At 41.1% G+C, this 57671-nt stretch carries 54 protein-coding genes and 1 tRNA gene (2 of these 55 cut by a window edge); 50 read left to right on the top strand and 5 right to left on the bottom strand.

All coding sequences use genetic code 11. From position 1 onward, the window contains the following. From flhA to DW005_RS00665, 28 genes are all read left to right on the top strand, one after another. Window positions 1-1074, top strand: partial view of a flagellar biosynthesis protein FlhA gene (gene flhA / locus DW005_RS00530; RefSeq protein WP_022377995.1) — the 3' portion only. It extends 963 nt beyond the left edge of the window; 1074 of the gene's 2037 nt are visible here — the last part of the coding sequence; its start codon lies beyond the left edge, outside the window; the stop codon is at window positions 1072-1074. Further along, window positions 1071-2318, top strand: a complete 1248-nt coding sequence (flhF, locus tag DW005_RS00535; protein WP_117477735.1) for a flagellar biosynthesis protein FlhF — start codon at window positions 1071-1073, stop codon at window positions 2316-2318. The genes flhA and flhF overlap by 4 nt, the downstream gene beginning before the upstream one ends. 27 nt (window positions 2319-2345) lie before the next feature. After that, a complete protein-coding gene (locus tag DW005_RS00540; protein ID WP_117477736.1) occupies window positions 2346-3233 on the top strand; it encodes a MinD/ParA family protein in 888 nt (295 codons plus the stop codon). Between the two features lie 14 nt (window positions 3234-3247). Next, the gene (locus tag DW005_RS00545) at window positions 3248-3958 is read left to right on the top strand and encodes a flagellar brake protein (protein ID WP_117477737.1); all 711 of its coding nucleotides are present in this window, start codon (window positions 3248-3250) and stop codon (window positions 3956-3958) included. 9 nt (window positions 3959-3967) lie between these two features. Further along, window positions 3968-5083: a chemotaxis-specific protein-glutamate methyltransferase CheB gene (gene cheB, locus DW005_RS00550; RefSeq protein WP_117477831.1), complete on the top strand. Its 1116-nt coding sequence runs from the start codon at window positions 3968-3970 to the stop codon at window positions 5081-5083. A 4-nt stretch (window positions 5084-5087) separates the two neighbouring features. Then, window positions 5088-7190: a chemotaxis protein CheA gene (locus DW005_RS00555; protein ID WP_117477738.1), complete on the top strand. Its 2103-nt coding sequence runs from the start codon at window positions 5088-5090 to the stop codon at window positions 7188-7190. Between the two features lie 11 nt (window positions 7191-7201). Then, entirely contained in the window at window positions 7202-7672 is a 471-nt protein-coding gene (locus tag DW005_RS00560) for a chemotaxis protein CheW (protein ID WP_022377989.1), read from the top strand. Then, complete coding sequence (locus DW005_RS00565) at window positions 7669-8154, top strand: chemotaxis protein CheD (RefSeq protein WP_117477739.1); 486 nt, start codon at window positions 7669-7671, stop codon at window positions 8152-8154. The genes DW005_RS00560 and DW005_RS00565 overlap by 4 nt, the downstream gene beginning before the upstream one ends. Window positions 8155-8167: 13 nt before the next feature. Continuing rightward, on the top strand, window positions 8168-8494 hold the full coding sequence (locus tag DW005_RS00570; protein ID WP_022377987.1) for a hypothetical protein: 327 nt from the start codon (window positions 8168-8170) through the stop codon (window positions 8492-8494). Window positions 8495-8514: 20 nt separating this feature from the next. Then, complete coding sequence (locus tag DW005_RS00575; RefSeq protein ID WP_117477740.1) at window positions 8515-9279, top strand: FliA/WhiG family RNA polymerase sigma factor; 765 nt, start codon at window positions 8515-8517, stop codon at window positions 9277-9279. Window positions 9280-9299: 20 nt separating this feature from the next. Beyond that, the gene (locus tag DW005_RS00580) at window positions 9300-10898 is read left to right on the top strand and encodes a FapA family protein (RefSeq protein WP_117477741.1); all 1599 of its coding nucleotides are present in this window, start codon (window positions 9300-9302) and stop codon (window positions 10896-10898) included. 21 nt (window positions 10899-10919) lie between these two features. Continuing rightward, window positions 10920-11225, top strand: a complete 306-nt coding sequence (locus DW005_RS00585) for a hypothetical protein (RefSeq protein ID WP_117477742.1) — start codon at window positions 10920-10922, stop codon at window positions 11223-11225. A gap of 15 nt (window positions 11226-11240) precedes the next feature. Beyond that, window positions 11241-11957 (top strand): DUF6115 domain-containing protein, encoded by a 717-nt coding sequence (locus tag DW005_RS00590; RefSeq protein WP_117477743.1) that lies wholly within the window; start codon window positions 11241-11243, stop codon window positions 11955-11957. Next, a complete protein-coding gene (locus DW005_RS00595) occupies window positions 11954-12469 on the top strand; it encodes a hypothetical protein (protein WP_117477744.1) in 516 nt (171 codons plus the stop codon). The genes DW005_RS00590 and DW005_RS00595 overlap by 4 nt, the downstream gene beginning before the upstream one ends. 152 nt (window positions 12470-12621) lie before the next feature. Then, a complete protein-coding gene (gene rpsB, locus DW005_RS00600; protein ID WP_022377981.1) occupies window positions 12622-13353 on the top strand; it encodes a 30S ribosomal protein S2 in 732 nt (243 codons plus the stop codon). 24 nt (window positions 13354-13377) lie between these two features. Then, a complete protein-coding gene (gene tsf / locus DW005_RS00605) occupies window positions 13378-14313 on the top strand; it encodes a translation elongation factor Ts (protein ID WP_022377980.1) in 936 nt (311 codons plus the stop codon). A 209-nt stretch (window positions 14314-14522) separates the two neighbouring features. Beyond that, on the top strand, window positions 14523-15050 hold the full coding sequence (locus tag DW005_RS00610; protein ID WP_181974891.1) for an HD domain-containing protein: 528 nt from the start codon (window positions 14523-14525) through the stop codon (window positions 15048-15050). 78 nt (window positions 15051-15128) lie between these two features. Further along, complete coding sequence (locus tag DW005_RS00615; protein ID WP_181974892.1) at window positions 15129-17051, top strand: GGDEF domain-containing protein; 1923 nt, start codon at window positions 15129-15131, stop codon at window positions 17049-17051. Window positions 17052-17066: 15 nt separating this feature from the next. Further along, a complete protein-coding gene (locus DW005_RS00620) occupies window positions 17067-17993 on the top strand; it encodes a polysaccharide deacetylase family protein (RefSeq protein ID WP_117477747.1) in 927 nt (308 codons plus the stop codon). Further along, on the top strand, window positions 17990-18841 hold the full coding sequence (locus tag DW005_RS00625) for a polymer-forming cytoskeletal protein (RefSeq protein ID WP_117477748.1): 852 nt from the start codon (window positions 17990-17992) through the stop codon (window positions 18839-18841). The genes DW005_RS00620 and DW005_RS00625 overlap by 4 nt, the downstream gene beginning before the upstream one ends. A 26-nt stretch (window positions 18842-18867) precedes the next feature. Next, on the top strand, window positions 18868-19575 hold the full coding sequence (gene pyrH, locus DW005_RS00630) for a UMP kinase (RefSeq protein WP_117477749.1): 708 nt from the start codon (window positions 18868-18870) through the stop codon (window positions 19573-19575). A gap of 16 nt (window positions 19576-19591) precedes the next feature. Then, window positions 19592-20140, top strand: coding sequence for a ribosome recycling factor (gene frr, locus DW005_RS00635; RefSeq protein ID WP_117477750.1), 549 nt, complete (start codon window positions 19592-19594; stop codon window positions 20138-20140). 101 nt (window positions 20141-20241) lie between these two features. After that, window positions 20242-20955, top strand: coding sequence for an isoprenyl transferase (locus DW005_RS00640; RefSeq protein ID WP_117477751.1), 714 nt, complete (start codon window positions 20242-20244; stop codon window positions 20953-20955). Between the two features lie 12 nt (window positions 20956-20967). Further along, complete coding sequence (locus DW005_RS00645) at window positions 20968-21780, top strand: phosphatidate cytidylyltransferase (RefSeq protein WP_117477752.1); 813 nt, start codon at window positions 20968-20970, stop codon at window positions 21778-21780. Between the two features lie 16 nt (window positions 21781-21796). Beyond that, the gene (gene dxr, locus DW005_RS00650) at window positions 21797-22957 is read left to right on the top strand and encodes a 1-deoxy-D-xylulose-5-phosphate reductoisomerase (protein ID WP_117477753.1); all 1161 of its coding nucleotides are present in this window, start codon (window positions 21797-21799) and stop codon (window positions 22955-22957) included. Further along, window positions 22954-24090, top strand: coding sequence for a M50 family metallopeptidase (locus DW005_RS00655; protein WP_117477754.1), 1137 nt, complete (start codon window positions 22954-22956; stop codon window positions 24088-24090). The genes dxr and DW005_RS00655 overlap by 4 nt, the downstream gene beginning before the upstream one ends. Before the next feature lie 18 nt (window positions 24091-24108). Continuing rightward, a complete protein-coding gene (ispG, locus tag DW005_RS00660; protein ID WP_117477755.1) occupies window positions 24109-25161 on the top strand; it encodes a flavodoxin-dependent (E)-4-hydroxy-3-methylbut-2-enyl-diphosphate synthase in 1053 nt (350 codons plus the stop codon). Window positions 25162-25177: 16 nt separating this feature from the next. After that, window positions 25178-29554, top strand: coding sequence for a PolC-type DNA polymerase III (locus tag DW005_RS00665; RefSeq protein ID WP_242989328.1), 4377 nt, complete (start codon window positions 25178-25180; stop codon window positions 29552-29554). Between the two features lie 3 nt (window positions 29555-29557). Here the strand turns inward: DW005_RS00665 and DW005_RS00670 are convergent, their stop codons facing one another. Further along, entirely contained in the window at window positions 29558-29779 is a 222-nt protein-coding gene (locus tag DW005_RS00670; RefSeq protein ID WP_117477757.1) for a hypothetical protein, read from the bottom strand. Between the two features lie 217 nt (window positions 29780-29996). On the opposite strand from DW005_RS00670, the gene DW005_RS00675 reads away from it, so the two are divergent. The 16 genes from DW005_RS00675 (at window position 29997) to DW005_RS00750 (ending at window position 45991) form a co-directional block, all read left to right on the top strand. Next, a complete protein-coding gene (locus DW005_RS00675; protein ID WP_117477758.1) occupies window positions 29997-31760 on the top strand; it encodes a penicillin-binding Tp47 domain C-containing protein in 1764 nt (587 codons plus the stop codon). Window positions 31761-31846: 86 nt separating this feature from the next. Next, complete coding sequence (locus DW005_RS00680; protein ID WP_117477759.1) at window positions 31847-32884, top strand: FAD:protein FMN transferase; 1038 nt, start codon at window positions 31847-31849, stop codon at window positions 32882-32884. Then, window positions 32877-34556 (top strand): FMN-binding protein, encoded by a 1680-nt coding sequence (locus DW005_RS00685; RefSeq protein ID WP_117477760.1) that lies wholly within the window; start codon window positions 32877-32879, stop codon window positions 34554-34556. The genes DW005_RS00680 and DW005_RS00685 overlap by 8 nt, the downstream gene beginning before the upstream one ends. Further along, window positions 34553-34972, top strand: coding sequence for an FMN-binding protein (locus DW005_RS00690; RefSeq protein WP_117477761.1), 420 nt, complete (start codon window positions 34553-34555; stop codon window positions 34970-34972). Before DW005_RS00685 ends, DW005_RS00690 begins: the two co-directional genes overlap by 4 nt. After that, on the top strand, window positions 34959-35741 hold the full coding sequence (locus tag DW005_RS00695) for a 4Fe-4S binding protein (RefSeq protein WP_181974893.1): 783 nt from the start codon (window positions 34959-34961) through the stop codon (window positions 35739-35741). Before DW005_RS00690 ends, DW005_RS00695 begins: the two co-directional genes overlap by 14 nt. A 51-nt stretch (window positions 35742-35792) precedes the next feature. Further along, window positions 35793-35864, top strand: a tRNA-Glu gene (locus tag DW005_RS00700). Window positions 35865-36100: 236 nt separating this feature from the next. Continuing rightward, on the top strand, window positions 36101-37792 hold the full coding sequence (locus DW005_RS00705; RefSeq protein WP_181974894.1) for an endo-1,4-beta-xylanase: 1692 nt from the start codon (window positions 36101-36103) through the stop codon (window positions 37790-37792). Between the two features lie 149 nt (window positions 37793-37941). Then, complete coding sequence (gene rimP, locus DW005_RS00710; RefSeq protein WP_117477764.1) at window positions 37942-38436, top strand: ribosome maturation factor RimP; 495 nt, start codon at window positions 37942-37944, stop codon at window positions 38434-38436. A 50-nt stretch (window positions 38437-38486) separates the two neighbouring features. Next, window positions 38487-39548, top strand: coding sequence for a transcription termination factor NusA (nusA, locus tag DW005_RS00715; RefSeq protein ID WP_022375799.1), 1062 nt, complete (start codon window positions 38487-38489; stop codon window positions 39546-39548). A gap of 33 nt (window positions 39549-39581) precedes the next feature. Continuing rightward, a complete protein-coding gene (locus DW005_RS00720) occupies window positions 39582-39854 on the top strand; it encodes a YlxR family protein (RefSeq protein ID WP_022375800.1) in 273 nt (90 codons plus the stop codon). Then, on the top strand, window positions 39841-40182 hold the full coding sequence (locus tag DW005_RS00725) for a ribosomal L7Ae/L30e/S12e/Gadd45 family protein (protein ID WP_117477765.1): 342 nt from the start codon (window positions 39841-39843) through the stop codon (window positions 40180-40182). The genes DW005_RS00720 and DW005_RS00725 overlap by 14 nt, the downstream gene beginning before the upstream one ends. Beyond that, window positions 40160-42820: a translation initiation factor IF-2 gene (gene infB / locus DW005_RS00730; protein WP_117477766.1), complete on the top strand. Its 2661-nt coding sequence runs from the start codon at window positions 40160-40162 to the stop codon at window positions 42818-42820. Before DW005_RS00725 ends, infB begins: the two co-directional genes overlap by 23 nt. Window positions 42821-42847: 27 nt before the next feature. Next, a complete protein-coding gene (rbfA, locus tag DW005_RS00735) occupies window positions 42848-43225 on the top strand; it encodes a 30S ribosome-binding factor RbfA (protein WP_022375803.1) in 378 nt (125 codons plus the stop codon). Further along, complete coding sequence (locus DW005_RS00740; RefSeq protein WP_117477767.1) at window positions 43222-44157, top strand: bifunctional oligoribonuclease/PAP phosphatase NrnA; 936 nt, start codon at window positions 43222-43224, stop codon at window positions 44155-44157. The genes rbfA and DW005_RS00740 overlap by 4 nt, the downstream gene beginning before the upstream one ends. A gap of 6 nt (window positions 44158-44163) precedes the next feature. After that, entirely contained in the window at window positions 44164-45057 is an 894-nt protein-coding gene (gene truB / locus DW005_RS00745) for a tRNA pseudouridine(55) synthase TruB (protein ID WP_117477768.1), read from the top strand. A gap of 16 nt (window positions 45058-45073) precedes the next feature. Continuing rightward, window positions 45074-45991, top strand: a complete 918-nt coding sequence (locus DW005_RS00750) for a bifunctional riboflavin kinase/FAD synthetase (protein ID WP_117477769.1) — start codon at window positions 45074-45076, stop codon at window positions 45989-45991. Here DW005_RS00750 and DW005_RS00755 read toward each other — a convergent pair. Beyond that, window positions 45912-47333 (bottom strand): PLP-dependent aminotransferase family protein, encoded by a 1422-nt coding sequence (locus tag DW005_RS00755; protein ID WP_117477770.1) that lies wholly within the window; start codon window positions 47331-47333, stop codon window positions 45912-45914. The genes DW005_RS00750 and DW005_RS00755 overlap by 80 nt on opposite strands. An 81-nt stretch (window positions 47334-47414) precedes the next feature. Continuing rightward, window positions 47415-48365, bottom strand: coding sequence for an Abi family protein (locus DW005_RS00760; protein WP_022375808.1), 951 nt, complete (start codon window positions 48363-48365; stop codon window positions 47415-47417). A gap of 263 nt (window positions 48366-48628) precedes the next feature. Between DW005_RS00760 and DW005_RS00765 the strand changes: the two genes are divergently transcribed. Next, window positions 48629-49282, top strand: coding sequence for an HAD family phosphatase (locus tag DW005_RS00765; protein ID WP_181974895.1), 654 nt, complete (start codon window positions 48629-48631; stop codon window positions 49280-49282). A gap of 55 nt (window positions 49283-49337) precedes the next feature. Here the strand turns inward: DW005_RS00765 and DW005_RS00770 are convergent, their stop codons facing one another. After that, the gene (locus DW005_RS00770) at window positions 49338-51449 is read right to left on the bottom strand and encodes a glutamine synthetase III (protein ID WP_117477772.1); all 2112 of its coding nucleotides are present in this window, start codon (window positions 51447-51449) and stop codon (window positions 49338-49340) included. Between the two features lie 158 nt (window positions 51450-51607). Beyond that, on the bottom strand, window positions 51608-52840 hold the full coding sequence (locus tag DW005_RS00775) for a D-alanyl-D-alanine carboxypeptidase family protein (RefSeq protein WP_181974896.1): 1233 nt from the start codon (window positions 52838-52840) through the stop codon (window positions 51608-51610). 153 nt (window positions 52841-52993) lie between these two features. Between DW005_RS00775 and DW005_RS00780 the strand changes: the two genes are divergently transcribed. The 5 genes in view from DW005_RS00780 to DW005_RS00800 are tightly spaced (at most 33 nt apart) and all read left to right on the top strand, a layout consistent with a single transcriptional unit that may run on beyond the window. Then, window positions 52994-54370, top strand: coding sequence for a carboxyl transferase domain-containing protein (locus DW005_RS00780; RefSeq protein WP_117477774.1), 1377 nt, complete (start codon window positions 52994-52996; stop codon window positions 54368-54370). A 4-nt stretch (window positions 54371-54374) separates the two neighbouring features. Next, window positions 54375-54734: an OadG family protein gene (locus DW005_RS00785; protein WP_022375813.1), complete on the top strand. Its 360-nt coding sequence runs from the start codon at window positions 54375-54377 to the stop codon at window positions 54732-54734. A 13-nt stretch (window positions 54735-54747) separates the two neighbouring features. Beyond that, on the top strand, window positions 54748-55128 hold the full coding sequence (locus DW005_RS00790) for a biotin/lipoyl-containing protein (RefSeq protein ID WP_022375814.1): 381 nt from the start codon (window positions 54748-54750) through the stop codon (window positions 55126-55128). Between the two features lie 33 nt (window positions 55129-55161). Then, complete coding sequence (locus DW005_RS00795) at window positions 55162-56280, top strand: sodium ion-translocating decarboxylase subunit beta (RefSeq protein ID WP_022375815.1); 1119 nt, start codon at window positions 55162-55164, stop codon at window positions 56278-56280. Between the two features lie 14 nt (window positions 56281-56294). Further along, on the top strand, window positions 56295-57671 hold the 5' portion of the coding sequence (locus tag DW005_RS00800; RefSeq protein ID WP_022375816.1) for an oxaloacetate decarboxylase subunit alpha. 36 nt of this gene lie beyond the right edge of the window; the window shows 1377 of its 1413 coding nt (coding positions 1-1377); the start codon lies at window positions 56295-56297; the stop codon falls past the right edge of the window.

A 57671-nucleotide genomic window follows, 5' to 3' on the forward strand; every position in this document is an offset into this window, starting at 1 on the left:
GAAGAGGAATCCGCAGAGGAAATCAGGAGACCGGAAAATGTCAGTTCACTGTTGCAGGTGGATGCCATTGAACTGGAATTTGGTTATGGAATTATTCCACTTGCCGATGTCAACCAGGGCGGTGACTTGCTAGACCGTGTGGTTATGATACGAAGACAGATTGCATTAGAGCTTGGCTGTGTTGTTCCGATGATTCGACTACGTGATAACATTCAGCTCAATCCAAATCAGTATCTGATTAAGATAAAAGGCGTGCCGGTCAGTGAGGGAGAAATTTTGTTTGACCACTACATGGCGATGAATCCTGGTTATGTAGAAGAAGAAATTTCCGGTATTCCGACGTTTGAACCGTCGTACCATCTGCCGGCAATTTGGATTACGGAAAGTCAGCGTGAGCGGGCAGAATCCCTTGGTTATACCGTAGTTGATCCGCCATCAATTATTGCGACACATTTGATGGAAATTATCCGCTCCCATCTGGATGAACTTCTCACCAGACAGGATGTACACAACTTGATTGAGAATGTGAAGGAAGCGAACGAAACACTGGTATCAGAACTGGTTCCAAAATTGTTAAATGTTGGAGAAATCCAAAAGGTGTTACAGAATCTTTTGGCGGAAGGCATTTCCATAAGAGATTTGGTTACAATTTTTGAAACGTTAGCCGATTATGCGCCGACAACGCATGATACGGATGTATTGACGGAGTATGTCAGACAGAGTTTGAAACGTGCAATTTCAAATCAGTATTTTAATAACAATGAAACAACCAGCGTTGTGACATTGGATCCGAACGTAGAGCAGGTTATTATGGATTCGGTGAAACAGACCGAACAGGGTGCTTATCTGGCACTTGACCCGGATTATACAAACCGGCTGATGACTTCTTTACGGGAAGAGACAGACAAATTAGAGGAACTGGGACGAACGCCGATTATTATTACTTCGCCGATTGTTCGTATGTACCTGAAAAAATTAACGCAAGAACAATTTAGGAATCTGCATGTATTGTCATATAATGAAATTGATTCCGATGTTGAATTACAATCAGTTGGGATGGTGACGGTAGAGTGATTATCAAAAAGTTTTTAGCAAAATCAGAAAAAGATGCAATTGAAATGGCAAAAAACGAATTAGGGAATAATGCCATTGTCATGAATATTAAGAAGGTAAAACCAAAAGGTCTTGCGAAGTTATTTGTCCGCGGAAAGGTTGAGGTGACAGCAGCATTGGATGAGACGCCACTGTACTCACAAGAGGAAGCGGCAAAAGAGAAGCGGCCGGTTGAAGCAGGCAAGTTTTCGGAAGCAGAGAAAAAAGCAGATGCACCGGATAACAGTAGTTTGGAAGAACGCATTAGTATGCTGCAAGCTCTTTTGGAGAAACAGATGATGCAGAAAGAAGGTATGACCGAGAAAGTTGAGAAAACACTCGAAATACCGGTTTCGGAGCCAAAAGAGAACGTAGAGCCAAAAGAGGTTCCTGAATCCAAAGAAGAGGATGAGGAGGATGAAAAAACAAAGGCCTATAAAGAGTTGATATATCAGCAGTTAGTTCAGAATGAAGTGGATGAAGAAATTGCAAAATCCATTATGGATGAGGTGAATCGTTCGCTTGCTAAAAATGCACCGTTAGACCAGATTCTGGCAAATATTTACCAGAAGATCATCTTGATGTTAGGGCAGCCTTACAGCATTAAGTCAGAGGAAAATGCAAAGACGAAATTTATCTTTTTCCTTGGTTCAACCGGAGTAGGAAAAACAACAACCATTGCTAAAATTGCTTCGAAATTAAAATTAGAGAAGCATGCAAAAATTGCACTCGTAACAGCAGATACTTACCGCATTGCAGCGGTGGAACAGTTAAAGACTTATGCAAATATTTTATCCGTCCCGCTTGAGGTGATTTACAGTCCTCAAGAATTGGGGGATAATCTTGAAAAACTTAAGCAGTATGATGTCTGCTTGATTGATACTGCCGGACGTTCTCATAGAAGCAAAGAGCAGATGGAAGACATCCGGGCATTGCTTGAGCAGATTCCGGTGAATGAAAGACAGGTTTATCTGGTACTAAATGCAGGTACAAAATACAGTGACTTACAAAAGATTGCGTCAGTCTACTCGGTGCTTACGGATTTTAGTCTTATTTTTACGAAACTTGACGAAACGTCTTCGGCGGGAATCATGTTGAATATGAGAGTGAAAACAAATTGTCCATTGTCTTATGTAACGTGGGGACAAAATGTTCCGGAAGACATTGGCGAGATGGATCCGCAGAGAGTGGCAAAAAAATTACTAAGTGATAATCATACGAACTAATTCTATGGCGAGAAAGGAAGGTGTGGAATGGATCAGGCAGAAAGCTTACGAAATATAATTAAAAAGCAGGAAATTGATGAAAAAAAACGAACAGCAAGAGTTATTACGGTTACATCCGGCAAAGGTGGCGTCGGTAAAACAAGTTTTTCTGTAAATCTGGCAATTCAGCTTCACAGACTCGGCAAGAGAGTGGTTGTACTGGATGCTGACTTTGGTTTGGCAAACATTGAGATTATGCTTGGTATTCGCCCAAAGTATAATTTGGCAGATTTGATGTTTCGAGGAAAAAGCATACAAGATGTAATGACTTATGGACCGGAAGGGATCGGTTTTCTTTCCGGCGGTTCCGGCATCAATGAGATGGCAAATCTGAATCGTGAACAGGTTTTCTGGCTGATTCAGAAAATGGAAGAGTTAGACAAACAGGCAGATGTAATTATTGTGGATACCGGTGCCGGAATCGGAGATTCGGTGCTTGAGTTTGTGGCAGCCAGCGAAGAAGTGCTTTTGGTGGCTACGCCGGAGCCGACGTCCATTACGGACGCCTATGCGTTATTAAAAGCGTTGAACCGCAATTCTTCGTATATGCCGGAAAAAACGGTTGTTAAGATGATTGCCAATCAGGTACGTGGGAAAAAAGAAGCGGATGAATTGTTCCAGAAATTAGGTGTTGTTGTTAATAAGTTTTTAGACATAGATATTGATTATCTGGGGGCAATTCCTTATGATGTAAATATGCAGAGAGCAGTCATGCATCAGAAACCACTTAGCGTAGCAGACCCGGATGCACTGGCTTCGCAGTCTGTGGAAAAGATTGCACTTTCTTTACTTGATATGGAGAAAGAAAAACCACGCGCTGTTGGTATTAAGCAGTTATTTTCAAATGTAATTCGTATGAAATTTAATCGGCGATAGAAAGGAGGAACCCCGTGAAAGTTACATTTGCGATTGGAGACCGGATTGAACTGATGCATATAAAAAGTGCAATCGGGCGAAAGGTGTCAGATAAAAAATATGGCAGTCAGTTGTTGGATTTTGACGGGGACAGAACCGCCAAAATCGCAATGCCCATTAGCGAGGGGAAAGTAATTCCATTGGAAATTGATGACGATTATAATCTGTGTTTTTTTACAAACTCCGGTTTGTATCAGTGTACAGCACGGATTAAGAAACGTTACACAGAAAATCGTATGTATGTGATGGATGTTATCTTTTTGACACCATTGAAAAAGTTTCAGAGGAGAAAGTTTTATCGTTTGGATTGTTTGTTCCCAATTCGTTACCGGATTGTTCCAAAAGAGCAGTTTGAAAAGAAAAATGAAGCGGAGCAGGACAAAGAGAAAGATGAAATTTTGTGGGAAGAAGGTACCATTTCAGATTTAAGTGGAGGCGGAATTCGTTTTCATGGTAATGTAGAATGTAAAAAAGGGGATTTTGTGGAAATTGTCCTTCCACTTTCGCTGCAAAGTGGAATTATTCCACTTTCTTTGTATATGAAGGTAGTATCCTGCGTTCATTTTGAGGGAAGCCGTGTTGCCTATGAGACAAGGGGCGAATTTTTGAATATTAATGAGAAAGAACGTGAAACGGTAATTAAGTACGTTTTTGAAGAGCAGCGAAGAAGGATGAGAAAGGAGTAGATGTCACAGATGAAAAAAGTATTGATTGTTGATGACTCTGCACTTATGAGAAGGGTCCTTTCTGATATAATAAATGATGATGAACAACTGATTGTCGAAAAGACAGCGAATAATGGACTTGAAGCGCTTAATGTTTTACAGGGGGGATGTCGTCCGGACATTCTTTTGGTTGATATTAATATGCCGAAGATGGATGGCGTACAGCTCCTTAAGGAACTAAACAAATATCGAATTCAGATTCCGGTATTGATTGTAAGTTCAATTGCCAGCCAGAGCGCTGATGAAACCATTGAAGCATTGGCACTTGGTGCGTTTGATTTTGTTAAAAAACCAAATGGTTCCATTGGCGGGGGGTATCAGGAATTCCGAAAAAAGGTATTACTGAGAACCTATATGGCGTGTAAGCTGCCTCTTCCTAAAAAGGTTGAGCAGTCAATTTTAGAACAGCAGTTACAGGTTCAGAGCCAATCAAAAAATGTGGAAAGTCAGACCGAGAAGAAGGTGAAGAAAACCGCAAAAAAGAAGGTGCCAAAAAGTGGCAGGGGAAGCGGCGGTTTGGCAGTGATTGCTTCTTCAACCGGAGGACCAAGGGCATTACAGTCGGTAATTCCGTATTTTCCAAAGGATTTTCCATTACCGTTAGTCGTTGTCCAGCATATGCCGGCAGGATTTACGAAGTCATTAGCAGCTCGCTTGAATGAGATTAGTAATCTCGACGTTAAGGAGGCTGAGGATGGTGACTGCCTGAAAAAGGGCACGGTTTATATTGCGCAGGGCGGCAAGCAGTGTGAAGTCATAGAAGATGCACAGGGAAATCTGATTTTGTCGGAAAATGATAAGCCGGCAAGAGGGGGATTAAAGCCGTGTGCGGATATCTTTTTTGAATCACTGGTTTCTTGTTCGGTGGAACACATTGTCTGTGGTGTTTTGACCGGGATGGGAAGCGATGGCTGCAAAGGAATCCGTGCATTGAAAAAAAGCAAGGACATTCAGGTTGTAGCGCAGAATGAAGACACCTGCGTGGTATATGGTATGCCGCGCGCAGTAGTACAGGCGGGAATTGTAAATGAAGTCGTGCCACTCGAAGATGTGGCAGACACCATGATAAAACATATAGGAGTGTGAAAAGATGGATACGAGTCAATATTTAGATTTGTTTATCGATGAGACAAAAGAGCATTTACAGAGTTTGAATGAGCATGTTCTGGTCTTGGAGAAGGAGCCGGAGAATGAAGATACAATCAATGAGATTTTCCGTGCGGCACATACGCTGAAAGGAATGTCCGGCACAATGGGCTTTGTTCGTATGCAGCGTCTGACCCATGATTTGGAAAATGTATTCTCCGAAATCCGCAATGGAAACATGAAAGTGAATGAAAAGCTGATTGATGTATTATTCCGAGGACTGGATGCATTGGAGTCTTATTTGGCTGTTATTTCCTCTGAGGGAAATGAAGGAACTGAAGACAACGAAGATATTATTAATGATTTGAATGCTCTGTTAGAGGAACAGAGTGGCGACGGTGCAGCTGCTCCGGCGCAAAAAGAGGTAAAAAAAGAAGAAACTCCCGCAAAGGAAGAGAAAGCAGAAAATAAACAGGAAAGTGCATCGGATGAAAAATGCAAATTTAAGCAGATTCCGATTTCCGAATATGAAGCGACAGCAATCAATTCAGCAAGAGCAGAAGGAAAGAACGTGTATGGAATTACCGTATATCTGCAAAAAACTTGTATTTTGAAATCTGCCAGAGCTTTCCTTGTATTCAAATCTGTTGAAAATAAAGGTGAGTTGATTAAATCCGTACCTTCGACAGAGCAGATTGAGGATGAAGAATTTGATTTTGATTTCAGCTGGATTTTTGCATCAAGTGATACGAAAGAAAATATCAAAAAACTTGTTATGAATGTATCGGAAATCGCAGAGGTTTACATCGATGATATTGAGATTCCGGATGCACCTGCGGCAGGTCCATCAAATGATGTAAAACCGGCACAGGAAAAGAAAGAAACAGCAAAACCGGATGTCAAAGAAAAGCCAAAGAAAGCATCGGCTTCCAAAGGAAAAGTGGGCAGTCGTTCCGTTCGTGTCGATATTGATAAACTGGATGTTCTGATGAATCTTGTCAGCGAGCTGATTATTGCAAAGAATGGACTTGTGTCGGCAGGTGCTGCCTCTCCGTCAGGACAGATGGCAAATGCACAGGCATTCCATGAACAGATTGAGTACTTAGAGCGAGTGACAACAAACCTGCATGAATCCGTTATGAAGGTCCGCATGGTGCCAATTGAGAGTGTTGTTAATCGATTCCCACGTATGATTCGTGATTTGAATCGTAAATTAAATAAGAAAATGGAATTGTACATGACTGGTGAAGAGACTGAACTTGACCGTACCGTAATTGATGAAATCGGGGACCCGCTTATGCATTTGCTTCGTAACTCGGCTGACCATGGTTTGGAGAGCAATGAAGAGCGTGTACGTCTTGGTAAACCGGAGGTTGGTTCCATCTTTTTGGATGCTTACCAGGATGGTAACAATGTTGTTATTGAAGTACGCGATGATGGTGCCGGAATTGACATTGACCGTGTACGTCAGAAAGCAATTGAAAAAGGCTCTATTACAGAAAAACAGGCAGAGACGATGACAGACAAAGACTTTATTGATTTGTTGTTCCTGCCAAGTTTTTCAACAGCAGAAAAGATTACTGATGTTTCCGGACGAGGCGTTGGTCTTGACGTTGTAAAAACTAAAATTGAGGCACTTGGTGGTAATATTACAGCAAAGACCGTTGCCGGTGAGGGAAGTACCTTTACGATTTCTCTTCCTTTGACATTGGCAATTATTCAGGCTTTGATGGTGAAAGTCGGAGAAGAAAAATATGCGATTCCGCTTGGCAGCATCAATGGAATTGAGGATATTGCAAAAGAAGATATCAGTTTTGTACAATCCAAAGAAGTTATTAATCTTCGTGGACGTGTCATTCCGATTCTCCGTCTGCATGATATTTTGGATATGGAGCCGGTTGAAAATGATCCGGAATCTCTGATTGTTGTCATTATGCAGAAGGCAGAACAGCAGGTTGGTCTTGTGATTGACGAATTGATTGGACAACAGGAAACCGTTATTAAGTCGCTTGGACACCACATCACCTGTGATAAACTCTTTAGTGGAGCAACGATTCTTGGTGATGGTGAAGTAGCGTTAATCTTAGATACAAACACATTAATGTAGGGGGTGTCGACATGGAAGATTTGATGAATGAAATGGAAACAACAATGGATGAAATTCAGTATATTGTTGTCAAATTAGGAAATGAAAAATATGGAATTGATATTTCCTGTGTGGATAATATCGTAAGAATGCAGCATATGACAAGAGTTCCAAAGTCACAGTCATATTATGTTGGTGTGATTAATCTGCGTGGTGAAGTGGTTCCGATTATGAGTCTGCGCAGACGTTTCGGATTAGAGGATGATGTCTGTCAGTCCGCAACGAGAATCATTATTATCCGTATGCAGGATCAGTCATTGATTGGTGTAATTGTCGATGAAGTGCAGGAAGTGGTAAATATCAATCCGGCTTCTATCGAGAAACCAGCATTTAAGCTGGAAGAGGAAAAAGCATCTTTCCTTGCCGGGATTGGCAAAAAAGGAGAGGAACTCATTTCTTTATTGGATATGAATGCGGTAATTGAGGAAAAGAAAGAAGTATGAGTGAGATGATTCGTGTTGGAATGGCTGACTATAAGTTATGTGCACCGCCGGATAAAATTTCGACGTTAGGACTTGGTTCGTGTATGGGGGTCGTAATCTATGACACGAAAACAAAGTTGTGTGGAATGGCACATATTATGCTTCCGGACAGCACAAAGATTACTCATAATCAAAACCGAATGAAGTTTGCAGACACATGTCTTTTGGATATGTATCATGAACTTTTAGCACGCGGAGGATTGAAAGAAAATCTGCGTGCTAAAATTGCAGGCGGTGCTAGAATGTTTGCACATCATTCGGATAATGAACTGCTGAATGTTGGACATCACAACAATCAGGCAGTCAGGAAATTTTTACAGGAAAAGAATATTCCAATTGTGGCGGATGATTCCGGAAAAGATTTCAGCCGCACGATTGTATTTGACCCGGAATGTGAGTTGTTGCATATTTCGGTGGCTGGTGTAAATGAATATGTGATTTGACGAGGTGTAGGATATGAAAAATCGTTATATACCTGCTTTTATTATGTTGGCTGCCGGCCTTGTGTGTTGTGTTTTATGTGTGGTACAAAGGTGGCCTGTTTTAAATAGTTTAATTACGTTAGTTATTGTTTTACTTCTTTTTTATATCATTGGGCAGATTGCGGCGCAGATTGTTGGAAAAGTGCAGGCAGAGCATCTGGCTATGATTGAGGCAGAGAAAAAACGTCAGGAAGCTGAAGAGCAGGCTCGTCTTTTGAAGGAGCAGCAGGAGGCGGAAGAAAGAGAAAAGGAAGAAGCAGAAAAACAGGTGGATCAGACAGAACAAACGGAGCAGGCATGACCTAGGAAAGGACATAGTGGATGAGGGAAACAGAACGAAACCGCTTGTGGGAACAGTATCATAAGAAAAAGACCCCACAATTACGCGAGCAGCTTATTCTTGAATATGCCGGTGTTGTAAATTTAGTGGCAGGCAGGCTGAGTATGTACTTGGGGTATACGGTAGAGTATGATGACTTGGTAGGATATGGAATTTTTGGTTTAATTGATGCCATTGATAAGTATGACATGGCAAAAAATGTAAAATTTGAAACATATGCCAGTTTGAGAATTCGAGGTGCAATTTTGGATGAAATCCGAAAGATGGACTGGATTCCAAGGACACTTAGACAGAAGCAGAAAAAAATGGATGCGGCTGCAGCGAAAATTGAAGCAGAACGTGGAAGAACGGCGAAAGGCGATGAGATTGCAAATGAATTGGGAATCTCCGTGGAAGAATATGAGAACTGGAAGGCAGAGGCGGAATTTACCAATTTGATTTCCTTAGATGATTATCTGGAACAGGGAAACGAAGGGCGTCTGGAGACGATGGGAGCAAAATTTCAGCAGCCCGATCATGCGATCCAAAAGCAGGAATTGAAGGAAATGCTAGTGGAAGCCCTCAAAAAACTGACAGAAAAAGAGCAGAATGTCATCACATTATATTACTACGAAGAATTGACATTAAAAGAGATTAGTCAGATATTGAGTGTTTCGGAGTCGAGAGTTTCCCAGCTTCATACAAAAGCATTGAAAAAAATTAAGGAGCAGTTAGGGGACTCCGTTGATTTACTTAGTTTGTTCTAATTAGAAATAGGAGGATACTTATGGCGGCAAATGGTTATTTTCAGGTAGTAGCAGAAGATGGAAGAATGTGGCTGAAAATTTTTGCACCGGAAGAAGGTGAAGTGGATATTTCGCCGGAGATGGTTATGAAATATTTGGATGCCATTTCGTTTCCGGATTATGACCAGGTGGCACTTGACCAGTATTTAAAGCGTAAAGAATTCGATTCGATGTTTATGCTGTACGAAGGAGAAATTATACCGGAAAGCGAAAAATGTATTGTTACCATCACGCCAAATGGAGAGCGCGCATTTGCACGGTTTTATCCGCCGACTACAGGGGGCGCAAGCCTGACAGAAGATGATATTGTTTCGGATTTACAGATGGCAGGTGTCCGTCATGGAATCCGCAAAAAAGCAATTGAACATTTTTTACAGAATCATGCCTATGAAAAGGACTATCTGATTGCTGAGGCAACGATGCCGGTTCAGGGATACAGTGCAAAAATCAGGTATTATTTTGATATAAATACGACTGCCCGTCCGAAATTAAATGAAGATGGCAGCGTTGATTTTCATCAATTGGGAAATATTAAGTCGGTTAAAGAAGGAGATAAACTTGCGACACTTACGCCGGCGTATCGTGGAAAAGCGGGTGTATCTGTATTAGGTAAACCAATGATGCCGAAAAAAGTGAGAAACCGTGTGCTTCGTTTTGGACGTAATATACGGATTTCAGAGGATAAGTGTACGATTTATTCGAAAGTTTCCGGACATGTAACCTTAGTTGATGATATGGTTATGGTTTCTGATGTTTACCGGGTTCCCGCAAATGTTGATTCATCAACCGGAGACATTGATTATAAGGGAACGGTAGAAGTGACAGGAAATGTCACAACCGGATTTGCTGTTAAAGCCGAGGGCGATATTATTGTGAATGGTGTTGTGGAAGGTGCAACGCTTATTTCCGGTGGTAATATTGTTCTCAAACGAGGCATGCAGGGGATGGATCGTGGTATGCTTCAGGCAGAAGGCAATATTACTGCAAAATTTTTGGAAAACTGTAAGGTTCGATGTAAAGGTATGCTCAAAGCCGATGCCATTTTGCACAGTGACGTGGAATGTCAGGAAAATGTTGATATATTGGGAAAAAAAGGCTTGATTAACGGCGGAAGTTTATCAACTTATGCCGATGTTCATGCGACAACGCTTGGCTCAACAATGGGTGCTTCAACGAAAATCAAGATTATTTCAGATAAAGAATTGATTATTCGGGCGAATGAAATCAAGGCAGAAGTGGAGAATAAGGAAGAGACGCTTCAGAAAATTGATGAAGTTGTAAATCGGGTCAAGGGGCAGTTAGCGTCTAATCAGGAGGTGCTGCCGGAACAGATGAATTATTTGAAACAGGCAACGGTGAATAAGCCGCTTCTTGTGAAACAGATTCGAGAACTGCGCGAAGAAAGAGAAAAACTATTAGTAAGGATTGAAAAAAATAAACATTCCTGTATCCGGGTGGAAGGAGCCGTGTATTCAGGAATTGATATTACAGTAAAGGATGTTAGTAAAGTTCAGCATGAGCAGGTTTCTCACTGCCGCTTTGTAAGAGACGGTGCAGATGTACGGATTGTTGGATTGTAAGAAAAAAAGGAGGCGTTTTCTATGTCTATGGGTTCAATTGATGCAGTTACTATGGCGCCAAGAACGCTGAATGCGGCAGATGCACAGGGCCGTGAGTTGAATCAGAATCAGCATATTTATGACCAGAATGGCATTCAGTTTCAGCAGGAAGTAAGGCGTGAAAGCAGACAAACAGTAGAAACGCAGGAAAGCGAAACAAAGGATTACGATAAGAAAGGAAACGGAAAAGGGACAGGTGCGAAAAATTCCTCAAAAAAGAAACAAAAACAGGAAAAAAAGGAACGATTAGCACCTCGTTCGACCGGAAGTTTTGATATTACGATTTAAGAAGAAGGATGGATTATGACAGCGATAGAAATCATATTGATTATTATTGGCTTTCTCTGCCTGTGTGTAAGCTGCTTTGTGGCAAAAAAGAATAGCGGTTTTGCAGAGGGGGAAAAGGAAAGTTTAAGTTCCGAACTTTGGACAGAGAAAGAAGAAGAAAAAATCAAAGAACGTGTCGGAGAAATTTTATCCGAGAGACAGGATGAATTAGTGGACACGACTGAGGAGCGGATGAATCGTTTGTGCAATGATAAAATCATGGCGGTGGATGAATTTTCACAGCAGATTTTGGAAAAAATTGATGCCAACCATCAGGAAGTTGTCTTTATGTACAACATGCTGAGTGAAAAAGAAAAAGAATTGAAAGAATTTATGTCGAAACCGGTGAAGAAAGAATCCATGGCTGAAACACGTATGGCATCGGAACCGGCGGTTTCAAATCGGATGGATTTAAATCCGGTCACGGCTTCCCAGACAGCGATTTCACGTCTGACTGCAAATACACAAGAAGCAGAAAAGAAAAAAACGGTAAAAAAAGCAGAGCCAAAAAAGGCAGTAAAAAATGAAACATCCAAACCTGAAATGTCAGTGGCAGGGCAGGGGAATGTAAATGAAAAGATTAAGGAATTACACAAACAGGGAAAATCTGTTTTAGAAATATCAAAACAACTAAATATCGGACAGGGTGAAGTAAAACTTGTTCTTGCACTTTATGGGGGGGATAACAAATGAAGATGAGGTATTTCCTCCGGGGACTTGGCGTGGGTGTTTTACTTGCAACACTGTTATTGTGTATTAGCTACCGCGGACAAAACAGCGAAAATTCAATTATTAAACAGGCTAAAGAACTTGGTATGCAATTTCCGGAAAAAACACCGGATACGCTGATACAGCCGTCAGTTGCGCCTTCACAGGCAGCGACGGGACAGGCAGTGGCAGTACAGTCTAAGAAGCCAGTTCGGACGAAAACACCGGATTCTACGGCTGCACAGAAAGCAACAAAAGAGCCAAAAGAAACACAGAAACCAAGTGAGAAAACACGTTCCTTTACAGTGCGGAGCGGTCTTTTGTCAAGTTCTGTTTCCCGTGAATTAAAAGAGGCTGGTTTTATTAAGGATGCCGATAAATTTGACCATTATTTAGAAAAAAGCGGTTTGGCAAAAAAATTAATTGCCGGCGATTATAAAATACCGGTTGGCGCATCGCAGGAAGAAGTTGCGCGGATTATTACCGGTGGAAAATAATACTTGCAATTTTGTTCGGTTTATGATATTATAAATCGGATTGAAAAAATCACATTCGCCGATTTTTGCTATGGTGCTGTCTTTTTTTGCGAAGACAGTGTAACAAAAAGAAGAAGCGGATGGAAGAAAAAACCAAATGGAGGTACGAAATAATGAGTGTTATTTCAATGAAACAGTTACTGGAAGCAGGTGTTCATTTTGGACATCAGACAAGAAGATGGAACCCTAAAATGGCTGAGTACATCTACACAGAGAGAAATGGTATTTATATCATTGATCTTCAGAAATCTGTAGGTAAAGTAGATGAAGCTTACAATGCAGTAAAAGATATTGCAGCAGAAGGTGGCAAAATCCTTTTCGTAGGTACCAAAAAACAGGCTCAGGATTCTATTAAAGCAGAAGCAGAGCGCTGCGGTATGTACTATGTAAACGAGAGATGGCTCGGTGGTATGCTTACAAACTTCGAGACAATCCAGACTCGTATTAAGAGATTAAAAGCAATCGAGAAAATGTCAGAAGATGGAACTTTCGATGTTCTGCCTAAGAAAGAGGTTATTAACCTTAAGAAAGAATGGGCAAAACTTGAGAAGAATCTTGGCGGTATCAAAGACATGAAAGATATCCCGGATGCAATCTTTGTAGTGGATCCGAAAAAAGAGAGAATTTGTATTCAGGAAGCACACATCCTTGGTATTCCTTTGATTGGTATTGTAGATACAAACTGTGATCCGGAAGAACTTGATTATGTAATTCCTGGTAACGACGATGCAATTCGTGCCGTTAAATTGATTGTTTCTAAGATGGCAGACGCTGTTATTGAGGCAAATCAGGGCGAGTCTTTAGCAGAAGAGACAGAAGAAGCATCTGAGGCAGAAGCAGAGTAAGAAAGAGAAAGGTAGGATTTAAAAATGGCTATTTCAGCATCAATGGTAAAAGAGTTAAGAGAAAAAACAGGTGCCGGCATGATGGATTGTAAGAAGGCACTTACAAATACAGATGGTGATATGGACAAGGCTGTTGAATGGCTTCGCGAGAATGGTCTTGCAAAGGCAGAGAAGAAAGCCGGACGTATCGCTGCTGAGGGTATTGTTAAGACAAACATCAGTGAAGATGGCAAGAAAGCAGCTATCGTTGAAGTAAACAGCGAGACTGACTTTGTAGCAAAGAATGAGAAATTCCAGGATTTCGTTGCTGCTGTAGCAGATCAGGTAAATGCTTCCTCTGCTGCTGATATTGATGCCTTTTTGGCTGAGCCATGGGCTGGTGATTCTTCTAAGACAGTAAAAGAAGAACTTGCTTCTATGGTTGCTACCATCGGTGAGAACATGAATATCCGTCGTTTTGAGAAAGTAACCTGCGACAATGGTATTGTTGTTGATTACATTCACGCCGGCGGTAAAATCGGTGTTTTGATTGCTGCTGAGACAGATAACACCGGAGCAGAAGTAGTTGAGTGCTTGAAAAACGTAGCAATGCAGATTGCTGCTATGAATCCTCAGTATCTTTCATCCGATGATGTATCCGATGAATACAAAGAGAGAGAAAAAGCAGTTCTTCTTGCTCAGGCGAAAAACGACCCTAAGAATGCAAACAAACCGGATAATATCATTGAGAAAATGATTATCGGACGTTTGAACAAAGAGCTGAAAGAAGTATGTCTGACCGAGCAGGTTTATGTAAAAGCTGAGAACAAAGAGACTGTTGCTAAGTATGTAGAATCTGTTGCAAAAGCAGTTGGATGCAACCTGACACTTAAGAGCTTCGTTCGTTTCGAGACCGGTGAAGGCCTTGAGAAGAAAGAAGAAGACTTCGCAGCAGAAGTTGCCGCTCAGATGGGTAACTAAGAAATATTTCTTGGTACAGATAAGGCAAGAGAATATAGCATTTTTTAGTTCAATATTTGATTGAAATAATAAGACATCATTGTTTGCTAAGATGTAGACGATGATGTCTTTTTGCTTCCGTAGTTTAGAAAGAAAAAACATCCACCTATCATTGAACTATTCCAGTAAATATGCTACAATTTATATATCATACATTATAAATGAGGGGCATGGATAAAAAGCGCATGGATGAGAAGGAACGATACCAAAAAGCTGAGGCTTTTGCAACAGAAAAACATAAGGGGCAGTTCCGCATTGGCGGCGAACCGTATATTATGCATCCTTTAGCGGTGGCGGAAATCGTGAGAAATCAAGGCTATGGGATGGACTACCAGATTACAGCTTTATTTCACGATTTGTTAGAGGACACCGATGCGACCGAAGAGGAGATTTTTGATCTTGGTGGTGCGCGGGTGTTAGAAGCGGTGCGCCTTTTGACAAAACAAGAAGGATATGTCATGGCTGAATATGTGGCAGGAATCCGCACAAACCCAATTGCATTTGTTGTGAAAGCGGCTGACCGGTTACATAATTTGAGAACCGCTTTTTGTACGGATGAGGCGTTTCGGAGAGCGTATGTTCTGGAAACGCGGCAGTGGTATATGGATTTCTCGGATGAAATTAAAGAGGCGGCAGAAGAGCTCGCAAAAACAGTCCCTGGTTTCACAAAAACAGACAGCGCAAGTGTAGACAAATGAGAAAAAACATGTGGAAATATTTTTATAATATGATATAATATGAGTAAGTGTGTGCAAAGTACGGAAAGGAGAAACCATATGTTTGAAAATGGGAGAAAAACGATTGGTGTAATTCTTTGTGATGTGTCATCACATTATCAGGAACAAATCTGCCAGACGTTGTCGATGTATGCAAAAGAGGCAGATTATAATTTAGCGTATTTTACATTCTTTTCGTGCTATGGAACCGAAACAACAAGAAATGGCAGAGGAGAAGCAAATATTGTTCACTTGATTCCGTTTGAGAAATTGGATGCTATTATTTTATGCCACGACACTTTGGTGAATAAACCGGCGCTTGATTATGTGGTTGACAGTATTGAGAAAAAATGTGACTGCCCGGTTGTTACACTGCGTCATGACTTAAAGGATTACCCGGCGGTGTTAGTGAATCAGGAACACCGCATAGAAGATTTGGTGTACCATTTTGTGGATGAACACCATAAAACAAAAATTGCATTTATGTCGGGACCGTTTGACCATCCGGATACGATTACAAGACTGGCTGATTATAAACGGGCTTTGGCAAACCGTGGGATTCCATTTGATGAACGCATGGTATATGAAGGGGATTATTGGACGAAGAAAGCGAAAGAAGCAGCCGATTACTTTACGATGGAACTGGCTGAAAAACCGGAAGTAATTGTGTGTGCAAATGATTATATGGCAAGTTCTTTAATGAACGAATTGATTGCTAAAGGTTTTCTGGTACCGGATGACATTGCCGTTTCCGGCTTTGATAATATATGGGAATCTTCGATTACCCTCCCACCGATTACGACAGTTTCTGTGCCGGTTCATGATATGGTGAAACAGGCGGTTGGGCTTATTGAAGCCATGTGGCGTGGCGAAACAGTACCACAGAAAAGTTATGTGAATTCCGAAGTGATTTTCCGTAATTCCTGTGGCTGTGAGACATTTAATATGCAGTCGATGTTAGCCAAACGTGTTCGTCAGATGAATGAATACCAGAGTATTATGGAGTCAAATCAGAGTAACACATATATGTTTATTGATTTGTCAGATCTTGATCATGTGGACGGCATTGAAAAGTCACTCCGTATAGGTGCGAATGACCATATTGACAGTTTTTTTATCTGCTTAGGTGAAGGACGCGGTGAGCAGTATCCGAAATACTGTTCTCCGGCAAACGGCTTTGCTAAGAAGAGTAAAGTTGTTGGCGGTTTGTTTCATAAAAGAGCCTGTGTGTTTGATGTATTTGAAACTTCACAGCTTTTGCCAAAAGATGTATCGGAAGATAAGCCGATGATTTATTATTTTTTCCCGATTCATAACAACCAGTTTTCTTACGGTTATCTGGCTGTGTCTTATGAGGATAATTACAGCACAAATAAGACATTTAATAACTGGCTTGCAATTCTTGGCAATGCGCTAGAGATGATTCGCATTAAACAGAAAAACCAGGGACTTCTTCAGGAATTGAACAATTTATATGTCCATGATGCACTGACCGGTTTATACAACCGGAGAGGATTTGATTCCGTTTCCCTTGAAAAATATAAAAGGGCGAAAAAGGAGAAGAAGTCATTTGTAATATTTGCTATTGATATGGATAATCTGAAAGTGGTCAATGACCGTTTTGGACATATGAATGGAGATTTGGCACTGCGGACAATTGGTGAGGCGATGCAGGCGGTGGCAGGAAAAGAAGATGCTTGTGCCCGTGTCGGCGGCGATGAATATAATGTCGTTGGAATTGGTTATACAGAAGATATGGCAGAGCAGTTTGTAAAGGATTTTAATGGGTATCTGGAAGACTTTAATGAAGAGAGTGAACTACCATATCTGGTAAAGGCAAGTGTTGGTTACTGTCTTTTGGAATCCGAAAAGGAGAGAGACTTAGAGGACTGCGTGAATGCGGCAGATGGTAAATTGTATGAGTATAAGCGCGATAAGAAGAAAAAGAAATTAGATAACGTGCTGCGAGAAATGGAAGGATAAGGAGGTCGCTGTTAGGTGACAGGAAATACAGTTCATGCAGCGGAGGCTGCTTATCGGAAGAAAAGGGTAAAGCGAATTAAGAAAATTATTGTAGGGACAGCTATTGTACTTTTGTTACTGCCTACGATAATGTGTTTGTTTTTATTAGTGAAGGTTCATTCACTGGAAAAGCAGATTGAGACGATTACCAAGGTGTCGGATTCGGGTGTTGTCAAAGCACAGGAAAAAGAGGTGAAGACAACGAAAGCGCCAAAAAAGGCAACGACTGCCGAGCCAACGATAAAACCAACGGATGATACAACTACAAAAAAGGTTTATCTGACTTTTGATGATGGTCCGGGAAGCCAGTCGGGGAAAATTTTGGATATACTGAAAAAGAACCATGTGAAAGCAACTTTTTTTGTGACAGGAAAAGAGGACGCTTCGTCGAAGAAAATATATCAGCGGATTGTAAAAGAAGGCCACACGTTAGCAATGCATTCTTATTCACACATTCAGGATGTGATTTATGATTCTAAAGAGGCTTTTGAGAAAGATTTAAAGCAAATCAACCGTTGCTTATATGAAGCAACCGGAGTACACACGAAGTTTTATCGTTTTCCGGGAGGAAGCAGTACGCAGAATACATCACTTCCAATCCAGAATTTTATTGATGTGTTAAAGAAAAACCATTATCTGTATTTAGACTGGAATGTTATCAGTCCTGATATCAATAATGCAAATGCCACAAAAGAACAAGTGGTAACCGGCGTTATGCAGGGCGTTGATGCATATGATACAGCAGTTGTACTTATGTATGATGTGGCAGACAAACCGATGACGGTAAAAGCACTGCCATCTATTATAAAACAAATTAAGGCTAAAAATTATGAATTGTTGCCGGTGGATGAGTCGATGATACTCATTCAGCACAACAATGGAAATCAGGAGGAAGGAAAATGAGTTTTTTTAAGGACTTAAAAGAGGATATTGCTCAGTCCGTAAATGAGTTGACAGAGAGTCTGGATGAAAATCTGGCAGTGGATGATGAGAAAACAAAAGAGACAGTTTCGATGAGTGAATTGACAACCGATTTTCCGCCGGAAGAACCGACAGAAGAGGTTCCGGAATTAGTTGTGGAAAATAATGAGACGGAAGAAAATGAAATTGCGGTGGCTGCAGAGCCGGAAGAAGTAATAGAGGAGTCTGTGGAAGCACCGGTGGAAGAAGTAGTAGATGAGCCGGAGGAAATTGAAGAATCGGTTGAAGATTACGAGGAGGAAGACGTCATGAACGAAGAAGTAATGGAAGAAGCAATGGAAGGAGCAAGCATTGATAATACACCGGTGGAAGAGGTGGAAGATGATGCACAGGAAGTTACCGTAATTACGAAAGGAACAACCATTAACGGTGGCATCAAATCCGATACATCACTCGTTGTAAAAGGTACCATTGAAGGTGATGTAGAATGTGAGGGCAAATTAACAATTACCGGTAAAGTAGCAGGTAATACAATTGCTTCCGAAATTTATGTGAACACACCAAGACTGGAAGGTGATATTAACAGTCGTGGTATTGTAAAAATTGATGTAGGAACAGTCGTAATTGGCAGTATTAGCTGTACTTCCGTACTGGTTGCAGGTGCAGTAAAAGGAAACATTGAAGTAAATGGTCCTGTTATTGTGGATTCTACAGCGGTAGTGAAAGGTGATATTAAAGCAAAATCCATTCAGATTAACAGTGGAGCTGTTATTGATGGACATTGCTCTTTGGCATATGCCGATGTGGATTTGGATTCATTCTTTGAATAAGAAATATAACAGGAGGCTATTTCGCAATGAGCAAATATAAAAGAGTATTATTGAAATTAAGCGGTGAGGCTTTGGCAGGAGACAAGGGGACCGGTTTTGACGAGGCAACCTGTGTACCGGTTGCAAAACAGATTAAAGATTTGGTGGATGCCGGAACTGAAGTTGCCATTGTAATCGGTGGCGGAAACTTCTGGCGCGGACGTTCCAGTGAGACGATAGACCGCACCAAAGCAGACCAGATTGGTATGATGGCTACGGTTATGAACTGCATTTATATGTCAGAAATCTGTCGTTCCGTAGGACTTATGACACAAGTATTAACACCATTTTCCTGTGGTTCTTTTACGAAGTTATTTTCCAAAGACCGCGTCAACAAATATCTCGGCAAAGGAATGGTAGTATTCTTTGCCGGTGGAACCGGACATCCGTATTTTTCAACCGATACCGCAACGGCACTTCGTGCGATTGAAATTGATGCCGATATTATTCTCGCAGCGAAATCCATTGATGGTGTATATGATTGCGACCCGGCAGTAAATCCGGATGCGAAAAAGTATGATTCAATGCAGATGGCAGATATTGTTGACAACAAACTCGGTGTTGTAGATTTGGCGGCCGCCGTGCTTTGTCTGGAAAATAAAATGCCAATGCTGATTTTTGGTCTGAATGAAGAAAACAGTATTGCAAACGCCGTAGCAGGAAAGAGCAACGGTACGATTATTACTGTGGATTAATGGAGGTTAAACAGTCATGGAATTAAATCAATATGAAGAGAAGATGAAAAAGTCACTTGCTAATCTGGAAGAAGAATATGGTGCAATTCGTGCCGGACGTGCAAATCCAAGAATTTTAGACCGTATTCAGGTGGATTATTATGGAACACCGACTTCCTTGCAGGGCGTTGCCAATATTTCTGTACCGGAAGCCCGCATGATTCAGATTCAGCCGTGGGATGCCGGTCTTATTAAAGATATCGAGAAAGCAATTTTGGCTTCGGATTTGGGACTTACACCGGCAAACGATGGAAAAGTGATTCGTCTGGTATTTCCGGAACTTACGGAGGAACGCCGTAAAGAATTAGTAAAAGACGTTAAGAAAAAAGGTGAGGAAACTAAGGTTGCTATTCGAAACATTCGTAGAGATGCCAACGATGCTGTGAAAAAAGAAGCAAAGGCAAACGAGATTTCAGAAGACGACCAGAAACAGTTAGAAGACAAGATTCAGAAACTTACCGATGGGTATGTAAAGAAAATTGATCAGGCAATTGATGCAAAATCAACAGAAGTAATGACCGTATAGAAGGAATTTCGGTGCATGTGTGCCGGATATTAGGACAGCCTGTTCCTGCTTTGCAGGAGTCTTGTCTGTCCTTCCTTTTTTTAGAAGATGGAGGAATTTTTATGGAACGTTCAGAATTAAATGCGCCAAACCATGTTGCCATTATTTTGGATGGTAACGGAAGATGGGCAAAAAAACGATTGCTGCCACGTAAAGCAGGGCATGTTGCCGGAAGTAAAACCGTGGAGCAGATTTGTGAGGATGCCTATAATCTTGGGATAAATTATCTTACCGTATATGCGTTTTCTACGGAGAATTGGAAACGGCCACAGGATGAGGTTAATGCGCTGATGAAACTTCTCAGACAGTATTTGAAAGACTGCATTAAGAGAAGTACAAAAAATAATATGTGCGTTCGTGTAATTGGTGATATTACTCCGTTAGAAGAGGACATGAAACAGAGTATCAAAGAACTAGAAGAAGCAACAAAAGATAATACCGGACTTCATTTTCAGGTTGCTTTAAACTATGGGAGCCGGGATGAAATGACACGTGCGATGAGAAAGATGACAGCGGATGTTAAAGACGGTAAAGTAAAGCCTGAGGATATCAGTGAGGAATTGTTTGCCGGATATTTGGACACCAAAGGTCTTCCGGATCCGGATTTGTTGATTCGTACAAGTGGGGAAGAAAGACTTTCTAACTTTATGCTTTGGCAGCTTGCTTATACCGAATTTTATTTTACGGATGTTTTGTGGCCGGATTTTAATAAAAAAGAATTACAAAAAGCGATTGATTATTATAACAAAAGAGACCGTCGCTTTGGAGGAGTTTAGGAGGAGCAAATCATGTTTTTTACTCGTTTAATTAGTGGGATTGTCTTAGTGCTTGCCGCTATTTTCGTCTTTGTTCAGGGAGGTTATTTTTTGCTTTTTGCGCTCGGCATTTTGTCACTTCTTGGTTTATATGAACTGCTGCGTGTACTTCAGATGGAAAAATCTTCTCTGGCAGTGGTGACGTATGTGGCGACTGCGGTATATTATAGCATGCTTTGTATCTATGGAGGAATTGACTGGCTGTTGTTGGGACTGCTCATATTTATGATGCTTGCCCTGTTAGTGATTTATGTATTTTCTTATCCAAAGTTACGAATTGAAGATATTACGAAAGCAGTGTTTGTTTTTTTGTATGTAAGTGTTTTGTTCAGTTATATTGCAAGAACGAGAGATTTAGTTGCCGGAAACTGGTTAGTATGGCTGATTATAATTTCTGCCTGGGGCTCTGACACATTTGCTTATGTGACCGGTGTTCTGATTGGAAAACATCATTTCTCAGAACTGAGTCCGAAAAAGACGGTTGAGGGCTGCATTGGTGGTGTTGTCGGTGCCGGACTGCTTGGTTTTTGCTATGCCTTTTTCTTTCCGGAATATGCCGCTTTTACAGCAAATCCATATATCGTATTTCCGTTGGTTACAGTGATTGGAGCGTTGATTTCGCAGGTTGGTGATTTAACAGCCTCTGCGATTAAAAGAAATTATGAAATCAAGGATTATGGAAAGATAATTCCCGGACATGGCGGCGTATTAGACCGGTTCGACAGTGTAATATTTGTAGCACCTTTTGTTTATTATTTATTAGCCCTTACAATGAATCTTGGCTGATTGGGAGGAATTGAAATTGAAAAGAGTAACGATTCTTGGAGCGACTGGTTCCATTGGAACACAGACGTTGGATGTTATTTCACAGAATTCGGACGATTTTGAAGTGGTTGCTCTGACGGCGAGTGAGAGTGTAGAAAAAATGGCAGAATTGATTCAGCGTTTCTGTCCGTCTTATGCCGTTATGAAAAATGAAGAAAAGGCGGAAGAGTTAAGAAAATTGCTGCCGAATCATTCCTGTGAGATTTTATACGGAATGGATGGCTTTGTTGCGGTTTCTACTCTGCCAAATGTAGATGTGGTAGTTGCTGCGATGGTTGGCATGATTGGACTTCGCCCGGTCATGGAGGCAATCCGTGCGGGAAAGGATATTGCCCTTGCCAATAAAGAAACATTGGTGACGGCAGGACATATCATTATGCCGCTTGCTAAAGAATACGGCGTGTCAATTCTTCCGGTAGACAGTGAACATTCCGCTATTTTCCAGTGTTTAAACGGTGAGAAAAAGTCACAGATTGAAACTCTTTTTCTGACAGCGTCCGGCGGGCCGTTCCGCCACGGTACGAAAGAGGAACTGGAAAAAGTAACGGTAGAACAGGCACTTATGCATCCGAACTGGAGCATGGGGGCAAAAATTACAATTGATTCAGCGACGATGATAAATAAAGGTCTGGAAATGATTGAGGCAAAGTGGCTGTTTGATGTGGATATCGATAAAATTCATGTGTTGGTTCAGCCTAAAAGCGTGATTCATTCCATGGTTGGCTTTGTTGACGGTGCTGTGATGGCGCAGCTTGGAACACCGGACATGAGGCTTCCGATTCAGTATGCCCTATATTATCCGGAGCGTAATTATTTGGGCGGAGAAAGGCTTAATTTTGAGGCATTAGCGGATATTCAATTTGAAAAACCAAATACGGATGTTCTGCGGGGAATCCCAATTGCTGTGGGGGCAAGCCGGATTGGCGGCAGTATGCTGACTGCGATGAATGCGGCGAATGAGTATGCAGTTGCGAGATTTTTAAAGAAAGACATCGCTTTTTTACAAATTTATGATATGATAGAATATGCTATGAGTAAACATCAGGTAATTAAGCATCCTGATTTGTCTCAGATTTTAGAAACCGAAAGGGAAACATATGAACGTTTAAATAAAGATTGGAGGAATGTAAGCAGATGAGTGCATGGACCATTTTTTTGGCAATTTTAGTTTTTAGTGTAATTATTTTATTTCATGAATTTGGACATTTTATCGTGGCAAAATGGAATAAGGTGAAAGTTTTAGAGTTTTCGCTTGGTATGGGGCCGCGTTTGATTTCATGGGTGAAAACAAGTGAGGGAAGAAAAATCATGTTTTTGAAATCCTCCGCGTTTTTAGAAGAACACCCGGAGTATAATGAGCAGACAATTTATTCTTGGAAACTGCTTCCTTTTGGCGGTTCCTGTATGATGTTAGGTGAAGAAGAGGATATCGCAGATGATTCTTCCTTCAGCAGAAAATCCGTTTATGCGCGGATGGCAATTATTTTTGCGGGACCATTTTTTAACTTCATTTTAGCATTTATATTTTCTGTTATACTGACTGCGGTAATGGGATATCAAAGTCCACAGATTACAGTTGTGGCTGACAACACACCGGCACAAAAGAGTGGTTTGCAGGTTGGCGATGTAGTCAAAGAAATCAATGGGAAAACGATGACAATTGACGGTGATATCAGTTTGTATACCGCTTATTATGGCTTTCCTAAGGGCGAAGATGTGACGATGGTCGTAGAGCGTGACGGTCAGGAAAAAACGATTGTCATGAAACCGGAACTTATGAAAGATGCAAGTGGAAATGAAAATTACCGTATCGGAATTAACCACGGAAAGTGGGAAAAAGTAGGTATTCTTGGCAATTTGAAGTATTCCACTTATGAAATGAAGTATTGGATTGAAACGGTTGTAAAGAGCCTGCAGGGACTGGTGACAAAACGCTTTAAGGCAAGTGATGTGTCAGGACCGGTCGGCATTGTATCAACGATGGGCAAAAACATCGAAGCCAGTGGTGACAAAGACAATGGCGGCGGACCGGGTATGATGGTTATGAGCATGATTTACTGGTGTATTATGTTATCTGCCAACCTTGGCGTTATGAATTTACTTCCGATTCCGGCATTGGATGGCGGACGGTTACTGTTTTTGATTATTGAGTGGATTCGCAGAAAACCGATGAATCCAAAATATGAGGGCTATGTTAATATGGCAGGTTTTATGCTCTTGATGCTGTTAATGGTGGTCATTCTTGGGCATGATATTATCAATTTGTTCTAGTAAAAGGGGTTGAAAAGAATGCGTCATAAAACAAAGGAAATTCAGATTGGAAAAGTGACAATCGGCGGCACAAATCCGATTGCCATTCAGTCTATGACAAATACGAAAACAGAAGATGTGAAAGCAACGGTATCTCAGATTTTGCAGCTGGAGAAGGCAGGCTGTGAAATTATCCGCTGTGCCATTCCGACCATGGAAGCGGCAAAATCTTTGGAAGAGATAAAAAAACAGATTCACATTCCTTTGGTGGCGGACATTCATTTTGATTACCGTCTTGCCATTGCGGCGGTGGAACACGGTGCAGATAAAATAAGAATTAATCCGGGAAACATTGGCAGCAATGAGAGAATAAAGGCAGTGGTTGACTGCTGTAAAGAGCGTCAGGTGCCAATTCGTGTAGGCGTAAACAGTGGCTCTCTGGAAAAAAATCTGGTTGAGAAATATGGTGGCGTCACGGCACGGGGGCTGGTTGAAAGTGCACTTGACAAGGTGTCCATAATTACGGACATGGGATATGATAATCTTGTAATCAGCATCAAGTCCTCTGATGTTTTAATGTGTATCAGGGCGCATGAAGAACTGGCAAAGCAGACGGATTTTCCACTGCATGTAGGAATTACGGAATCGGGAACGGTGTATTCGGGAAGTGTTAAATCGGCAGTTGGTCTTGGTACAATTTTGTATCAGGGAATTGGCGATACTATCCGTGTTTCTCTTACCGGAGACCCTGTGAAAGAGGTGCAGGCAGCTAAACTGATTTTGCAGACATTAGGACTTTATAAAGGTGGTGTACAGGTTGTATCCTGTCCGACCTGCGGACGTACCCAGATTGATTTGATTTCATTGGCCGGTAAAGTAGAAGAAATGGTGAAAGATTTTGATTTGGATATCAAAGTTGCCGTTATGGGCTGTGCAGTAAATGGTCCGGGTGAGGCAAAGGAAGCCGATATCGGGATTGCCGGAGGAATTGGTGAAGGTTTATTAATTAAGAAGGGCGAAATTGTAAAGAAAGTGCCGGAAAGCGAGTTGTTAGAGACTTTGCGGCAGGAACTTTTACACTGGAAAGATTGAGAAAGGGTTGATTTTTGTGGTACATTTTTTTGAAGCATTTCCGGAATTATCAATCGAGGACTCCTTATATAATTATTTTTCAGGAACTATGGTGGAGAAGGTCAGCGCATCGCGTACGAAGATGCTGGCCTTTATTTACTGTCAAAGTGACCAGCTGCTTCACAGACGAACGATACATACGATGGAGCATGCTTTGTATTCGCAGGTGTTCCGTAAAATGGGAGTGCAGCCAAAGTTAGAGATGTATTACCCGTTTGCAGCGTCTTATGAGGTGGATGAACTGGTGGAAAAATGCGAAGATATTTTAAAAGAAGAGTTAAAAGAACATGACACGGTTGAACATATGAAATTTTGCAGCCATCCATTTGAAGTGGAGGGAAACTCGATTGTTTTAACTTGTGATGATGATTTTCTGTGTCATGAAAAAAGTAAAGAAATTAAAGAATTTTTATCCAAACGATTAAAACGCAGTTTTGGTCAGGAAGTCGATATTTCTTTTCGCTATGAGAAAAAGGAAAGAAAGATTGATAGAAAGCCGGAAATTTACACCGTAGTACGAAAAAAAGAAGAGAAAGAAAATGAAGAAGCGGTGGAAGAGGCACGCCAGATACAAAAAAAGAAAACATATGTGGCAAAGAAAAAAAAGACAAGAGATCCCAGTGTGTTTTTTGGCTCCAATGTGGAAGGGGCAGTTATGCCAATCAGCGATATTGTGGACGAAATTGGAGAAGTCGTTATCGCCGGTATGATTCGAAGTGTGGAAGAACGAGAATTCAGTAATGGTGAAAAATTGATAATTTCTTTTGCTATTACGGATTTTACCGATACGATTCGCTGTCTTATGTTTGTGAAAAAAACAAAGGCAGAGGAATTGTCTCTTTCTGAGTTTATAAAGGGCGGAAATTATGTAAAAGTAAAAGGGCATGCTTCTTTTGATGATTATTCAAAGGAACTTGTCATTAAAAACATAGATGGTGCCAAAGAAATTGATGATTTCCGCGTTGGCAGAAAAGACGAGGCACCGGTAAAACGTGTGGAACTTCATGCACATACGCAGATGAGTGATATGGATGCGGTGGTAGACTGTCAGAAATTGGTAACAAGAGCACAGGAGTGGGGACACCCTGCCATTGCAATTACTGACCATGGTGTTGTTCAGTCTTTTGCGGATGCCGACCATGCCATTAAAGATGATAATTTTAAGGTGATTTATGGCTGTGAGGCATACTTAGTAGACGATTTGGACGATACCGTTGTAAATGAAGAAGGGCAGACTTTGCAGGATTCGTTTGTTGTCTTTGACTTGGAAACAACCGGTTTTTCGCCAACGAGAAACCGCATTATTGAAATTGGTGCGGTAAAAGTGGAAAAGGGAAAAATCACGGACCGCTTCAGTACATTTGTAAATCCGGAGGTAGCAATTCCACCGAGAATTACTGACGTGACAAGTATTACGGATGACATGGTAAGTGATGCACCAAAAATCGAGACGATACTTCCGGAATTCCTTGACTTTTGCAAGGGGTGTGTATTAGTTGCCCACAATGCCGGATTTGACTATAGTTTTATCTGCAAAAAAGGAGCCGAGCAGGGCAGAGATATTCATTATACGGTTGTAGATACGGTTGGTGTGGCACGTGTGTTATTTCCACATCTGGCGAAATATACGCTTGATAATGTGGCAAAGACGATGAAGATTTCACTTGTGAATCACCATCGCGCGGTCGAAGATGCTGAGGCAACTGCGGAAATTTTTGAGAAAATGATCCGAATGTTAGAAAAACAGGGCATTACAGATTTGAAGGCGTTATATGAGAGGACGCATTCGGCACCGGAAATCATTAAGAAAAAGCCGAGTTATCATGCGATTATTCTTGCAAAAAATGAAGTTGGACGTGTGAATTTGTATCATCTGGTATCAATGGCACATTTGGATTATTATGCCAGACGTCCACGTATTCCAAAGAGTCAGTTAATGAAATACAGGGAAGGATTGATTCTTGGTTCGGCATGTGAGGCGGGCGAACTGTACCGTGCACTGTTAGATGATGCAGACGAGGAGAGAATTGAAGAATTGGTGGATTTCTATGATTATCTGGAAATTCAGCCGATTGGCAACAATGAATTTATGTTTGACAAGGAAAAAGGTGCCTACGCAAACATCAATACATGGGATGATTTAAAGGAAATGAATCGCCGGATTGTAAGGCTTGGCGAAAAATATAACAAGCCTGTCTGCGCTACCTGTGATGTCCATTTCCTTGACCCGGAGGATGATATTTACCGTACAATTCTGCTTGCCGGTAAAAAGATGGATGATGGTAAACAGCCGCCACTTTATTTTAGAACAACTGAGGAGATGCTCTCGGAATTTTCCTACTTAGGAGAGGAAAAAGCAGAAGAAGTTGTTATAACGAATACGAATTTGATTGCCGATCAGATTGAGAAGATATCGCCGGTATTTCCGGATAAATGTCCGCCGGTTATTGAAAATTCCGATCAGGAGCTTCGTGATATTTGTTACAATAAGGCGCACAGTATGTACGGGGAAAATTTACCGGTGCAGGTTTCGGAGCGGCTGGAGAGGGAGTTAAACTCCATTATTTCCAACGGATTTGCCGTAATGTATATTATTGCACAGAAGCTTGTGTGGAAATCGAATGAGGACGGGTATCTTGTTGGTTCGCGTGGTTCCGTTGGTTCTTCTTTCGTTGCTACAATGTCCGGTATCACAGAGGTAAATCCGCTTCCGGCACATTATTACTGCGAAAAATGCCATTATTCGGATTTTGATTCGGACGAGGTAAAAGCGTTTGCCGGCAGTTCCGGATTTGATATGCCGCCGAAGAAATGTCCGAATTGCGGGGCAGAACTTGTGCGCGATGGACATGACATACCGTTTGAAACATTCCTTGGATTTTACGGGGATAAAGAGCCGGATATTGATTTGAACTTTTCCGGTGAATACCAGAGTAAAGCCCATGCATATACGGAAGTTATTTTTGGTGCCGGACAGACGTTCCGCGCCGGTACGGTAGGTACGCTTGCGGATAAGACGGCATACGGTTATGTGAAAAATTATTTTGAGGAGAAAGGAATTCCTAAGCGGACGGTGGAAATTGAGCGTCTGTTGGAGGGCTGTGTCGGCGTGCGCCGTACGACCGGACAGCATCCGGGAGGAATTGTTGTACTTCCAATGGGATGGACAATTGACACGTTTACACCGGTGCAGCATCCGGCAAATGACCAGACAACATCCATTATTACAACGCATTTTGATTATCATAAGATTGACCATAACCTGTTAAAACTTGATATACTCGGACACGATGATCCTACCATTATTAAGATGCTTGAGGATTTGACCGGTGTCAATGCCTTAAATATTCCGCTCGATGATGAGCAGGTGTTGTCGTTGTTTAACAATACATCGGCACTGGGTGTTACGCCGGATGATTTGATGGGACTGGATTTGGGAAGCCTTGGTGTGCCGGAGTTTGGTACGGAATTTGTTATGCAGATGCTTCGTGATACGAAACCGAAAAACTTCTCTGACCTTGTGCGTATTTCCGGTTTGTCACATGGTACGGATGTGTGGCTTAATAATGCGCAGTATTACATTGCAAGAGGTGACTGTACACTGTCTACCGCAATCTGTACGCGTGATGATATTATGACGTATTTAATTCACACAGGCGTGGAAGACGGCACGGCATTTAATATCATGGAAAAAGTTCGTAAAGGACTGGTGGCGAAAGGAAAAGTGCCACAGTGGGAAGAATGGAAGGAGACAATGAAACAGGCGGGAGTACCGGATTGGTACATTGAATCCTGTGGAAAGATTAAGTACATGTTCCCGAAAGCTCATGCGGTTGCCTATGTCATGATGGCATTTCGTATCGCATATTTTAAGGTGTATTATCCACTTGCTTATTATGCGGCTTTCTTCAGCATTCGCGCAAAAGCATTTGACTATGAGTTGATGTGTCAGGGAAGAGAGCGGTTAGAGACGACGATGAAAGACTACAAAAAGCGTTTGTCCGCAAAGCAGCTGTCTCCCAAAGAAGAAGCAGCGTATGGCGATATGAAAATTGTTCAGGAAATGTATGCCAGAGGCTATGAATTTATGCCGATTGATATATTTAGGGCAAAGGCGAAACATTTCCAAGTTATTGACGGGAAACTTATGCCGGCATTAAATACAATTGATGGTATGGGGGATAAGGCGGCAGAAGGTGTTGTGGAAGCCGCAAAAGATGGCCCGTTTACTTCATGTGAAAACTTTAAAACCCGCAGTAAAGTCAGTGGAACGATTGTGGATAAGATGCGGGAGATGGGAATGCTCGGCGACCTCCCGCTCAGCGATCAGATGTCATTGTTAGATTTTATGTGATAACTATTCGTCCTTTTTCAACTTCCGTCCTTTGAGGATGGAGCGGATACCAAGGACGGTCAGCAAAACATAAAAAACGAGTGATATGAAAAATTCCCGGTCAAAGGTAAAGCCGGTTTTTGTGTATTTCTGTATATCAAAATACAGACAGATGCCCACACAGACAAAGCAGATGAGAGCACTGCGCGTGTAAGTGGCTGATTCGCGGTCGTTGGAAGAACGCATCGTATCCCTTCTTTCTTAAATATAATAAATGTAAGGCGGCTTTTGCCGCCTTTTTAGTATATTGTCAGAGGGGAGAATTGTCAATAGAGAACCAAGTCGAAAAGAATTATCAATAGTGAAAAATAGCATTGACAGAACAGGATGTCAAATTTATAATTTGTTACGTTAGAAAATACGAACAACAGTTAGTTGTTACGAATTAAACGGAGGATAAATTATGCGTAAACAAATTGTTTTGCTGGCAAAGAAAATGACAGCATGCGGATTAGCGGCAGCTATGTTATTTGGTGTTGGACCTTTTGATAAAGTAACAACATCGAAAAGTGCAGCGGCAGATGAGTCATATACTTATTTGTATGCAGATCTTAATTGGGCAGAGTATTGGGCTGCGGAAGATGTTTATTTGAAAGATGGAAAAAACATGACAGATTCCAATGAAACAGAAGATGCCCGCGGTGAATTGGATAAGGGGGCATTTGATGCGGTATCCCGTGCGACAACGAATCATGGTCTGCATCGAGGAAGTTTCCAGTGTGACGCCGTAATTACGGCGGATAATGGACAAAATTATCCGGTGTCTTATTGGGAGCAAGATAAAGATAAAAACCAGAGTTTTTATACGACAGATGGTCAGAAGATTGGATATGCAAAAGGAGTTCTGACGCTTTCGGATGCTTCAACAACAAAACTTGTAAGTTACACAGTGACTGGAATTAAATATGTACCGGTAGCGGTTAAAACAGCAGATTTACAAGACTTCAAAAGCAAATATAAAGTTGTAGAAAATGGCGGAAAACTAGTTGGTGGTTATTCTGAAAATGCTTTGTCTTCTTATGAGGAAACAGCATCGGTAACAGCGAACACCAATGGTTTGAAAATTGCTGCAAAGCAGGCCGATGGAAGTTATACATTCGGAAAGAGAAAAACAGGAACTGATTCCGGTGTAAAAGATGTTTCGCTTGCTAAGGCATCAAAGACAGTGGCATCGGTTGTGACTGATGAAAAGAAGAAAGGAAGTTATGGAGAATTTCTTCGTGTCGACATAAACAGTGAAGACGGTGCGGCAGCAAATGAAGGTTATGGACCACTTGGCTCAAGAATGCAGGCTGTAAAATGGACCTATTACGGTACAGACAGTACTCGTACAAAAGCAATTGCTTCTTATGGTACAAAATTTGCAGCTGATAACTGGATGCACAAATCAATGGGAATTCAGCTTGGACTTACTGAGTCATATCGTTCCGAACTGCCAAATGGAACAGATGGAACCGGATATTGGAATGTAACGATTTATGGCCTTGGCTATGAAGATGCAAGTTATGACGTTGAGGTAACAAAAGATGGAATTTCTGAAAATGTAACGCCTTCGGAAGCGGTAGATACTTCTGCATTACAGGCATTAGTTGATTCTGTTAAGAAAATGAATTCGGCTGATTATACAACTGCTTCATGGAAAGAAGTAGAGGGAGAACTGGCAGAAGCAGAGGAAGAACTCGCAAAAAGTGCTCACTATGAATCCATGGTAAATGAGGCTTATACTCATTTGAAAGCAGCGGTGGATGCTTTGGAAAAGGTAAAAAAAACACCATCCAATACAGCGACGCCGGTACCAACGGCAACACCGGTCCCGACAAATTCACCTGACAAGAAAAATGATTCGGTGAAAAAGGATACTGGTAAAACGGATGTATCAAAACTGGCATCTGTAAAAATCAAGAAGGCAGTTTCTAAGAAAAAGAAAACAGCTCAGATTACATGGAAAAAAGTGAGTGGAGCGACTGGATATGAAGTTCGTTACTCACTGAAAAAAAGCATGAAAAAATCGAAAACGAAATCGGTAAAGAATGTACAAAAAGTAGTAATAAAGAAATTAAAGGCCGGAAAGACTTATTATATTCAAGTACGTGCCGTAAAAACAGAATCGGGCAAAAAGTCGGTTGGCAAATGGTCAAGCGTAAAGAAGGTAAAAGTAAAAAAATAATCCTTAAATGGATGCCCGGGGAGACTACCAAAGTGTAGTCTCCCTTGTTTGCTGTACAAAGGAAGATAGAAAGGAAGTTTATTAGAATGAAAAAAACAGTGATATTTCTTTTGCTTGCACTTTTGTGTTTGTGTGGCTGTGGAGAGCAAAGCGGACAAAAAGAAAAACAAAGCAAAAAAGCAACAAAGGAAGTCTTTGCTATGGATACCTATATGACGATTACCACATATGGAGAAAAGGCGGAGGCAGCTGCAACAAAGGCAGTATCGGAAATTGAACGGTTGGATAATCTTCTTAGTACAGGAAAAGATGAAAGTGAGATTGCAATTTTAAACGAGAATGGAAGTGAGATTGTATCAGAAGATACAGCTCAGTTAATTGCAAAATCCTTGGAACTATATCAGGATACGAATGGCGTATTTGATATTTCCATTTATCCATTGATGAAAGAATGGGGATTTGCGACAAAAAAATATAAAGTTCCATCCGACAAAACAATAAATCATTTATTAAAGAATATCGACGCCTCTAAAATTGAGTGGAACAATAAAACCAATTTGGCTGCTTTGCCGGAAGAAATGGAAATTGATTTAGGTGGAATTGCAAAGGGGTATACATCAAATCGTTTAACGCAGATTTTTAAAGAATATCAGTTGACAGGCGGGGTTCTTTCACTGGGTGGAAATGTGCAGACATATGGAACAAAAGAAGATGGAGGCAAGTGGAAGATAGCAATAGAAAATCCAAGTAATTCGCCACTTTCGGGAGACTATCTTGGAGTACTTAAAACTGGAAATATGGCTGTAATTACTTCTGGTGGATATGAGCGTTATTTTGAAAAGAATGGGAAAACGTATCATCATATTTTAGACCCGGCAACCGGAAAACCGGCGAATCATGGTGTGATTAGTGCAACCATAGTAAGCAAGGATGGAACACTTGCGGATGGCTTGTCAACTTCTCTGTTTATTATGGGAAAAGAAAAGGCGGTACAATATTGGAAAAAACACAAAGAACAATTTGATTTTGTTTTATTGCTTAAAGATGGAACAATTGTGATTAGTGAAGGTATTGAAAAAATATTTACATCGGATTTTGACTATGAGGTGGTAAGAGATGAATAATAAATGGAGAAGTCTGTTTTTTTTAACTCCGGCAGTTTGTGTGACAGTATTTGCTGTTTTTGGTTTGCTTTGTAATCAACCGATATTTCCAGTACTTAGTGGAAATGCTCCGGCAGGAAATTTAGAAAAAGTGGCGGATGCAAAAGAGAAAAAGCAAAGTGAGGTCAAGAAAAAAACGGCAAAGAAGATAAAGCAAAAGGGACTGCAGGATGGTGAATATACAGGAAGTGCAAAAGGATTCGGTGGATTGATTGTTGTGAAGGTGCAGATTTTTAAGGGGAAAATAAAAAGCATTGATGTAGTTTCACATGAAAAAGAGACCCCGGCATATTATTCAAAAGCAAAGAAAGTAATTTCCTTGATTTTAAGCAGTCAGTCAACGGATGTGGATACGATAAGTGGAGCAACTTTTTCTTCATCCGGAATTTTACAGGCTGTTCAGAATGCGCTTAGAAATGCGGGAGGGAAAAAAGAAAAATCATCTGTGAAAATAGCAGCGCACAAAACAAATAAAAAAGAACAGAGACAAAATAAGGTTACATCGCTAAAAGGAATTCCAAAGGATGGTGTTTATACCGGGACGGCGGAATGTGAAAAGTTTGGTTATGGGATTTCTCTAAAGGCTAAATTTAAAAATGGAAAAGTTGTAGCACTTTACCAGATGAAAATGCTGCATAATAAAACAAAAGAAAATGTTTCTTATATGCAGAAAGCATGGAAAGGGATGGTCAGAAGAATTTTAAAGAGCCAAAATAAAAACGTAGATGTTATTTCTGGGGCTACCTATTCATCGCAAGCGGTATGGGCGGCTTATCAGAATGCATATGCGAAAGCAATTGGAAAAAAAGAGGAAAAAAATTCGAGACCGAAAGCTACGAAATCACCGATTTTACCGGATTCCAAAGAAAATGTTTCCGTCGGTCAAATCAAAGATGGCAGTTATTTGGTGAAAACAATTTGCAGCCCGGATGCGGACATGGAGTTTGAACCATATACACTGCAGGCAGTGGTTGTGTTCCGTGAAGGACGTTGTGTATCGATCAATAATTTTTCATCGGATTGTGAAGAAAACCAGCCATATTACATAAAGGCAGCAAATGGAACAAAAAAAGAACAGGGCGTTGTTAATCAGATTTTGCAAAAGCAGAAAATTGAGGAGATTTCAGCAGTGTCCGGTGCAACTTGTTCGTCACAGGCAATTTGTAATTTATATAGACAGGCTCTTTTGATGGCTGCGAATACGGATGATAAGGCGAGTGATGTGAAGTCAAGTGAATCTCCGGCTGTAAATTCTCCTAAGCCAGAGGAAACATTGATACCAACGCCCGAACCGTCCTATGCTCCATTACAGCCATTAAAAAATGGAAGTTATTCAGAGACAACGGAGGTTTTGCCGGATGAGGATGGTGATTTTTCAAGTTATCGATTGTCTGCAGATGTTGTTTTTAAAGAAAATGCATTTGCGGGCTTTGAAAACGTGGAAATTTCAGACATCACAAACAAGTTTTATACAAATCGGGCATTAAATGGCACAAGAAAAAGTATGGGTTTATTAAATCAATTAATAGGTGCGCAAAAAGATGATGCACTTGTGGTGACAGGGGCTACCTGCTCGTCTCATGCATTTCTTACTTTATACCGATTGGCATTAGCGGAGGCGAGAAAACAGTGAAAACAAAAGTGATAAAGTGGATAAATATGTTTCTCGTTTTAGCTGTACTTTTTGGTTATCAGTGGATAGCACTGGGAAATCAAAAGAAAAGAGATGATTACAAACAGCAGAAAATGGAAAACGAAAAAAAGATGTTGCCAAAGTGGAAAAATGGTGTTTATTACGGAGAAGCAGAAGGTTTTGGAGGGCCGGTTAAGCTTAAAGTTATAATTCAAAGTAATAAAATTAAGTCAATTACCGTAATTTCTGCAAAGCAGGAAACAAAAGAGTATTGGAATATGGCAGCTACCCTGCTTGATGATATTACAAAAAAGCAGAGCGCAGAGGTGGATGCGGTATCTGGAGCTACCTATTCTTCGAGGGGAATTATAAATGCAGCAAAACAGGCATTGGAGGAAGCAAATGAAAAAAATTAAGAAATTACAGTGGATACGGATTGTCATTCAAGGAATATGTTTTATTTATTTTCCAGCATTGTTTTCGCAGGCATTTTTAGGAATTAAAAATATTTTTGTTTCCATGGGAAAGGGTACTCCGCTTGTATTAAACGACTTTTCTGTGATACTTTTATTATTATGTTTGTTTACTATGTTTTTTGGACGTTTTTTTTGCGGTTTTATGTGTGCATTTGGAGCAATTGGAGACTGGATTTATTGTGCGTCATCCTGGCTGCAAAGAAAAACAAAGAAAAAAACCCCTGAAATTCCAGAGCGTTTTGCCCTGATTTTACAAAAGATAAAATATGTATTGCTGTTTGGGATTATATGCCTGTGTTTTTTGCAAAAAGAAAATTTGTTGAATGAAAATAGTCCATGGACAATATTTTCATTGCTGCGTGCTGGGAATTTTTCGGCTGTTTCTAATTTGTGTGCCATTCTTTTGCTTGTTATTATTGTGGCAGGGATGGCAGTAAAAGAACGTTTCTTTTGTCAGTTTTTATGCCCAATGGGTGCTGTCTTTTCACTATTGCCACAGTTTCCGTTTTTCCGCCTAAGGAGGGGGAGAAGCTGTCTAAATGGCTGTCAGGCATGCAGAAAAAACTGCCCGGTATCAATAAAATTGCAGGAAAATCCATTGCGGGACGGAGAGTGTATCAGCTGCCTGAAATGTACTATGATTTGTCCGAAACAGAATATTCATTATTTGCCAAAAATTAGAAAGAACAAAAAAGATGAAAAAAAATAAAAAAAGTACTTGCAATTTGTTGTCGTCTGTAGTATGATAGCAATTGTTGATGGTCCGTTGGTCAAGCGGCTAAGACACTGCCCTCTCACGGCAGAAACAGGGGTTCGATTCCCCTACGGACTACTATATTTATTTAAAAATTTTTTTAAGAAAGGTCAGGAGACCTTTCTTTTTTTGTGGAAAATATCATAACTTAATAGAACCATTCTTTTTAAATAGGAATGTTCTCTATATAGTATGCATGAATTCAGACCATTTCACTTTTAGAATAGAATAGTACATTTATGTTGACACTGACAGTATATATAATATATTATATAGTCATAGACATTATACATGCGAAGGAGGCATTATTTATCATGAGAAAAACAAAGGTGGTACTCGCCAAGGTTCTCACAGCGGCAATGGTTATTAGTTCATTTGCCGGAGTACAGGGGATTACATCAGAGGCGGCTGCCAAGCCGAAACTATCAAAAAAGAGCGTATCAATTACGGTTGGAAAGACAAAAAAGATTACCGTAAAGAAAGCGAAGAAGTATAAAGTATCATGGAAGATGAAAAGCAAAAAAATTGCATCTTTCAAAAAGAGCGGTAAATATGCAGTAAAAGTTAAGGCTAAGAAAGCCGGTAAGACAACTTTGACAGCAACAATTAAAAAAGGTAAGAAAACAAAGAAGCTGGTTTGTAAAATCACGGTGAAAAAGAACTCACCTAAAGTGACTAAGACCCCGGTGAATACGCCGACAACATCACCTTCCAATGTGCCAAAGACGACAGCAGTACCGACGGCAACCGCAACTGCCAAACCACAGGATACGACACCGGCAATGAAAGAAATTTTTAAAGGTGTCATTGACAATGTCGGAACATGTTTGACTTATAACCAGACATGGAATAAGCGTAAGGAAATGCAGGATGCAAGTACCATGGAATTTGTCGACAAACATTTCAATAGTTTTACATTGGAAAATGAAATGAAGCCGGATAACATGCTGAATAAAAAGACTACAATTTCTGTTGCAGATGCCAAGGCAAAAGGATATGTGATTAGTGACGATTACAAGGAATCCACAGTTCCGGAACTTACATTGGAAACGATTGATGGTGTACTTGCAATTGCCAAACAGCATAACATCCGTATGCGTGCACATACTCTGATGTGGCATCAGCAGACACCAACATGGTTTTTTAAGAAGAATTACGATGATGACGAGGCGGTTGTAGATGAAGCAACGATGAATGCCCGTCTTGAATTCTTTGTTCGAACAGTAATGCGATATACGATGCAGAAAGAAAAAGAATTGACCGGAGAAGTTGGTTCAATCGTATATGCATGGGATGTGTTAAATGAGTACATTCATCGTTCGAATGCTCCCGAAGCGGCAACATGGGTTAGTGTATACGGCGATATGGGATTGAAGCCTACATATGTAAAAGCAGCATTTGAATATGCTTACGACGAATTGAAAAAGGAAAATGTTCAGGATAAAGTAACCTTGTTCTACAATGATTATGACACATATTTTAGTGTAGACGATGAACTTGCCCTTATTTCCTATATTAATGAAGGGGAGAAAGCGAAAATCTGTGGCGGTATCGGTATGCAGAGCCACGTGGATATTAAGCGTCCGACTCTCGAAGAATATGGAAATGCATTAAAAGCATTTATTAATGCAGGACTCGAAGTTCAGATTACGGAGCTTGATATTACGATTAATTTTGATACGGACGAAACCGATGGAAGAACGCCGACATATGCTTATAAAAATGAAAAGGAAACCGATGCTGATCAAGCTGCCTTTACGAAAGATTTTATTAAGCAGATTGTAGATATTCAGAAAAACCGTGACAAGGCCAAAAGCCCGAAAGGAATTACCGGCATTACGGTATGGGGAATCAGCGATCAGACATCCTGGCGCGGCAGTTGTAAGCCATTGTTCTTTAAAAGAAAGAACGTTAGAGTTAAGGACGAGACAACCGGTAAGTACAAAACGGTATATACTTATGTGCCAAAGAAGTCTTATGAGGCAATGATTGAAGCATTAAAATAAAAAAGTTCTTGCCAAACATAGGAAATTGTGTTACTTTATTATATGAAGATACTGTTAATTGATATGAGTGGACTTTGGTCCACTCATTCTTTTCGTGTAGATTCAAATACAGACGGAAGTCATTCCGGCTAAAGAAAAGAGGTTTTGAATTGAGTAAACATCAGGACTATGTACAAAAGACAGAGGCTATAGTAGAGCCGATTCTGCAAAAATACCAATTTGAACTGGTAGATGTGGAATTTGTCAAGGAAGCGGGAAGCTGGCATCTTCGGGTTTATATTGATAAGGAAGGCGGTATTACAATTGATGACCTTACCCTTGTAAATCACGAGCTGAGTGATGAGATGGACAAAGACGATTTCATTGAGGAATCTTATATTTTGGAAGTCAGTTCGCCGGGATTACTGCGTCCGTTTAAGAAGCCGAAAGACTTTATGAGAAACATCGGTGAGGATGTGGAGATGAAATTGTTTTCACCGGTTACATGGGAAGAAAAAGGTAAAAAATATTCAGCCAAAGAATTTGTTGGTGTATTGAAGGAATATCGGGAAGATACGGAGACGATTGTTCTTTCAATGGATGACAGAGAGATGGAAACGCCGGTCAAAGAAATTGCGCTGATTCGCAAATATATAACTTTTTAAGTCGTTGCAGATATACGATAGAATGATTGAATAGGAGGATAATAGAAAAAATGAAAAAGACAGCAGCAAAGAAAGGAAATCCGGAATTAATTGAGGCATTAAATGCCATTGAGAAAGAAAAGGATATCAGCAAAGAGATTTTGCTTGAGGCTATTGAAAATTCACTTGTGGCAGCATGCAAAAATGAGTATGGAAAAGCGGATAATATCCGTGTGAATTTAGACCGTGAGACAGGCGAGTTCCATGTATATCAGGATAAGGTTGTCGTAGAAGAAGTAGAGGATGCCATGCTTGAGATGTCTCAGACAGAGGCAGAGGTGAAATATCCGGGAACCGGACTTGGTGAGACCGTCAGTATTGAGGTGACACCGAAAAACTTTGGACGTATTGCAGCCCAGAAAGCAAAACAGGTTGTTGTTCAGAAAATTCGAGAAGAAGAAAGAAAAGTGCTGTTTGAACAGTATTATGAAAAAGAGCATGATATTGTAACCGGTATGGTACAGCGTTATAACAATGGAAATTATAATGTAAATATTGGCAAAATTGATGCCGTACTTACCAAACAGGAGCAGGTTCCAAGTGAGCACTTTGAGGCACATGACAGAATTAAGCTTTATGTGACAGAAGTAAAGGATACACCAAGAGGACCGAGAATTGTGATTTCACGTACACATCCGGAACTGGTAAAACGTTTGTTTGAATCCGAAGTTGCTGAAATTCAGAGTGGTGTTGTGGAAATTAAAAATGTATCCCGTGAAGCAGGTTCCCGTTCTAAGATTGCGGTTTACAGCAACAATCCTGATGTGGATGCCGTAGGTGCCTGTGTTGGTATGAACGGTGCGCGTGTCAATGCTGTAGTTGATGAGTTATATGGAGAAAAAATTGACATTGTAGAGTGGAACGAAGATCCGGCTATTTTCATTGAGCATGCTCTCAGCCCATCCAAAGTCGTATCGGTTACGGTTGATCCTAGCGAAAAGAGTGCAGAGGTCATTGTTCCGGATTATCAGTTGTCTCTTGCCATTGGTAAAGAGGGTCAGAATGCAAGACTGGCTGCCCGATTGACAGGATATAAAATCGATATTAAGAGCGAAACACAAAGTTTATCGTAAGTTCTTTTATGATATGGAAAGGAGGAATGCGGCATGCAGGAGCGAAAAAAACCACAAAGACAGTGTATTGCCTGCAGAGCGTGCAGGGATAAACAGGATTTAATTCGTGTCGTGAAAACAAAGGAAGGCGAAATTATGCTTGACCGTACGGGACGAAAAAATGGCAGAGGAGCGTATCTTTGTGCGAATGAGGAGTGTTTGAAAAAAGCATGGAAAAGCAACGCTCTAAGCCGGTCATTCCGAATGAATGTAAAAGAAGAAACGTATCTATTGTTAGAAAGGCAGTTAAAAGATGGTACAGATTAGAAAGGTCCTCGGTTCTTTAGGACTGGCGATGAAGGCCGGCGATGTGGTCAGCGGAGAATTTATGACGGAGAAAGCGATTCGTGAGGGGATTGCAAGACTCGTTATAGTCGCTAAAGATGCATCCGGTAATACCAAAAAGAAATTTGCAGATTCGTGTCATTTTTACCATGTTCCTTATGTGGAGTTTGGGGACAAAGAAATGCTTGGCAAGGCAATCGGAAAGGAATTCCGGGCGTCTGTAGCAGTGACAAATAGTGGATTTGCAAAAGCAATTGGCAAGAATTTAGATTTGGAGGTAACAAAGTATGGCAAAAATGAAAATATATGAGATTGCCCGAAGCATACAGCAGCAGGACAAAAATATAAAAAGTGGCGATTTGGTAACACTTTTAAATGAGAACGGATTCGAAGTAAAAGGTGCAAACAGCAATATCGAAGACGAAGCAATTGGATTTCTGATGAACTATTTCAAAAAGAAAAAAGCGGCAGCAAAGGCAGAGCCAAAAGAGGAAGTAAAAACACCGGTTAAAGAGGAGCCAAAGGTTGAGAAAAAAGAAGAGCCGAAGGTTGAGAAGAAAGTGGAAGAAAAGAAAGAAGAACCTAAGGTAGAAAAGAAGCCGGAGGAGAAAAAGCCGGAAGAAAAGAAACCAGAAGAAAAGAAACTAGAAGAAAAGAAACCGGTAGAGAAGAAGCCGGAAGAGAAAAAAGTTTCTTCACAGAAACCTCAGCAGCCAAAGAAAAACGATAATTACCGTAAGCCAAACAATAACGGTCAGGGACGTAACGATAGAAATGACAGAAACGATAGAGACCGCCGAAATGGAAACGGTAATGGTTCCCGTCCGGATAACCGCGGGAATAATGGCAATAACAACGGCCGCCGAAACGACAGAAATGACAGAGACCGCCGCGCCAATAACAACGGACAAAATTCACGCGGAGACAACCGCCGCAACGGAAACGGTAATGGAAATAACAACAACCGCGTGTTTGAGCGTTTTGAGAAGGCGCAGAGCGGATTTGACGGAATTAAACAGGAGCAGAAAAACTCCCGTCAGAGAAACCGTAAGAAAGATGATAGAAATAATAAACCAGGTGGTTACCGCAAGAGTACGAAGGAAGAAATGAGCAGAATCCGCTCCAAAAAGGATCCGAACCGTAAGGGAGCTTTCATTAAGCCGGAACCGGTAAAACAGGAGCCGGAAGAAGAAATTAAGCAGATTACAATTCCGGAATCTTTAACCATCCGCGAATTGGCAGATAAGATGAAGATGCCGGCGGCAGCTTTAGTTAAGAAATTGTTTATGCAGGGTCAGATGGTTTCTCTGAATCAGGAAATCACTTTTGATGAAGCAGAAGAAATCGCTCTTTCTTTCGATATTATTGCGGAACTGGAAGAAAAAGTAGATATGGTAGCGGAACTTCTCAAAGAGGAAGAAGAGGACGAAAGCAAGATGAAAAAACGTCCACCGGTTGTCTGCGTAATGGGTCACGTTGACCACGGTAAGACTTCCCTTCTGGATGCCATTCGTGAGACTGATGTAACGGAACATGAGGCTGGTGGTATTACACAGCATATCGGTGCTTATGTTGTCCGCATTAATGGTGAAAAAATTACATTTTTGGATACACCGGGACATGAGGCATTTACCTCTATGCGTATGCGTGGTGCACAGTCAACAGACGTAGCAGTGCTTGTTGTCGCAGCAGATGATGGTGTTATGCCGCAGACGGTAGAAGCGATTAACCATGCCAAAGCAGCCGGTGTAGAAATTATTGTAGCAATTAACAAAATTGATAAAGAAGGCGCAAACATCGAGCGGGTAAAACAGGAGTTGTCTGAATATGAACTGATTCCGGAAGAGTGGGGCGGAAGTACCATTTTCTGTCCGGTATCGGCACATACAAAAGAAGGTATTTCAAACCTTTTGGAAATGATTATTCTGACAGCGGAAGTTTTGGAACTCAAAGCAAATCCAAAACGCCGTGCAAGAGGTATTGTAATTGAAGCGCAGCTGGATAAAGGACGTGGACCGGTTGCAACCGTTTTGGTACAGAAAGGTACATTAAACGTTGGTGACCATATTGCCGTAGGAACTGCTTATGGTAAAGTCCGTGCGATGCTTGACCACAAGGGAGAGCGTGTAAAACAGGCAACACCTTCGACACCGGTTGAGATTCTTGGTCTGAATGGCGTGCCAAGTGCCGGAGAAATTTTTGTTGCTACAGAAAATGATAAAGAAGCAAAACAGATTGCACAGGCTTATGTAGACCAGGGTAAAGATAAACTTTTGGAGGAAACAAAAGCGAAGAAACTTTCTTTAGATGGACTGTTTAGTCAGATTCAGGCAGGTAATGTCAAAGAATTGAACTTGATTATCAAAGCTGATGTGCAGGGGTCTGTTGAGGCCGTAAAACAGAGTCTTGTTAAATTAAGTAATGAAGAGGTTGCTGTTCGTGTGATTCACGGTGGTGTTGGTGCCATCAATGAATCGGATGTAAGTTTGGCAAGTGCATCCAATGCAATTATCATTGGGTTTAACATCCGCCTTGACAATGCAGCAAAAGAGACAGCAGACAGAGAAAATGTAGATGTACGTTTGTATCGTGTCATTTACGATGCAATCGAAGATATTGAGGCAGCGATGAAAGGTATGCTTGAGCCGATTTATGAAGAGAAAGTCATTGCTCACGCAGAAGTCCGCCAGACATTCAAGGCTTCCGGTGTTGGTACGATTGCCGGTTCTTACGTTTTGGACGGTAAGATTGAGCGCGGATGTCGTGCACGTATTACGCGTGAGGGCGAGCAGATTTTCGAGGGCGATTTGTCAAGTTTGAAGCGTTTCAAAGACGATGTCAAAGAAGTGGCTGCCGGTTATGAATGTGGTCTTGTATTTGATGGATTTAATGATTTGCAGGAAGAAGACCAGATTGAATGCTACAAGATGGTTGAGGTTCCGAGATAGTCAAATCGTTAGGAACGGAGATGGAAAATGAGAAAAAACAGTGTAAAAAATATTCGTATTAACAGCGAAGTACAGCGTGAAATGAGCCAGATTATCCGCGAAGACATTAAGGATCCGCGAATTCATCCGATGACTTCGGTGATGGCTTGTGAAGTAACGCCGGATTTGAAATTCGCTAAAATTTATGTGAGCGTTCTCGGCGATGATGAGGCGAAGGAAAAGACGATGGAGGGACTCAAAAAGAGTGCCGCTTACGCCAGACATCAGTTAGCGCACCGTATGAATCTCAGGAATACACCGGAATTAACATTTATTCTGGATACTTCCATTGAGTATGGTGTGGAGATGTCGAAGAAAATCCGCGAGTTGAATCACCGTGATGAGGACGGGGGTGACAGCGAATGAGTAAACTGCTGTCAGCAATAGAAAAAGCAGAAACGATTGCCATTGGCGGGCATGTGCGCCCGGATGGCGATTGTATCGGTTCCTGCATGGGATTGTTCCGGTACATAAAAAAGAATTATCCGGACAAACAGGTCTGCGTTTATGTGGAAGAGATACCGGATGCTTTTGATTACCTAAAGGAAGAAGATGCTTTCTATGAAAAGCCTTCCTACGACTTGTTCATTTCTCTTGACTGCGGAGATGAGGAGCGTCTTGGTGATGCACAAAAGGTGATGGAAAAAACGCCGTATGTGTTAAATATTGATCATCACATTACAAATACAAAGTTTGGCAATGAAAATGTTGTAAAAGAAGCAAGTTCAACCTGTGAGATTTTGTATGGTCTGATGGAGGAAGAAAAGTTAGATGCCGGCATTGCCGGTGCACTCTATACCGGAATCGTCCATGATACCGGTGTGTTTAAACATTCAAACACAACAAAAGAGACTATGGAAATTGCCGGAAAGCTGATTGCTTTTGGAATCCCGTTTGGCAAGATTATCGATGATAGTTTTTATCGAAAAACGTATAAACAGCTTCAGATTATGGGACGCTGTCTGATGGAAAGTGTCCGCATTATGGATGGGCGCTGTTTGTTTTCCATTGTGCGTCAGAATGTGATGAAATTGTATGAGGCAAAGCCATCGGATTTGGATGGAATTATTGATGAAATGCGAACGACAGAGGGTGTCGAGGTGGCAATTTTACTTGATGAGAGAGAACAGGGCGAGTTTAAGGTAAGCATGCGCTCGAATGAGATTGTCGATGTCAGTGTTATCGCCCGCTATTTTGGTGGCGGCGGTCACGTAAGAGCGGCAGGCTGTGCCATTAAAGGCTCTGCATTTGATGTAATCAATAATCTGACCGGGCATATTGAAAAACAGCTGGGGTAGTCAAACATGAATGGAATTATTAATGTATATAAAGAGCGTGGTTTTACTTCTCACGATGTGGTGGCAAAACTGCGCGGCATTCTTCATATGAAAAAAATAGGGCATACCGGAACGCTCGACCCAGATGCGACCGGTGTGCTTCCTGTATGCATAGGGAAGGCAACAAAAGTCTGCGGGCTTCTCACGGACAAAGATAAGACTTATCGTGCTGTTGTAAAACTAGGTGTTACGACAAATACCGAGGATATGACAGGAGAAATTCTTTCCCATCATCCGGTGTCGATTACGAAGGAACAGATTGAAATGGCAGTTTCTAAGTTTGTGGGTGAAATCGAACAGATTCCACCGATGTATTCTGCCATAAAAATAAATGGCAAGAAACTTTATGAATTGGCAAGACAGGGGAAAGAAGTTGAGCGGAAAGCCCGCAAGGTGACAATTTACGAAATTAAAGTGTTGTCGATTGATTTTTCGGAAAATGAATTTACGATGGAAGTAAGCTGTTCCAAAGGAACGTATATCCGTACACTCTGCAAAGATATTGGAGAGTTCCTTGGGTGCGGTGCGGCGATGAAAACTCTTGTGCGCACTCGTGTTTCTGAGTTTTTTTTAGAGCAGGCACTTACGTTAGGGCAGATAGAGCAGGCAGTAAAAGAGGGAAAGATACAGGATTATCTGATTCCGATTGATGCCATGTTTTCAGATTTAAAAGACTGTGTGGTATCGGATGAAGCACTGCGCCTTTTACTTAATGGAAACTGCATTGCAAGAAAAGATACTTCATATCAGACACCAAAAGACAAAGAGCAGGTAAGAATGTATTCCATGGAGAATGAATTTTATGCGATTTACGAATACCGCCAAAAGGAGGATAAGTATTTCGTAGTGAAGATGTTTTAGAATTGAGGAATGACGTATGAAAATAATACGAAATTTAGAGTTTCAGGGAAAACAGACAGCGGTTTGTATCGGCAAATTTGACGGGATTCATAAAGGGCACCGTCTGCTGATTGAACAGGCAAAAAAAGAAAACAAACCGATTGTTATGATTTCGTTTTCCGTGGATGAAGCGAAGGTTTTGTATACGCCTTATGAAAAAGAAAAATTAGCAGAATATTTAGGAATTGATTGTCTGCTTGAGATTCCTCTGACGAAGGAATTTTGCAGCCAGACGCCGGAGGAGTTTGCAAAAAAATTATTGTGTGATACCTGCGATGCCGCATCGGTTATCGTTGGCAGTGATTTTCGGTTTGGTGCAGGCAGAAGCGGGGATACGGATACGCTGCAGCAGTTAGGAGAAAAACTTGGATTTTCGGTAACGGTTCTTTCTAAATTGGAATTAGGCGGTGAGGTCGTGAGCAGTACCAGAATCCGCTCACTGATTGCAAAGGGTAAGATGGAACAGGCAAATGAACTTTTGGGAACACCTTATTTTCTCACCGGTGTAGTACAAAAGGGAAATCAACTGGGACGGACGATGGAAACACCAACGGCAAATATATATCCGGATGCACATAAAGTGCTGCCACCATATGGTGTGTATGCGGTTTTTGTTGATGTAGAAGGAAAAAGGTATAAAGGAATTTGTAACCTTGGAGTAAAGCCGACCATCCCCGGTGAGAATGAAGTCGGCTTTGAGGTTTGGCTGTTTAATTTCTCCGGTGATTTATATGACAAAGAATTAACAGCATACTTTGTCTCATTTTTGCGGGAAGAGAGAAAGTTTGCTTCTCTTACGCAATTAAAAGAACAGATTACAAGAGATACGGTTTTGGCGAAGCAAATACTTTCTCAGAAAGAGAGCGAATGGCATCCGGAATCGTTTCTTCACTGAGGTTTGCAAAACCGAGAAGAAAAGTTGGAAGATAGTGGAAAGGAAGATTCTGGTAATATCTCTTTAATGATTTTAAAGGCATACCAAGTGTTTTGGCCCTGCGTAATATTTCTTCTTCAGGCTGTGATCCCAAATAGCGGATAAGCACATATAACCCGGCATTGTCGCCGGATATTTCAAGAATTTTTTCAGGGAAATACTTCTGCAGTTGTTCCATCATGCAGTCGTGTTTCCCTTTGTATATTTTTCTCATGCGGTTTAAGTGTTTTTCAAAGTATCCCTGTTTAATAAAATCGGTTAAAATTGCCTGCTCAATACGTGAAACCGGGCAGGAGTAATTGTCAATCAGACGTTCAAAACGTGGCAGCAATGCCATCGGCAACACCATGTAACCGGTTCTTATAGCAGGTGAAATGGCTTTGGAAAATGTTCCGATATAGATGACCTTTCCTGCTTTGTCTAAACTTTGCAGCGCGGGAATCGGTTTTCCTTTATAGCGGAATTCGCTGTCGTGGTCATCCTCCAAAATATAGCGGTTTTCTTTCTTTTCTGCCCAGTGCAGAAGCTTTTGTCTGGTGGAAACCGGCATAACACTGCCGAGCGGAAACTGATGACTTGGCGTTACATAGCAGATGTCTGCGTTTGTTTTTGCAAGTGCCAAAACATCCATGGTGTTTTCCTTTAGCGGAATATCCAGAATGGAATAACCATTGGTCGAGAGAACCTGACGCGCACTCAAATATCCGGGGTCTTCCATGGCAAATATGGTTTCCCTGGAAAAAAGGATGCACAACATCTGAAGAAGATTGGAAAGTCCGGCACCGATGATAATTTGTTCCGGGCGGCATATAACCCCACGGGAACCACGAAGATAATTCGCAATTGCCTGACGAAGCGGCAAATCCCCTTTGGCATCACCGGCACTGAAATTGGATGGTAAATCCAGCTGGTTTTTTCCAATGGATTTCCAAATCGAATAAGGAAAATGTTCTAAATCAATGGAATCCGGGTTAAAATCAAAGCGTACCGGTGGTGCTTCCTTTGTGTTTTTTTTATTATTTTCTTTTTGTGGAGCAGAAGTCGGGATTTGCTTTAAATGCGTAACGTGGTTTGCAAAATATCCCTGTCTTGGGCGGGCGTCTAGATATCCTTCGGCAACCAACTGGTCGTAGGCGGTATCCACCGTGCTCCGGCTCACATTTAGGTTTGCGGCTAAATTACGTGCCGATGGCAGTTTTTCTTCTGCAGCAATATTTCCATTCAATATCTCTTTGCGGATGTATTCATAAATCTGTATATAAAAAGGTTTTAAGTTGGTATTATCAAGTGGTATGGTTATCATATAAAAAGTCCTCCTAATTAAGCATACCAATAGTATATCAAATGAAAGGACAGGAGGCAAATGATATATTATTACCGACTGCTAGCATAATTTGTAGCGCGTGATGCTTGACCAATTCGGTGGGAAATGCATTGCTTTGAGAAGTTTGTCTCTTTGGGATTGAGAGGTTGCTTTTGTAAAAGTGTTAAATAATTGGGTTAGTTTCCTCTTGAAAATTATAAAATCCTCTGTGTCAAGCATATATCGAAATGCTATTAATAATGCAAATACATCGTGTTTGCCGTAAAGATATTGGGTACCTTTTTGAGGAATGCCAAGTTTTTTATGTAATACAGTGTCAGGTATTTCAAAGCGTGTTTGGAAAGAAAAAAGTCGCTCGTTATGTGCACATAGATTACGAAATATAGTAAAAATCCTTAAATATTGGATTAATTCTTTTTCTGTAATGTTGTCATAATGGATACTGATTTTAGATTTTATGCTAGGGTGCATAAAGGAGTACATTTTGGAAGTTTGTCCCATGGTAAGAGTTTTCATTATTACCCACAATGGAACATTTCCATAGGTATTTCGCTGATATACAACATAATTGTGTTCTGTGTTTTTTGTGGCCTCATATGTTAATTTAGAAATTAGTTTTGAAATATGATAACGATTTGTTTTAGAAATATTATAGTTTGCAGAGTTTAAATATGCTGCTTGATTTTCAGAAAAAACTTCGCAGAAAGAATAGGAAATCAGCGAACGGATTTTTTGCTCAATATGGCAAATATATTTAAAAACAAGCGAACGAAGATTTTCATCGAAGTCGTATAAGGCAACAATATCTGTAAAGTTTGTACCTTTTTCATAAGTTCTTGTCATTGGATTGTAAAATATATCCTTGTAGCCATCAATTAAAGAGTAATAGCCAATGTTTAGTAATTTGTTTTTGGCATAGGATAGATTGGAAATATTAAGATGCTTTTTTTGAATTAGGTTATTTAATTGTTCAAAGTATGTAATAAAAGGTTTCGTTAATTTCTTTTGCATAAAAATCCTCCCATAAAATTTTGGTATAAAAAAGGAAGGCCCGCAGGTCTTCCTTCCGGTCGCAGGCATCGCAAGTTTCTGCAACCTAATCACTACAGACATATTATCACACATATCCGCCAAATGCAAGCAGTATATGTGATAAATCTGCAATAATAATATATGCATGAGCGGATGTTTTAATACAAATTGCCTTTACATCTATTTTTTGCTATACTAAAGCGGTAGAATCTATGTATAAAGAAATGGAGATGAATACCCGGATGAAAAAGCAGATAATTTTTGATATGGATGGTGTTCTGTTTGATACAGAAAATCTCGTCTTTTCATGCTGGAAATTTGCTGCCGGTAAATTTATGCTGACCGGTATTGAGGATGTTTTTTATCAGGTGATTGGCGTGTCATCGGAAGGAACAAAAAAGGTATTTTCCAAAACGTATGGCGATAAATTAGATTATGCACAGTTTCGTGAGGAGACGCACCGAATGTTTGATGAAAAAATAGAGAAAAACGGTGTGCCGTTAAAAACCGGTGCAAGAGAGTTATTGCAGTTTTTGAAGATTAATGGATGGCGGGTTGGTCTGGCTTCCTCGACACGTGTTCAGCGTGTGGAAGAAATGTTAAAAGCGACGAATTTATATGATTTCTTTGAGGTTATAGTTGGCGGTGACATGATAGAAAAAAGCAAACCGGAACCAGACATTTACTTAAATGTATGTGAAAAGATGAAAATAAATCCAAAAGACACATATGCAGTTGAAGATTCACACAATGGTGTCCGCTCGGCTGCTGCGGCTGGACTTAGAGTGTTGCACGTGCCGGATATGTTAAAGCCAACAAAAGAAATGGAACAATTGTCCTACATGATTTTCCCGGATTTAATTGAAGTGAGAGAGTATCTTGCTAAAAATGCTTAAAAAAATCCTCCTGCAAATATGCGGGAGGATTTTTTTTGTTATATTCTGATTTGTATTAAACTTCAAACAGCATATCACCGTAAGATGGTACCGGCCAGTACTCTTTATCAACAATCATTTCCAACTCATCGATTGGTGCACGTAAGTCTGCCATTGCGGTAAATACGGTGTCACGGAAGAATTCAGCCTGTTCTTTTCCTTCTTCCATAGCATTTGCTTTCTTATCTGCATCTTTCAAAGCATACAGAGCAGTCTGTGCTTTTGCAAGGAGAGAAGAGCATGTAGTAAGCAAATCTTTCTGAACGGACAAGTCTGCTTCTGCACAAGCAGCAGAAATGCTGTTAATTGAATCACCAAGACTTGTTACATAACTAATGATGGCCGGGATGTATTCCTTAGAAGCCATATGAATCATTGTCTTAGCTTCGATGTTGATTGCTTTTGCGTAAGCTTCGTAGTTAATCTCTGCACGAGACTCAAGCTCAGTCTTTGTATAAACATGCTGTCTCTCAAACATCTCGATGGTTTTTGGATAGAGAAGAGAAGCAGTTGCATCTACCATTGTTTTTACGTTTGGAAGACCACGTTTTTCAGCTTCTGCAATCCACTCATCGGAGTAACCGTTTCCGTTAAAGATTACTTTCTGATGTTCTTTCAATGTCTCGTAAATAATTTCATCTACAGTCTTATCTAAGTCATCTGCTTTTTCCATGCGGTCAGCCATACTCTGAAGTACATCAGCAACTGTTGCATTAAGTACGGTATTTGCACCGGCAATTGACATGGAAGAAGCAACCATACGGAACTCAAATTTATTTCCGGTAAAGGCAAATGGTGATGTGCGGTTACGATCAGTTGCATCCTTTTTGATTGGTGGGATGGTGTGTACACCGATATCCATACGCTCGCCCTTATTACTGTGAGTAGCAGTACCATTTTGTAAAATCTGCTCTACGATATCCTCTAACTGCTCGCCGAGGAAAATAGAAATGATAGCCGGAGGTGCCTCATTTGCACCAAGGCGATGGTCATTTCCAGGATTGGAAGCAGACATACGTAACAGTGCGGCATTATCATCTACAGCAGCGATAACAGCGGATAAAAACAGAAGGAACTGTTTGTTATCATATGGTGTTTTGCCGGGACTTAATAAGTTCTTTCCTGTATTAGTAACCAAAGACCAGTTATCATGTTTTCCGGAACCGTTTACGCCGGCAAATGGCTTCTCGTGAAGAAGACACTCAAAATTGTGACGGCGTGCCACTTTTTTCATTGTCTCCATAACTAACTGGTTGTGGTCAGTTGCAATGTTTGCTGTGCTGTAAATCGGAGCCATCTCATGCTGAGCAGGAGCCACTTCGTTATGCTGTGTTTTTGACAAAATGCCAAGTTTCCACAATTCATCATTTAATTCACGCATAAATGCTGCCTGACGCTCGCGGATTGTACCAAAGTAGTGGTCATCCAATTCCTGTCCTTTTGGCGGCATATGTCCAAACAATGTACGACCGGTAAAGATTAAGTCGTCACGCTGTAAAAACTGTTCTCTGTCAATTAAGAAATATTCCTGCTCCGGTCCTACAGAACATTTTACATTGGTAACATCCTCATCGCCAAGTAAGTTCAGAACGCGGACAGCCTGTTTGCTGATTGCTTCCATCGAGCGGAGAAGAGGAGTCTTTTTGTCAAGTGCCTCTCCCGTATAAGAGCAGAATGCGGTAGGAATACAAAGAACCGTACCGATTGCATCCTCACGGAGAAATGCCGGTGATGTACAATCCCATGCAGTATAACCTCTGGCTTCGAATGTAGCACGGAGTCCGCCGGATGGGAAAGAAGAAGCATCTGGTTCACCTTTAATCAATTCTTTACCGGAGAACTCAAGTACAGCGTGTGCATTGGATTCCGGACTTAAGAATGAGTCATGTTTTTCGGCTGTTACACCGGTCATTGGCTGGAACCAGTGGGTATAATGAGTAGCACCGTTTTTTAATGCCCATTCTTTCATTGCATGAGCAACCACGTTTGCTACTTCAGGAGCCAGCTCCTCACCATTTTCAATGGTATCCCTCAACTGGGCGTATGTCTTCTTTGGCAGGTATTCCTGCATGACATCGTCGTTAAAAACTTTTGTTCCAAAAACATCTTCGATTACATTTTTTTGCATAGTTAATTCCTTCCTTCCCATGTTATTTGAATTGCAGACGCCTGACAAAAAAGAAAGGTGTCCCCATGAATGAGAACACCTTCGTTCTTGTAAAACGTACTATGCGTATACCATATCATGTTTACTTTCAAAAGTAAAGAGTTTTTTTGAAAATATTTTTATGATAGGCAAAAGATATCCATCCATTGATTCAACACTTGTTTTATTGTATCAGAAAAACAGGATTTTTCAATGCTTTCTGACGGGAAAACCTCGGTTTTCTGAAAAAGTTTATTATTTATATAGAAAGAAATGCTTCCGATGGGTGTGTTTTTTCGTATTGGCGCACAAAGTGCAGTCGGAATTCGGTATACGATTTTCAAAGAATCAAAGGAAGCAGTAAGTGTTTCTTTCGGGATAATCGGTTTGAGAGATACAAACTTTTTTTTGCCATCCTTTACCGGGATTTTGGCAAGGGCAAGGTTTTGAACCGGAAGCGGTGTTTTCTGAAAATAAAAAAAACCATAATCCATTAAACTCTTTGTGTCACTCCACTTGAATGACTTGTTTGGCGGCCATCCGCTGGCAAGAACACAACTGGTAAGCGTGATGCCGTTTTTCTTTGCGGCTCCGACAAAACAGTAACCGGCTTTTCCGGTAAATCCGGTTTTGATACCGAGCGCGCCTTCATAATAAGAAAGGAAAGCGTCATGGTTTGTCAGACTGTAGTGGTACTTTCCGGAGCAGTCAGAAAAAGAATGAGATTTTGTCTGCACCAGAGAAAGGAAGTCTTTGTTTTTTATAGCATAGGAAGCGAGCTTACACATATCCGAAGCAGTGCTGTAATGACCATTTGCGTCGAGTCCGTTTGGTGTGATAAAATGAGTCGAAGACATGCCAAGAAGGTTTGCCTTCTGATTCATTTTTGCTGCGAAACCGGAAACAGAGCCGCCAAGGTGTTCGGCAATTGCGACTGCCGTGTCATTGTGGGATTCCAGCATGAGAGAGTACAAAAGATCTTTCATATAATACTGTCTTCCAGGCTGCATACCAAGATGGACTTTTGGCATCCCGGCTGCCTTTTTGCTTGCAATGACCACATCGTTAAGCTTATTTGACTCCAGTGCTAAAAGGGCGGTCATGATTTTGGTGGTACTTGCCATTGGCACTTTTTTGTCCGTGTTTTTACTATATAGAATGCGATGGGAACCGGCATCCATCAGGCAGGCATAGGAGGCGTGTAAAATAAGTGGATTTGGTGTCTGCTCCATGGCGTTGATTTGAATGACAGGCTCCGGCAGAACAGGAACAAAATCCGAAGAATCGGTGGAGCTAAATTGTCTGTCCCACAGAATATGGAATGCGGTCAGGGCACATAATAAAAGGATGGCAAAGCATTTTTTTTGTTTCATAAAAAGGCCACCAGACATTTTTTTACAGTATATGAGGAATTTGAAAAAATAATTCAAATAGTTGTTGCCAAGGGGTTGAAAAAGCGTTACAATTACAATTGGATAAAATTTGAGTTTTATATAAACAATAATACAGAAAGTGGAGGGCTGCAAATGAGTAACTCAGCAAAATTATCAGCAAGAGAACGTATCGAATCTCTCGTTGATGCCAACAGTTTTGTTGAAATCGGTGGCATGATTACCAAACGTAATACCGATTTTAACATGCAGGAAAAAGCAGTGCCGGCAGACGGTGTGATTACCGGTTACGGTGTTGTAAATTCAAATCTGGTCTATATCTACAGTCAGGATGTAACCGCCTTGAATGGTTCTGTAGGTGAGATGCACGCGAAGAAAATCGCCGGAATTTATGAGATGGCGATGAAAGCGGGCGCACCGGTTATCGGACTGATTGACTGTGCCGGTATCCGGGTACAGGAGGCGATGGACGCATTGGCCGGATTTGGCGACATTTACATGGCGAAAGTGAATGCATCCGGTGTAATCCCTCAGATTAGTGCAGTTTTAGGTTCTTGTGGCGGTGGTGTTGCGATTTCATCCAAATTAGGTGATATTACAATTATCGAAAAGACAAACGGAAAACTGTTTGTAAATTCACCAAATGCGATTGCAGGAAACCGTATTGAGAAATGTGACACAAGCGATGCTGCATTCCAGGCAGAATGTGGAAATGCGGACATTGTATGTGAGAATGAACAGGAAGTATTTACAACAATCCGCAGCTTAATTGATTTACTTCCGGCAAATGCAGGAGCAGCAGTGGTTGTTGAAAATTCGGATGATCCAAATCGTGTACTGGATGGCTTTGATGGTTATGCAACGGATGCAAAAGCTGCCTTGACACAGATTGCCGATGATACAAAATTTGTGGAATTAAAAGCAGAATATGGAAAAGAAATGGTAACCGGACTTCTTTCCTTAGATGGAGTTACAGTAGGTGCGATTGCAAATGCGAAAGAAGGCATTCTTTCAACTGCCGGCTGTAAGAAAGCAGAGCAGTTTATGTATTTCTGTGACGCATTTAATATTCCGGTTGTTACCTTAACAAATGTAAAAGAGTATGCAGCAGATATGCAGGAAGAAAAAACGATTTCTCAGGCAGTTGCAGATTTGACATATGCATTTGCAAGTGCTGATGTTCCGCGTATTAACGTGATTACAGGTGAGGCATACGGAAGTGCTTATGTGTCAATGAACTCCAAACATATTGGAGCGGATTTGGTTCTTGCCCTAGATTCTGCAAAAGTTGGTGTTATGGATGCCAAAGTTGCAGCGCAGATTCTCTGTGAAGATGAAATTTCACAGGCAGCAAATACCAAAGAAGCATTGGAAGAAAAGGCAAAAGAGTTTGATGCACTTCAGGATGGTGCCACAGCGGCAGCAAAGAGAGGTTATGTGGATAATGTGATTTCCGGCAGTGAAATTCGGAAACACTTAATTTATGCATTACAGATGTTCGGAATGAGGTGATAGGATGTTATTGCTTGATTTAGAAAAAGTAAATGCTACCGTGGGTCCCGGTGAGGCCGTAATGAACACCTTGATTGGTATGGGAACGGTATTTGTTGTATTGATTCTTATTTCCATCATTATCTTTCTCTTGAAATATGTGCCAAAGATGTTCGAGAAAAAGAAAGCGGAACCGGAAGCAGCAAAACAGGAGAAACCGGCAGCAAAAGCTGTAGCAAAACAGGAAGTACCTGTTTCGGATAACACCCAGATTATTGCGGTAATTACCGCAGCGATAGCAGCACAGATGGAAGCTGAGACCGGTGTTTGTGTACCGGCAGACGGACTTGTAATTCGTTCAATAAAAAAACGTACGTTCAATTAAGGAGGATATTGACATGAAAAGTTATACAATTACAGTAAATGGAACCGTATATGATGTTACAGTAGAAGAGAAGGCAGGCGGCGCAGCAGCACCGGCAGCACCTGCTCAGGCGGCAGCACCTGCTCCTGCACCGGCACAAGCTCCTGCTCCGAAAGCACCGGCAGCATCCGGTAGTGCTGGTTCTGTTGAAGTAACAGCACCAATGCCTGGTAAAATTCTTGCTGTAAAAGCAGATGTCGGACAGAGTGTAAAGAAAGGCGATGTAATTCTTCTTCTCGAAGCTATGAAGATGGAAAATGAGGTAGTAGCACCTCAGGATGGTACAATTGCAAGTATCAATGTGAACTCTGGTGATATGGTTGAGGCAGGAAATGTACTGGCTACTATGGACTGATTCAGCAAATGAAAAGAACCGGAGGTAAACTAAATGGAAGTAATAGAAAATCTTATTCGACAGACAGCGTTTTTCCAGGACGGTATTGACTGGAGAAACTATGTCATGATATTGGTTGCTTTTATCTTCTTATATTTAGCAATCAAAAAAGGCTATGAGCCTTTGCTCTTACTGCCAATTGCGTTTGGTATGCTCTTGGCAAATATTTATCCGCTGATTATTCAGGATGGTGGACTGTTAAATTACTTCTTTAAGTTAGATGAATGGAGTATTTTGCCATCGCTGATTTTCCTCGGCGTTGGTGCGATGACAGACTTCGGTCCGTTGATTGCCAATCCAAAGAGCTTTCTTCTTGGTGCGGCGGCACAGTTTGGTATTTTCGCCGCATATATCCTTGCTCTTTTGTGGGGCTTCAATGGTGGTGAAGCAGCAGCTGTTTCGATTATCGGTGGTGCTGATGGACCGACATCCATTTTCCTTGCCGGCAAATTGCAGCAGGGGCATTTGATGGGTAGTATTGCGGTGGCGGCATATTCCTATATGTCACTTGTTCCGATTATTCAGCCGCCTATCATGAAACTTTTGACAACGAAAAAGGAAAGAGAAATCAAGATGGAGCAGCTCCGTCCGGTATCCAAACTGGAGAGAATCCTCTTCCCAATTATCGTTACAGTTATTGTATGTCTGATTCTTCCAAGTACTGCACCACTTGTTGGTATGCTTATGCTTGGTAACTTGTTCAAAGAATCCGGCGTAGTAGGCCAGTTGACAGAGACAGCATCGAATGCTTTGATGTATATCGTAGTTATTTTGCTTGGTACATCCGTTGGTGCTACGACGACAGGTTCTGCATTTCTTAATGTAGCAACATTGAAAATCGTAGTTCTTGGTCTGGTTGCATTTGCATTCGGAACAGCAGCCGGTGTATTGTTTGGTAAATTAATGTGTTTAGTAACCAGAGGAAAAATCAATCCATTGATTGGTTCTGCCGGTGTGTCGGCGGTTCCTATGGCAGCACGTGTGTCCCAGAAGGTTGGTTCGGAAGCAGATCCGACAAACTTCCTTTTGATGCATGCGATGGGACCAAACGTAGCAGGTGTTATCGGTACTGCGGTAGCAGCCGGTGTGTTTATGGCAATTTATGGAGTATAAGGAGGATATAGAAAATGGCAGAGATTAAGAAAAAGCCGATTAAAATTACGGAAACGATACTTCGTGATGCACATCAGTCATTGATTGCGACTCGTATGACAACAGAACAGATGCTTCCGATTGTCGATAAAATGGACAAAGTTGGTTACCACTCCGTAGAGTGCTGGGGCGGTGCAACATTTGACGCATCCCTTCGTTTTTTGAAAGAAGACCCGTGGGAAAGACTGCGTAAGTTAAGAGACGGATTCAAAAATACAAAATTGCAGATGTTATTCCGTGGACAGAACATTTTAGGATATAATCATTATGCCGATGATGTAGTAGAATATTTTGTTCAGAAATCGATCGCCAACGGAATTGATATTATCCGTATTTTTGACTGTCTGAATGATATTCGTAACCTTGAGACAGCAGTAAAAGCAGCAAATAAAGAAGGCGGACATGCACAGATTGCCCTTTCTTATACACTTGGTGATGCTTATACACTGGATTACTGGAAAGATATTGCAAAGAAAATCGAAGATATGGGTGCGAAATCACTCTGTATCAAAGATATGGCCGGTCTTTTGACACCATATAAAGCAACGGAACTTGTAACGGCATTGAAAGAATCCGTTGAAATTCCGATTGACCTTCATACACACTACACATCCGGTGTTGCTTCTATGACTTATTTGAAAGCAGTAGAAGCAGGATGTGATATTATTGATACAGCGATGAGTCCATTTGCTCTTGGTACAAGCCAGCCGGCTACCGAAGTTATGGTTGAGACATTCCGTGGAACACCATACGATACCGGACTTGACCAGAATCTTTTATCTGAAATCGCTGAATACTTCCGTCCAATGCGCGAGGAAGCATTAGAGAGCGGTCTTATGAATACGAAAGTGCTTGGTGTAAATATCAATACTCTTCGTTATCAGGTTCCCGGCGGTATGCTTTCAAACCTCGTTTCCCAGCTTAAAGAAATGGGACAGGAAGATAAGTATGAGCAGGTGCTTGAAGAGGTGCCACGCGTAAGAAAAGACTTTGGTGAGCCACCATTGGTTACACCATCGTCCCAGATTGTTGGTACTCAGGCAGTATTAAATGTAGTTTCCGGTGAGCGTTACAAGATGGTAACGAAAGAATCCAAAAAACTTTTGTCCGGTGAATTTGGACAGACAGTTAAACCATTTAATCCGGAAGTTCAGAAGAAATGTATCGGCGATACAAAACCGATTACATGTCGTCCGGCTGATTTGATCGAGCCACAGCTTAAAAAACTTGAGGCAGAGATGTCACAGTGGAAAGAGCAGGATGAAGATGTATTATCCTATGCTCTGTTCCCACAGGTTGCAGTTGATTTCTTCAAATATCGTGAAGCACAGCGGACGAAAGTAGATGCTACA

Source organism: Clostridium sp. AF36-4, assembly GCF_003435975.1.
Classification (GTDB): domain Bacteria; phylum Bacillota; class Clostridia; order Lachnospirales; family Lachnospiraceae; genus Eubacterium_F.

What these genes read in the sequence shown, in the direction of transcription:
- infB (WP_117477766.1), top strand. Translation starts at nt 40,160, where the DNA reads ATGGCAAAAATGAAAATATATGAGATTGCCCGAAGCATACAGCAGCAG.
- pyrH (WP_117477749.1), top strand. Translation starts at nt 18,868, where the DNA reads ATGAGCAAATATAAAAGAGTATTATTGAAATTAAGCGGTGAGGCTTTG.
- DW005_RS00755 (WP_117477770.1), bottom strand. Translation starts at nt 47,333, where the DNA reads ATGATAACCATACCACTTGATAATACCAACTTAAAACCTTTTTATATA.
- DW005_RS00590 (WP_117477743.1), top strand. Translation starts at nt 11,241, where the DNA reads ATGACAGCGATAGAAATCATATTGATTATTATTGGCTTTCTCTGCCTG.
- cheB (WP_117477831.1), top strand. Translation starts at nt 3,968, where the DNA reads ATGAAAAAAGTATTGATTGTTGATGACTCTGCACTTATGAGAAGGGTC.
- DW005_RS00680 (WP_117477759.1), top strand. Translation starts at nt 31,847, where the DNA reads ATGAAAAAAACAGTGATATTTCTTTTGCTTGCACTTTTGTGTTTGTGT.
- DW005_RS00675 (WP_117477758.1), top strand. Translation starts at nt 29,997, where the DNA reads ATGCGTAAACAAATTGTTTTGCTGGCAAAGAAAATGACAGCATGCGGA.
- DW005_RS00770 (WP_117477772.1), bottom strand. Translation starts at nt 51,449, where the DNA reads ATGCAAAAAAATGTAATCGAAGATGTTTTTGGAACAAAAGTTTTTAAC.
- DW005_RS00610 (WP_181974891.1), top strand. Translation starts at nt 14,523, where the DNA reads ATGGATAAAAAGCGCATGGATGAGAAGGAACGATACCAAAAAGCTGAG.
- DW005_RS00705 (WP_181974894.1), top strand. Translation starts at nt 36,101, where the DNA reads ATGAGAAAAACAAAGGTGGTACTCGCCAAGGTTCTCACAGCGGCAATG.
- rpsB (WP_022377981.1), top strand. Translation starts at nt 12,622, where the DNA reads ATGAGTGTTATTTCAATGAAACAGTTACTGGAAGCAGGTGTTCATTTT.
- DW005_RS00765 (WP_181974895.1), top strand. Translation starts at nt 48,629, where the DNA reads ATGAAAAAGCAGATAATTTTTGATATGGATGGTGTTCTGTTTGATACA.
- DW005_RS00615 (WP_181974892.1), top strand. Translation starts at nt 15,129, where the DNA reads ATGTTTGAAAATGGGAGAAAAACGATTGGTGTAATTCTTTGTGATGTG.
- DW005_RS00560 (WP_022377989.1), top strand. Translation starts at nt 7,202, where the DNA reads ATGGAAGATTTGATGAATGAAATGGAAACAACAATGGATGAAATTCAG.
- DW005_RS00570 (WP_022377987.1), top strand. Translation starts at nt 8,168, where the DNA reads ATGAAAAATCGTTATATACCTGCTTTTATTATGTTGGCTGCCGGCCTT.
- truB (WP_117477768.1), top strand. Translation starts at nt 44,164, where the DNA reads ATGAATGGAATTATTAATGTATATAAAGAGCGTGGTTTTACTTCTCAC.
- DW005_RS00785 (WP_022375813.1), top strand. Translation starts at nt 54,375, where the DNA reads ATGTTATTGCTTGATTTAGAAAAAGTAAATGCTACCGTGGGTCCCGGT.
- frr (WP_117477750.1), top strand. Translation starts at nt 19,592, where the DNA reads ATGGAATTAAATCAATATGAAGAGAAGATGAAAAAGTCACTTGCTAAT.
- DW005_RS00555 (WP_117477738.1), top strand. Translation starts at nt 5,088, where the DNA reads ATGGATACGAGTCAATATTTAGATTTGTTTATCGATGAGACAAAAGAG.
- DW005_RS00575 (WP_117477740.1), top strand. Translation starts at nt 8,515, where the DNA reads ATGAGGGAAACAGAACGAAACCGCTTGTGGGAACAGTATCATAAGAAA.
- tsf (WP_022377980.1), top strand. Translation starts at nt 13,378, where the DNA reads ATGGCTATTTCAGCATCAATGGTAAAAGAGTTAAGAGAAAAAACAGGT.
- DW005_RS00585 (WP_117477742.1), top strand. Translation starts at nt 10,920, where the DNA reads ATGTCTATGGGTTCAATTGATGCAGTTACTATGGCGCCAAGAACGCTG.
- DW005_RS00775 (WP_181974896.1), bottom strand. Translation starts at nt 52,840, where the DNA reads ATGAAACAAAAAAAATGCTTTGCCATCCTTTTATTATGTGCCCTGACC.
- DW005_RS00645 (WP_117477752.1), top strand. Translation starts at nt 20,968, where the DNA reads ATGTTTTTTACTCGTTTAATTAGTGGGATTGTCTTAGTGCTTGCCGCT.
- DW005_RS00540 (WP_117477736.1), top strand. Translation starts at nt 2,346, where the DNA reads ATGGATCAGGCAGAAAGCTTACGAAATATAATTAAAAAGCAGGAAATT.
- DW005_RS00695 (WP_181974893.1), top strand. Translation starts at nt 34,959, where the DNA reads ATGAAAAAAATTAAGAAATTACAGTGGATACGGATTGTCATTCAAGGA.
- DW005_RS00790 (WP_022375814.1), top strand. Translation starts at nt 54,748, where the DNA reads ATGAAAAGTTATACAATTACAGTAAATGGAACCGTATATGATGTTACA.
- DW005_RS00580 (WP_117477741.1), top strand. Translation starts at nt 9,300, where the DNA reads ATGGCGGCAAATGGTTATTTTCAGGTAGTAGCAGAAGATGGAAGAATG.
- DW005_RS00760 (WP_022375808.1), bottom strand. Translation starts at nt 48,365, where the DNA reads ATGCAAAAGAAATTAACGAAACCTTTTATTACATACTTTGAACAATTA.
- DW005_RS00750 (WP_117477769.1), top strand. Translation starts at nt 45,074, where the DNA reads ATGAAAATAATACGAAATTTAGAGTTTCAGGGAAAACAGACAGCGGTT.
- DW005_RS00640 (WP_117477751.1), top strand. Translation starts at nt 20,242, where the DNA reads ATGGAACGTTCAGAATTAAATGCGCCAAACCATGTTGCCATTATTTTG.
- DW005_RS00725 (WP_117477765.1), top strand. Translation starts at nt 39,841, where the DNA reads ATGGTACAGATTAGAAAGGTCCTCGGTTCTTTAGGACTGGCGATGAAG.
- DW005_RS00685 (WP_117477760.1), top strand. Translation starts at nt 32,877, where the DNA reads ATGAATAATAAATGGAGAAGTCTGTTTTTTTTAACTCCGGCAGTTTGT.
- DW005_RS00595 (WP_117477744.1), top strand. Translation starts at nt 11,954, where the DNA reads ATGAAGATGAGGTATTTCCTCCGGGGACTTGGCGTGGGTGTTTTACTT.
- DW005_RS00565 (WP_117477739.1), top strand. Translation starts at nt 7,669, where the DNA reads ATGAGTGAGATGATTCGTGTTGGAATGGCTGACTATAAGTTATGTGCA.
- DW005_RS00795 (WP_022375815.1), top strand. Translation starts at nt 55,162, where the DNA reads ATGGAAGTAATAGAAAATCTTATTCGACAGACAGCGTTTTTCCAGGAC.
- DW005_RS00670 (WP_117477757.1), bottom strand. Translation starts at nt 29,779, where the DNA reads ATGCGTTCTTCCAACGACCGCGAATCAGCCACTTACACGCGCAGTGCT.
- nusA (WP_022375799.1), top strand. Translation starts at nt 38,487, where the DNA reads ATGAAAAAGACAGCAGCAAAGAAAGGAAATCCGGAATTAATTGAGGCA.
- DW005_RS00625 (WP_117477748.1), top strand. Translation starts at nt 17,990, where the DNA reads ATGAGTTTTTTTAAGGACTTAAAAGAGGATATTGCTCAGTCCGTAAAT.
- DW005_RS00740 (WP_117477767.1), top strand. Translation starts at nt 43,222, where the DNA reads ATGAGTAAACTGCTGTCAGCAATAGAAAAAGCAGAAACGATTGCCATT.
- ispG (WP_117477755.1), top strand. Translation starts at nt 24,109, where the DNA reads ATGCGTCATAAAACAAAGGAAATTCAGATTGGAAAAGTGACAATCGGC.
- DW005_RS00780 (WP_117477774.1), top strand. Translation starts at nt 52,994, where the DNA reads ATGAGTAACTCAGCAAAATTATCAGCAAGAGAACGTATCGAATCTCTC.
- DW005_RS00655 (WP_117477754.1), top strand. Translation starts at nt 22,954, where the DNA reads ATGAGTGCATGGACCATTTTTTTGGCAATTTTAGTTTTTAGTGTAATT.
- rbfA (WP_022375803.1), top strand. Translation starts at nt 42,848, where the DNA reads ATGAGAAAAAACAGTGTAAAAAATATTCGTATTAACAGCGAAGTACAG.
- DW005_RS00720 (WP_022375800.1), top strand. Translation starts at nt 39,582, where the DNA reads ATGCAGGAGCGAAAAAAACCACAAAGACAGTGTATTGCCTGCAGAGCG.